This window comes from Paenibacillus xinjiangensis (assembly GCF_059686975.1).
In genome coordinates this window covers 1-57,671 of sequence record NZ_JCAALS010000037.1, presented here as the reverse complement: position 1 = coordinate 57,671, position 57,671 = coordinate 1, and the positions used below count along the sequence as shown (strand labels likewise).

General features: G+C 45.8%; 44 protein-coding genes and 3 pseudogenes (1 of these 47 running past the window's edge). 34 read left to right on the top strand and 13 right to left on the bottom strand.

Going from position 1 to position 57,671, the window contains the following annotated elements:
- Positions 1-644, bottom strand: partial view of an Imm51 family immunity protein gene (locus AC6ESP_RS26790; RefSeq protein WP_497099804.1) — the start only. Its footprint begins 1,093 nt before the window's first position; the window shows 644 of its 1,737 coding nt (coding positions 1-644); the start codon lies at positions 642-644; the stop codon falls past the left edge of the window.
- Positions 645-843: 199 nt separating this feature from the next.
- Between AC6ESP_RS26790 and AC6ESP_RS26785 the strand changes: the two genes are divergently transcribed.
- The 3 genes from AC6ESP_RS26785 to AC6ESP_RS26775 are packed head-to-tail and all read left to right on the top strand — an operon-like array spanning position 844 to position 3,031.
- A complete protein-coding gene (locus tag AC6ESP_RS26785; RefSeq protein WP_497099803.1) occupies positions 844-2,025 on the top strand; it encodes a serine hydrolase domain-containing protein in 1,182 nt (393 codons plus the stop codon).
- 21 nt (positions 2,026-2,046) lie between these two features.
- Entirely contained in the window at positions 2,047-2,589 is a 543-nt protein-coding gene (locus AC6ESP_RS26780) for a LytTR family DNA-binding domain-containing protein (protein WP_497099801.1), read from the top strand.
- 10 nt (positions 2,590-2,599) lie between these two features.
- Positions 2,600-3,031 (top strand): hypothetical protein, encoded by a 432-nt coding sequence (locus AC6ESP_RS26775; protein WP_497099800.1) that lies wholly within the window; start codon positions 2,600-2,602, stop codon positions 3,029-3,031.
- Between the two features lie 733 nt (positions 3,032-3,764).
- Here AC6ESP_RS26775 and brnQ read toward each other — a convergent pair.
- Entirely contained in the window at positions 3,765-5,105 is a 1,341-nt protein-coding gene (gene brnQ, locus AC6ESP_RS26770; protein WP_497099799.1) for a branched-chain amino acid transport system II carrier protein, read from the bottom strand.
- Between the two features lie 240 nt (positions 5,106-5,345).
- Here brnQ and AC6ESP_RS26765 point away from each other — a divergent pair, with 240 nt between their 5' ends.
- The 6 genes from AC6ESP_RS26765 to AC6ESP_RS26740 all read left to right on the top strand — a co-directional run bounded on the left by AC6ESP_RS26765 (position 5,346) and on the right by AC6ESP_RS26740 (position 12,633).
- Positions 5,346-7,082: a sensor histidine kinase gene (locus tag AC6ESP_RS26765; RefSeq protein WP_497099798.1), complete on the top strand. Its 1,737-nt coding sequence runs from the start codon at positions 5,346-5,348 to the stop codon at positions 7,080-7,082.
- Positions 7,083-7,089: 7 nt separating this feature from the next.
- The gene (locus AC6ESP_RS26760; RefSeq protein WP_497099797.1) at positions 7,090-8,670 is read left to right on the top strand and encodes a response regulator; all 1,581 of its coding nucleotides are present in this window, start codon (positions 7,090-7,092) and stop codon (positions 8,668-8,670) included.
- A 163-nt stretch (positions 8,671-8,833) separates the two neighbouring features.
- A complete protein-coding gene (locus AC6ESP_RS26755; RefSeq protein WP_497099796.1) occupies positions 8,834-9,754 on the top strand; it encodes an ABC transporter permease in 921 nt (306 codons plus the stop codon).
- Between the two features lie 33 nt (positions 9,755-9,787).
- Positions 9,788-10,669 carry a carbohydrate ABC transporter permease gene (locus AC6ESP_RS26750; RefSeq protein ID WP_497099794.1) on the top strand — a complete coding sequence of 294 codons (882 nt, stop codon included), beginning with the start codon at positions 9,788-9,790 and terminating at the stop codon, positions 10,667-10,669.
- Between the two features lie 53 nt (positions 10,670-10,722).
- Complete coding sequence (locus tag AC6ESP_RS26745; RefSeq protein WP_497099793.1) at positions 10,723-12,297, top strand: ABC transporter substrate-binding protein; 1,575 nt, start codon at positions 10,723-10,725, stop codon at positions 12,295-12,297.
- A gap of 60 nt (positions 12,298-12,357) precedes the next feature.
- The gene (locus AC6ESP_RS26740; RefSeq protein WP_497099792.1) at positions 12,358-12,633 is read left to right on the top strand and encodes a YiaA/YiaB family inner membrane protein; all 276 of its coding nucleotides are present in this window, start codon (positions 12,358-12,360) and stop codon (positions 12,631-12,633) included.
- Between the two features lie 101 nt (positions 12,634-12,734).
- Here AC6ESP_RS26740 and AC6ESP_RS26735 read toward each other — a convergent pair whose 3' ends face one another.
- Entirely contained in the window at positions 12,735-13,793 is a 1,059-nt protein-coding gene (locus AC6ESP_RS26735; RefSeq protein ID WP_497099790.1) for an outer membrane protein assembly factor BamB family protein, read from the bottom strand.
- Positions 13,794-14,107: 314 nt separating this feature from the next.
- On the opposite strand from AC6ESP_RS26735, the gene AC6ESP_RS26730 reads away from it, so the two are divergent.
- The gene (locus AC6ESP_RS26730; RefSeq protein ID WP_497099789.1) at positions 14,108-15,745 is read left to right on the top strand and encodes a helix-turn-helix domain-containing protein; all 1,638 of its coding nucleotides are present in this window, start codon (positions 14,108-14,110) and stop codon (positions 15,743-15,745) included.
- Positions 15,746-15,888: 143 nt separating this feature from the next.
- Here the strand turns inward: AC6ESP_RS26730 and AC6ESP_RS26725 are convergent, their stop codons facing one another.
- Positions 15,889-20,085, bottom strand: a complete 4,197-nt coding sequence (locus tag AC6ESP_RS26725) for an S-layer homology domain-containing protein (RefSeq protein ID WP_497099788.1) — start codon at positions 20,083-20,085, stop codon at positions 15,889-15,891.
- Between the two features lie 293 nt (positions 20,086-20,378).
- Between AC6ESP_RS26725 and AC6ESP_RS26720 the strand changes: the two genes are divergently transcribed.
- Both AC6ESP_RS26720 and AC6ESP_RS26715 read left to right on the top strand, forming a co-directional pair.
- Positions 20,379-22,679 (top strand): helix-turn-helix domain-containing protein, encoded by a 2,301-nt coding sequence (locus tag AC6ESP_RS26720; protein ID WP_497099787.1) that lies wholly within the window; start codon positions 20,379-20,381, stop codon positions 22,677-22,679.
- A 54-nt stretch (positions 22,680-22,733) separates the two neighbouring features.
- Entirely contained in the window at positions 22,734-24,332 is a 1,599-nt protein-coding gene (locus AC6ESP_RS26715) for a type 2 periplasmic-binding domain-containing protein (RefSeq protein WP_497099786.1), read from the top strand.
- A gap of 135 nt (positions 24,333-24,467) precedes the next feature.
- Here the strand turns inward: AC6ESP_RS26715 and AC6ESP_RS26710 are convergent, their stop codons facing one another.
- Positions 24,468-25,238: an alpha/beta fold hydrolase gene (locus AC6ESP_RS26710; RefSeq protein WP_497099785.1), complete on the bottom strand. Its 771-nt coding sequence runs from the start codon at positions 25,236-25,238 to the stop codon at positions 24,468-24,470.
- A 15-nt stretch (positions 25,239-25,253) separates the two neighbouring features.
- Positions 25,254-26,282: a M23 family metallopeptidase gene (locus AC6ESP_RS26705; RefSeq protein ID WP_497099784.1), complete on the bottom strand. Its 1,029-nt coding sequence runs from the start codon at positions 26,280-26,282 to the stop codon at positions 25,254-25,256.
- Between the two features lie 196 nt (positions 26,283-26,478).
- On the opposite strand from AC6ESP_RS26705, the gene AC6ESP_RS26700 reads away from it, so the two are divergent.
- From AC6ESP_RS26700 to AC6ESP_RS26690, 3 genes are read left to right on the top strand one after another with little or no spacing between them, the layout of a single operon-like run.
- Positions 26,479-27,204 carry a response regulator transcription factor gene (locus tag AC6ESP_RS26700; protein ID WP_497099782.1) on the top strand — a complete coding sequence of 242 codons (726 nt, stop codon included), beginning with the start codon at positions 26,479-26,481 and terminating at the stop codon, positions 27,202-27,204.
- On the top strand, positions 27,194-28,927 hold the full coding sequence (locus tag AC6ESP_RS26695) for a sensor histidine kinase (protein ID WP_497099781.1): 1,734 nt from the start codon (positions 27,194-27,196) through the stop codon (positions 28,925-28,927). The genes AC6ESP_RS26700 and AC6ESP_RS26695 overlap by 11 nt, the downstream gene beginning before the upstream one ends.
- Positions 28,928-28,976: 49 nt before the next feature.
- A complete protein-coding gene (locus tag AC6ESP_RS26690) occupies positions 28,977-29,762 on the top strand; it encodes a GNAT family N-acetyltransferase (RefSeq protein ID WP_497099779.1) in 786 nt (261 codons plus the stop codon).
- A 274-nt stretch (positions 29,763-30,036) separates the two neighbouring features.
- Here the strand turns inward: AC6ESP_RS26690 and AC6ESP_RS26685 are convergent, their stop codons facing one another.
- On the bottom strand, positions 30,037-30,747 hold the full coding sequence (locus tag AC6ESP_RS26685; protein ID WP_497099778.1) for an HAD family hydrolase: 711 nt from the start codon (positions 30,745-30,747) through the stop codon (positions 30,037-30,039).
- Between the two features lie 274 nt (positions 30,748-31,021).
- Here AC6ESP_RS26685 and AC6ESP_RS26680 point away from each other — a divergent pair, with 274 nt between their 5' ends.
- On the top strand, positions 31,022-31,756 hold the full coding sequence (locus tag AC6ESP_RS26680; RefSeq protein ID WP_497099777.1) for an SDR family NAD(P)-dependent oxidoreductase: 735 nt from the start codon (positions 31,022-31,024) through the stop codon (positions 31,754-31,756).
- Between the two features lie 69 nt (positions 31,757-31,825).
- The gene (locus tag AC6ESP_RS26675; RefSeq protein WP_497099776.1) at positions 31,826-32,239 is read left to right on the top strand and encodes a MarR family winged helix-turn-helix transcriptional regulator; all 414 of its coding nucleotides are present in this window, start codon (positions 31,826-31,828) and stop codon (positions 32,237-32,239) included.
- A 229-nt stretch (positions 32,240-32,468) separates the two neighbouring features.
- Here AC6ESP_RS26675 and AC6ESP_RS26670 read toward each other — a convergent pair whose 3' ends face one another.
- Positions 32,469-33,350: a LysR family transcriptional regulator gene (locus AC6ESP_RS26670; protein WP_497099775.1), complete on the bottom strand. Its 882-nt coding sequence runs from the start codon at positions 33,348-33,350 to the stop codon at positions 32,469-32,471.
- A gap of 114 nt (positions 33,351-33,464) precedes the next feature.
- Here AC6ESP_RS26670 and AC6ESP_RS26665 point away from each other — a divergent pair, with 114 nt between their 5' ends.
- Positions 33,465-33,890: a tautomerase family protein gene (locus AC6ESP_RS26665; RefSeq protein ID WP_497099774.1), complete on the top strand. Its 426-nt coding sequence runs from the start codon at positions 33,465-33,467 to the stop codon at positions 33,888-33,890.
- Complete coding sequence (locus tag AC6ESP_RS26660) at positions 33,871-34,218, top strand: carboxymuconolactone decarboxylase family protein (protein WP_497099772.1); 348 nt, start codon at positions 33,871-33,873, stop codon at positions 34,216-34,218. Before AC6ESP_RS26665 ends, AC6ESP_RS26660 begins: the two co-directional genes overlap by 20 nt.
- A gap of 136 nt (positions 34,219-34,354) precedes the next feature.
- Here the strand turns inward: AC6ESP_RS26660 and AC6ESP_RS26655 are convergent.
- Both AC6ESP_RS26655 and AC6ESP_RS26650 read right to left on the bottom strand, forming a co-directional pair.
- Positions 34,355-36,079 (bottom strand): annotated as a pseudogene (locus AC6ESP_RS26655) (SulP family inorganic anion transporter).
- Positions 36,080-36,249: 170 nt separating this feature from the next.
- Positions 36,250-36,585, bottom strand: coding sequence for an ArsR/SmtB family transcription factor (locus AC6ESP_RS26650; RefSeq protein ID WP_497099771.1), 336 nt, complete (start codon positions 36,583-36,585; stop codon positions 36,250-36,252).
- A gap of 254 nt (positions 36,586-36,839) precedes the next feature.
- Between AC6ESP_RS26650 and AC6ESP_RS26645 the strand changes: the two genes are divergently transcribed.
- On the top strand, positions 36,840-37,400 hold the full coding sequence (locus AC6ESP_RS26645) for a hypothetical protein (RefSeq protein ID WP_497099770.1): 561 nt from the start codon (positions 36,840-36,842) through the stop codon (positions 37,398-37,400).
- Positions 37,401-37,983: 583 nt separating this feature from the next.
- Here the strand turns inward: AC6ESP_RS26645 and AC6ESP_RS26640 are convergent.
- Both AC6ESP_RS26640 and AC6ESP_RS26635 read right to left on the bottom strand, forming a co-directional pair.
- Positions 37,984-39,171: an MFS transporter gene (locus tag AC6ESP_RS26640; protein WP_497099769.1), complete on the bottom strand. Its 1,188-nt coding sequence runs from the start codon at positions 39,169-39,171 to the stop codon at positions 37,984-37,986.
- Between the two features lie 98 nt (positions 39,172-39,269).
- The gene (locus AC6ESP_RS26635; RefSeq protein WP_497099768.1) at positions 39,270-39,581 is read right to left on the bottom strand and encodes an ArsR/SmtB family transcription factor; all 312 of its coding nucleotides are present in this window, start codon (positions 39,579-39,581) and stop codon (positions 39,270-39,272) included.
- Positions 39,582-39,785: 204 nt separating this feature from the next.
- Between AC6ESP_RS26635 and AC6ESP_RS26630 the strand changes: the two genes are divergently transcribed.
- From AC6ESP_RS26630 to AC6ESP_RS26585, 10 genes and pseudogenes are all read left to right on the top strand, one after another.
- The gene (locus AC6ESP_RS26630; protein WP_497099766.1) at positions 39,786-40,343 is read left to right on the top strand and encodes a helix-turn-helix domain-containing protein; all 558 of its coding nucleotides are present in this window, start codon (positions 39,786-39,788) and stop codon (positions 40,341-40,343) included.
- Between the two features lie 30 nt (positions 40,344-40,373).
- Positions 40,374-40,853 (top strand): YbaK/EbsC family protein, encoded by a 480-nt coding sequence (locus tag AC6ESP_RS26625; protein WP_497099764.1) that lies wholly within the window; start codon positions 40,374-40,376, stop codon positions 40,851-40,853.
- A gap of 860 nt (positions 40,854-41,713) precedes the next feature.
- Positions 41,714-41,992 (top strand): annotated as a pseudogene (locus AC6ESP_RS26620) (MerR family DNA-binding protein); the annotation flags it as partial.
- Between the two features lie 100 nt (positions 41,993-42,092).
- Positions 42,093-42,611: pseudogene (locus AC6ESP_RS26615) on the top strand (MFS transporter); the annotation flags it as partial.
- Between the two features lie 148 nt (positions 42,612-42,759).
- Positions 42,760-43,314 (top strand): hypothetical protein, encoded by a 555-nt coding sequence (locus tag AC6ESP_RS26610; RefSeq protein WP_497099762.1) that lies wholly within the window; start codon positions 42,760-42,762, stop codon positions 43,312-43,314.
- Positions 43,315-43,522: 208 nt separating this feature from the next.
- The gene (locus AC6ESP_RS26605) at positions 43,523-44,020 is read left to right on the top strand and encodes an RNA polymerase sigma factor (protein ID WP_497099761.1); all 498 of its coding nucleotides are present in this window, start codon (positions 43,523-43,525) and stop codon (positions 44,018-44,020) included.
- Entirely contained in the window at positions 44,001-44,843 is an 843-nt protein-coding gene (locus AC6ESP_RS26600; RefSeq protein ID WP_497099760.1) for a hypothetical protein, read from the top strand. The genes AC6ESP_RS26605 and AC6ESP_RS26600 overlap by 20 nt, the downstream gene beginning before the upstream one ends.
- Before the next feature lie 232 nt (positions 44,844-45,075).
- Positions 45,076-49,194 carry an RCC1 domain-containing protein gene (locus AC6ESP_RS26595; protein ID WP_497099759.1) on the top strand — a complete coding sequence of 1,373 codons (4,119 nt, stop codon included), beginning with the start codon at positions 45,076-45,078 and terminating at the stop codon, positions 49,192-49,194.
- 234 nt (positions 49,195-49,428) lie between these two features.
- Positions 49,429-51,159, top strand: coding sequence for a sensor histidine kinase (locus AC6ESP_RS26590; protein ID WP_497099758.1), 1,731 nt, complete (start codon positions 49,429-49,431; stop codon positions 51,157-51,159).
- On the top strand, positions 51,159-52,286 hold the full coding sequence (locus AC6ESP_RS26585) for a response regulator (RefSeq protein ID WP_497099807.1): 1,128 nt from the start codon (positions 51,159-51,161) through the stop codon (positions 52,284-52,286). Before AC6ESP_RS26590 ends, AC6ESP_RS26585 begins: the two co-directional genes overlap by 1 nt.
- Before the next feature lie 102 nt (positions 52,287-52,388).
- On the opposite strand, the gene AC6ESP_RS26580 is transcribed toward AC6ESP_RS26585, so the two are convergent.
- A complete protein-coding gene (locus AC6ESP_RS26580; protein WP_497099806.1) occupies positions 52,389-53,444 on the bottom strand; it encodes an LLM class flavin-dependent oxidoreductase in 1,056 nt (351 codons plus the stop codon).
- Positions 53,445-53,678: 234 nt separating this feature from the next.
- On the opposite strand from AC6ESP_RS26580, the gene AC6ESP_RS26575 reads away from it, so the two are divergent.
- The 4 genes from AC6ESP_RS26575 (at position 53,679) to AC6ESP_RS26560 (ending at position 57,502) form a co-directional block, all read left to right on the top strand.
- The gene (locus AC6ESP_RS26575) at positions 53,679-54,542 is read left to right on the top strand and encodes a phosphotransferase family protein (RefSeq protein WP_497099805.1); all 864 of its coding nucleotides are present in this window, start codon (positions 53,679-53,681) and stop codon (positions 54,540-54,542) included.
- Positions 54,543-54,546: 4 nt separating this feature from the next.
- Complete coding sequence (locus AC6ESP_RS26570; protein ID WP_497099757.1) at positions 54,547-54,840, top strand: hypothetical protein; 294 nt, start codon at positions 54,547-54,549, stop codon at positions 54,838-54,840.
- Positions 54,840-55,721: a phosphotransferase enzyme family protein gene (locus tag AC6ESP_RS26565; protein ID WP_497099755.1), complete on the top strand. Its 882-nt coding sequence runs from the start codon at positions 54,840-54,842 to the stop codon at positions 55,719-55,721. The genes AC6ESP_RS26570 and AC6ESP_RS26565 overlap by 1 nt, the downstream gene beginning before the upstream one ends.
- Before the next feature lie 305 nt (positions 55,722-56,026).
- A complete protein-coding gene (locus tag AC6ESP_RS26560) occupies positions 56,027-57,502 on the top strand; it encodes a protein adenylyltransferase SelO (RefSeq protein ID WP_497099754.1) in 1,476 nt (491 codons plus the stop codon).
- Positions 57,503-57,671 lie beyond the last annotated feature (169 nt).

Here is a 57,671-nt window from a genome sequence, read left to right as displayed (position 1 = left end):
GCAATATGATCCTCAGCCCACGAGGTAGCCTCATCCGTCGGAAAGGATGTATGACGGGGAACGCCCCCGTTCTGATGCTTCATTAGTGCGATATAGGAAGCCGGCAGCTTATAGCCGAGTTCTTCCTCCACAGAAGTAATCAGCTCATCGGTAGGCGGATCAGAGACATATTGTTCTCTGGCATAGGTACTGTCTTCCCAGAAGCTACCCAGATCCATACCTTCAAAAGGGACCGTTCCCGGGTCTTTCTGTTGTCTGCTGAGTGTGCGCCGGGATTCGGCCTTTTGTTGCTTGTGCCATTTGCTGCGGCTCCAGTCCAGCAAGCTGGCTGAATGCTGATCGTCAGGGTCCAGCTCCAGCGCGGTGCTCAGCACACCTGCCGCTTCCTCATACCGCTTCATATAATAATAGGAATAGCCTACGCGAAAATACCACAATGGATCATTGTTCCCCTGCTCAGCAATGAAAGCGAACTGTTCCAGCGCTTCTTCATACAAGCTCAGATTGTTATACGCCCGGCCCATACTGCTGATCATATCGTAATCCCTGTCCGCTGGAGGAATCTTCATCAGAGTGTCTACGATCTGCTGGTGTTCGTTATCCTCGTGCCATTGCATGATCTGTGCACTTAGCTCTTGCTCCATCGTTATCGTCTGCCTCCTAAGTGAGAATATGATTTTCTCTATTTTACCAGAGGGGAGACAGAGAATGGAAATCGGTCTTAGACCACTCAAAAGTCGTCTTACCTGTGAATTCCGACCGCTTAGGGTAAAAGCGTATCTAAATCATTAACCATCGCTTAGATTAAGGTATGAAAAGTACGGGAAGCGAGAGGTGGTCCATATGAAATTAGGAATTGGAATATTGGTTGGTATAATCCTCTTAGTTGCAATCGGGTATGGTGTATTAGCCTTCATGAATAGGCCGATATCGAAAGAGGCAGTTCATGAGAAAATCGAAAAACATATAACAAAAATCGCAGAAAAAAATGATTCATTATCCAGCGTATTATTGACAATATACTCCGATCAGACAGGGTACTTTGAACAATTTGCAGCAGGCACCTATAATAAATCCTCAGATCAGCCTGTTCAGATCGATAGTCCATATCATGCAGCCAGCATCGGCAAAACCATGTGTGCTGCTGTCTACGGCCTATTAGTAGACGAAGGTAAAATCAGCTATGATGATAAAATTAATGCTTGGCTAGATACTGAGATTCTTCAGGGATTATTTGTGATAGACGGCATAGATTATAGCGATCAGGTAACGGTAAAGCAACTACTGAGTCATACATCAGGAGTGGGCGATTATTTCGAAGGTCCGGTAAAAAGCGGGGAACCTATGCTGGATAGGATATCAGCTAATCCTGATCTTTCATTTACTCCAGAAGAGCTGATTGCGTTTACTAGAGATAACCAGGACCCTGTCGGACAACCGGGACAGCAATTTTATTATTCGGATACCGGATATATATTGCTAGGACTTATTCTGGAAGCTATCGAGGCCCAGCCTTATTCAGAGATCCTAGAAGAAAGAATATTCGAGCCCTTGGGCATGAAGGATAGCTATCTCATGTTCTCTAAGGATACACCCGTTGATATTGTTGGGATTTATTTGAATGGCATGGACTATAGCGACAAAAATGCATTATCGGTTGACTGGGCAGGCGGCGGTGTGGTTACCACTATGAAGGATCTGTTAACGTTCATGAGGGCTTTGGAAAAGGGGGATTTACTGTCTGATGAAGTCTATAAGCAGATGACGGACTTTAATCAGCGCTATGAAAAAGGTATCTATTATGGGATGGGCATGATGTATTTTGACTTTAGCGAGCTGTCATTCCTGTTAGGCTCAATGTCAGATGTATATGGTGCTGTCGGAGCTACAGGGACTTATATATTGTATGATAAAAAAAAGGACACCTATTTTATAGCCAATTTTGGATCGCTGGATTTTACAGAAAAAGCTATAGAGGAATTGGTAAAAATAAGAATGATTTATGATAGGATGATAGTGGAATAAATACTTCTGTCATGAGGAGACATGATGGTTCAATTATGCTGTTCAACTAAAGTATATGAGAAACTAAAGCAAGAGTTATCCAAATACCAAATCGAAATTAAGCAAGACAGTGAGTTGGTGCTCGTTGAACAAGGATATGACATACCAAGTGGAAAGCTTAGTGTAGTATTCGATGCTATTGATTACATGGATGTGATTAAGCTATTGGTCTCCGGCGTTCGAGAAGACAGCCATTACACGAATACTCTTACAGGCTTAAGCGAGAATAAATTTGCAGTGATTGAACCAAGGGATGTTATCTATCTAGAAGCAGGTCCTGATGGCCTTATGGCATGTACACAGTCTAATCGTTACAGTATCAAAGAAACCCTACAGTATTATGAGAACATATGGGCAGCAAAAGGATTCATACGAATCAATAAATCACAGCTTGTTAATTTACTGCATGTCAAAGAAATTATTCCATGGTTTAACTCCAGGTATGTACTTCGAATGGATAATAACGCAGAACTGGAAGTATCAAAAATGTTCTCAAAAAAGCTTAGGAACACACTCAAAATATAGGAGAACAATCATGGAGAAAATTAATTTAGAAAATATTATAAAGTCATTTTTTCTGGGTCTCTTCTTGGGTGTTGTCCTACAGTTTTATGATCAATCAGACGCGCTGCTCTCGTATAAAGTGTTAACGGTATTAGCCAGTGGAAGCATAGGGTTCATTATCGGTTTTATTACAGAATGGCTGACATCCATACTTCCAATTAGTATAGCAAATTCTCGGACGTACTTCTTTATTAACAACCTAATTGCAGTTCTAGTTGCTACCGTAATTATGGCAGCCTTATTAATGGTCACGAGCGGTGAAATGGAGAATAGGCAGCCATTTATGCCAACTTTATGGATCGTGCTTGGCATCATATGTATAGCCAATCTATTTGATTATATGATGTATCGACGCGCTCAGAAGAAGCTGCAGACCTTCAAAACGTTAATGAAGGATGAATGAGCCAGTCGTAGGTCAAAAAAAGACAAAAGAAGGCACCCAATCGTGTGCCCTTTCAGAGTGCCCGAGAAAGTCCTAGGGATTTTTCGGCAATTTTTTATTTGGTGGTTCAAAATACAATGTAGCTCCAGCTCGCACAATTTAATAGTTTATCTAGTGTGATGCAGACTGTATTTCATACAACCTTATGGCGGTATATCGTCAATAGCCTTCTATACACTGCACTCACTACAATTTGGTTTCCTGAAATTTACTCTTATGAGCCAAAACAACGGATTTGGTTGTATGTAATGCAACCTCAGCGGACTTCTAGTGCCGTTTCCACTGATTATATTGCACGAAATACAATGTAGCTTCAGCTCGCACAATTAATAGCCTATCTCGCGTGATGCAGACTGTATTTCATACAACCTTATAGCGGTATATCGTCAATAGCTTTCTATACACTGTACTCACTACCATTCAGTTTCCTGAAATTTACTCATGCGACAAAACAATGGATTTGGTTATAAATAATGCAACCTCAGAGTGCTCGAGAAAGTCCAAGGGGCTTTTCGGCACTTTCTTTTATTTGGTGGTTCTCGTCTAATCGAAGAAAAATCAATTTAATACGATCTGGGAGCTACATTTTAACGAAAAATATTTAAGCCCTCATAAAAAAACAGGAGGTTTCTCTACAGTCTAAAGAAGGCACCCAATCGGGTGCCTTCCTGCATCTATACGGAGCCGCCGCCACTCACTCCTCCACGAGCCTTGAGGATTGTCGTCCATTCTGTCGCCCCGGCAGCAGAAGCCCAATCAATATTCCTACGCAGGTTGGAACCAGCCAGCCCAATCCGATATGATATAGCGGCAAGTACTGGTTGAAGAAGTCGTGGAGCTGCCCTATAGCAAGTGGTGTATCTACAAGGCCGTCGACCAGACTGACGAGAAAAGTCAGCAGCAAGCTAATCTGGTATACAGCACGCTTACCTTTAACCAGCTTATGCAAGAATGTCAGTATGATGAGCACGATAGCCAGCGGGTATAATATCGTCAGAACAGGCACGGAAATATGGATGAGTTGCTCTAGACCGACATTGGCCAGCAAGGCGCTGATAACACTCAAGACAATGCAGATGCTCTTATACGACATGCCTGGAATGATTTTGTGAAAATAGCTGCTGCAAGCGGTGGTCAGACCTATGCTTGTAGTCAGACAGGCAAGCAGCACAGTGCTGCCTAGAATAAACCCTCCGAACGTGCCGAAATAGTGGTGGGTCACGAGGTTCAGTACCTCGCCGCCATTGCCCAGAATACCGAAGGCGGATACGCTGATTGCTCCGATATAGGTCAGGGATGTATATATAACGGCAAGCATTGCCGCTGCAATTAGGGACGCCTGTAAGCAGATGAACAGAATGCTTGTGCGTTCGGTAACCCCTTTCGCTCGAATAGCGTTGATGACGATAATGCCGAATACGAATGCCGCGAGCGCATCCATGGTCAAATACCCCTCTTGAAATCCATTAAAGAAGGCTTGGGAGTTATAGCTGGATCTCGGTGCTTGAGGCTCGCCAAGTGGCTTAATAACGGCTGCTACGGCTAACAATGCGATGCAGGTGATCAATACGGGCGTTAGTATTTTCCCTACGATATCAACCATTCTTGCTGGGTTAATGGAGAGGAGCAAGGTCACCCCGAAATATAATACAGTGAAGATCACCAATTCTATTGAACCATGCTCCGTTCCGATATAGGGCTTAATGGCGATTTCGTATGAAACGCTGCCGGTTCTCGGCATGGCGAACAACGGCCCGATCGATAAATAGAGCAATGTGGTGTAGCCGTAGGCAAACCAAGGGTGCACGCGACTGGTCAGTGCGAGCAGGCTTTTCGAGCCGGAATAGCCGAGCGCCAATGTTCCAAGCAAGGGCAGACCGACGCCTGTAATCAGAAAGCCCAGACTGGCTTGCCAATAATGATCCCCCGCATTCTGGCCCATCATCGCCGGGAATACCAGATTCCCTGCTCCGAAGAACAAGGCGAATAGCATGAAGCCGATTGTCAATGTATGACTAAAAGGAATGCGTTGCATGAGATGTCTCTCCTGTATAGAAAATTTATGGATCAATTATATTTTTGTCCCCTATTTATCTACATGGTTCGACAAAAGAAGACAACATCAGTATGATGCCCCAACCTAAATGGAGGAATACCATCCACTCAATCCTATACAGAAAATTTATTCGCAAGAAATAGTAACCGTTTTCTTTATGGTGTAGAATGGATGAAAATAGCGGTATACCATTTACACGGTTACAAGGGAGCATATGGCATGGAGAGGTTCTCGTACAGTAAAAAATATATTCCGTTCACCTACAAGATGATGATTCCGTATCTCATTCTTGTATTGTTGACAGATATACTGGTCGGCTATATTGCCTATACGATGCTCGTGGAGTCTAGGACTGAGATGGCGGAAACGAATGTCCGGACGGCTCTGAAGCAGACAAGGAACAACATCGAATATCAGACAGATGAGATCACACGAATGACCAATTCGCTGTTTCTCAATATGACCTTTCAGAATGCTCTACAGTATAGGGGGGACCCTTTGGGAAACATGCTCAAAATGAGGGACGATATCGTTCCCTATATGAAGGCTCCTCTGCAGCTGTATGGGAACAAGCTGAGATTAGTGCTCTATACCGTTAATGAGACGATGTTTGAAATTACCGGCGATGATATGTCGTTGCCAATAAGCAGAAGCGATTATTATGTTCTATCCTATCGAGCTATCGAGAATTCGGAGTGGTTCAAGTCGATTGTCACAAATAAAAAAGACAGCTTGTGGCTTCAAGCGGACACGGATAGTGAGCTTGGCAACATTTCGTATATCCGAAAGCTCGTTTCTTCCAACGCAGGTCCGGCCATTATCGGTTATATTCGTGTGACGGCGAGAATTGACGAGCTGTTCGGCAATTTCGATACATTTCCGATTGAACAGGGCATGAACCTTCGTTTGATTGATAGGGCTACAGGCTTGAATATATATGAACAGGGTGCCCTGGATGAACATGCGAAGCAAGATTCTTATTTGATCATTAGTGAGGATATACCGTTATCTAACTATGTCATCGAGGCACGGGTGCCGCACACTTATTTGAACAAAGACGCGAGCAGAATGCAGAGAGTCATTACTACCGTTTGTTCCATCAGCTTTCTGGTTATGGCATTTATCGGCTTCCTGGTTGCCCGTATATCAGGCAAAAAAATTAAGCGAATCGTATATTTGGTCCAATCGTTTCAGGAAGGGAATTTCTATAAAAGAATTGGCTTTTCAGGTAATGATGAATTTGTCTACATTGCCAATAGCTTTAATCAAATGGCGACGAGTATCCAGGAGCTGATCCGGAACGTCTACGAGCAGGGCATTCAGAAAAAGCAAGCGGAGCTGGATGTGCTTCAAGCGCAGATCAATCCCCATTTCTTGTACAACACGCTGTCGACAATTGGCAGCTTGGCCAATCTCGGGGAGGTCGATAAGGTTACGCAGATGGTCCAAGGCCTTTCCAAATTTTATCGGCTCACCTTGAACGAAGGGCATGTGTATATCTCTCTTGAAAAAGAGCTGGAGCAGGTGAGGATGTATCTTGAGATCGAGAGAGTGAAGTATGCAGAGGCCTTTCAGGTTTATTATGATATTGATCCAGAAATTTTACATGTCCCCATCATTAAGCTGATATTGCAGCCGTTCGTGGAAAATATATTCAAGCACGCCTGGTTCGGAGAGACGATTGCGATCCGAATTACTGGCAAGCGTCTTGGCGACCGCATTGAACTCAAGGTCATTGACACGGGGATCGGTATGCGACCCGATACTTTGAGTAGAATGAGGTCAAGCTCCAGCCATTCTGATGGATATGGCTTAAGAAATGTGGAAGAACGAATTAAACTGAGATACGGCAATGATTTTGGCATTCATATCGGCAGTTATTTTGGAGCGGGAACAGCTGTACAGATTATTTTACCGGTTGATAATGCAGAAATCCGGGAAGTGATGGGGGAGTAGAGTACTTATGGCGATGGAGATTAACATTCTGCTGGTAGATGATGAAGTAGTCGATTTGGAATGGTTAAGACGACGTGTGGCGGGCAGCGAGCATTTATCTTGGCATAGCGTTAGAACAGCAACGAGCGGGTTCAGCGCTTTGAGAATGATGGAGCAGCACCCTGTTGACATCATTCTCTCCGATATCCGCATGCCGATTATGTCGGGCGTCGAATTTGCGCGGAAAGCGAAAGACATTAACCCTGAGGTCCAAATTCTTTTTATTAGCGGACATCAGGATTTCCATTATGCCAAAGAGGCGATTCAATTGAACGCATCCGGTTATTTGCTTAAGCCCGTCGATGACGACGAGCTGAACAAGATGCTGAGCGGACTCTGTGACAAGATTGAGAAGGAGAGGAAGCAGCATATTTCCTTATCGGAGACGTTGACACTTGTCAATCAAGAGCTGCTGCTGCGCTGGTTTAACGAGACCGCTCCGGGGCAGGTGGAGACGCACATTCACAGCTTTCTCATCCCCTATCTACAAAGCGCGTCGGCGGTCGCCATCATAGAGATCGACGACATGGCATGGAAAATCCAGACATGGACGGAAGAAGAGCGGTGTTCATGGAGTAGTAATGCCAATCAATTTATCCGAGGGTTCGCTCAGGATCATAATTTAGGCATGGTTATCACGACCTATGACTATCACTTTGTTATACTGGCCTCGGTTCAGGAGCAGCATTTTACGGTCTTGCTGGAAGAGCTGATTCGGGCGTTCTACCAGACCTTTGCCTTGTCCATTACAATTGGAAGAGGGATGTACACAACCGAGCTGGGCAAGCTGCATGACTCCTATCGGCAGGCTCAGGCAGCACTCAGCATCAAATGGATTGTCGGGAAAAACAGGCTGATCCAAAATGCCTCGGAGTGGCATCCGAAGGAGAAAATTGCTTCTGATTTAGAGGATATTGTTGATCGGATGCTCAAAGCTATGCTCGACTATGACCTTACAGCCATTGATGATTGCTTGCTGCAGCTGTTTACTGGAGACAGCCCATTCTCCCGGAAAAACGACATTTACGATATTATTATTCGGATTACCTCTAAGCTGCATGCAGATTTGCGGCAAATGAACGAGCATTTGTATGAGATATTGAATTGGGATTCCCATCATTCCGGACTGCTTTTTCAGTTCGAAACGGTGCACGATATTCTGTCGTGGCTGAGAAGAAGGTTCTTCGAGCTGTCGGAGCTGCTTTATTTGAAACGGCAAAGACAAAAGCGGAAGCTAATCGATGAAATTACTGAATATGTGAAGGGAAGATTGGAGCAAAAAATAACGCTGAACGAAGTTGCGGCTCACTTCGATTTCACGCCTAATTATCTCGGTCAGCTGTTCAAGGCCGAAACCAACAGTCTATTCAGTGATTTTCTCAATGAATTGCGCATGAAGCGGGTATGCACATTGCTTGGAGATCCAACTAAGAAGATATATGAAATTGCAGAACAAACGGGATATAAGAACATGATTTATTTCAACAGGCAGTTCAAACAGTCTATGGGAATGTCGCCCGGCGAGTATCGGAAGAGAAACAAAATCTGAATATCGGAATCGATTTGTTCATGAGGCTCATATTCTGGACGGAATATGGGCTTATTTTATTTTCAAATCGTTGAATTAGTATTGCTTTTAGTTGTTTCGCTTAATTATTTCATCACTCTTACTCTTTTATAATGAGAAATATAGAGAAGAGAGGGGAGCAAATATGAAAAGGCATACATTTTGGAACGATCTGAAAAATTATAGAGTTCTCCTATTGATGCTGGCACCGTCGGTTGTATTTTTTCTCTTGTTTGCTTATACGCCAATGGTGGGTATCATTATTGCCTTCAAGCATTACGATTACGCCGGCGGAATTTTTGGAAGTGCCTGGAACGGGCTGGACAACTTCCGTTTCTTCTTCGAGTCAGGGGATGCCTGGCGGGTAACGCGTAATACAGCCTTGTACAATATTGCGTTCATCGTCGTGAATAACGCTTTGCAAATTTTTGCAGCGATAATGCTGTTCGAGGTTGGCGGCAAATGGTTCCGGAAGCTCATGCAATCGGCGCTGTTCCTGCCGTACTTTATCTCATGGGTCGTTGTCGGCGCGATAGCCTATAATTTGCTTAACTATGATATCGGCACGCTGAATGCTCTGCTTACAGGCATCGGACTGGAGCCTGTCGATATTTACAATACGCCTGCTTACTGGCCTTATATCTTGGTTCTGGTATCTGCATGGAAAGGCCTCGGATATGGCACGGTCATGTACCTGGCCGCGATTACAGGCATAGATACCGAGATGTACGAAGCAGCTGAAATCGATGGCGCCAACATTTTTCAGCGGATCATGAAGGTGACGATTCCAAACCTGTATCCGACGATTATTATTCTGGTGCTTCTGGCGGTCGGGAACATATTCCGCGGTGATTTCGGAATGTTCTATAACATGATCGGCAACAATGGCTTGTTATTCTCAACGACAGACGTCATTGATACCTTCGTGTTCAGGTCGCTCATTACTTCGAATGATATTGGCATGTCAGCCGCGGCAGGTGTCTTCCAATCCGTTCTTGGATTCGCGACAATCATGGCTGTGAACTACGCTGTCCGTAAATACGACAAAGACCGCGCCCTATTCTAGCCGCATTTAGTTTCTCATAATGGAGGTAGCGATATGAAGCAGCTCGATCGTAAAATATTTTCGGGGATTGGTTATGTATCTCTGGCTTTCCTAGCCATTTTATGTATCTTCCCCTTTGTGCTAGTCGTATCGTCATCCCTTACGGAAGAAAGCAAAATTGTAACGGATGGCTATCAATTTATACCGACTGTATTTTCTACGGAAGCCTACAGCATTTTGTTCAAGTATCCCGAAGAGATGATCAACGCCTACCTAGTCACCATAGGGGTTACAATATCGGGCACGCTTCTTGGTCTGTTCTTGACCTCAATGACGGCTTATGCGTTATCCAGAAAAGATTTCAAGTGGCGCAATCAATTCTCGTTCTTCTTCTTCTTCACGACTTTGTTCAGTGGCGGACTGGTTCCGTGGTATCTGCTAATTGTTAATTACCTCAATTTGAAAGATACTCCGCTCGCCTTAGTCATTCCGATGGTGCTGAACGTCTTCTACATCATTGTTATGAAGTCGTTTATGAGCAGCATTCCGGAAGCAATAGTAGAGTCAGCCAAAATTGACGGCGCGGGCGATTTTTTAATCTATGCTCGTCTAATTCTGCCGCTCTCGAAGCCAGCGCTCGCTACAATCGGATTGTTTCTTGCGCTTGCCTATTGGAACGACTGGTACAACGCACTGTTATTTATATCCAACGAGAACCTGATGCCGCTCCAATATTATTTGTACAAAATGCTTGGCAATATGGATGGCATGCGAAAAGCTATGATGGGTGCAGGAGCAGTCGTAACCACATCGATTCCGACCGAGAGCTTGAAGATGGCGATGACAGTCGTGGCTACTGGTCCAATTCTGCTAGCGTATCCATTCGTTCAGAAGTACTTCGTCCAAGGCTTGACGATTGGCGCCGTGAAAGGATGAACCCGGGGGAACCTGGTTAATCAATATATTTATACACAAGGGGGAAGGCTTGAATGATGAAGAAACATAGACTGGTGATGATGGCACTCGTTTTAACCTTCGTAATGATTTTGAGCGCATGCGGCGGCGGCAACAACAATGCTAATAAGCCTGCTCAAGCTACCAATTCAGGAAGCGGCACCTCAGACACTTCGGGCAATGGCAGCACGTCAGGCACCGTCGACACTTCCAAAGAAGTGAAGCTGAAGATGATTTTTGTAGGACCTAAGCCTGTTGATTATGATATCGTGTTTGCTGAGATTAACAAGAAGCTGAAAGAAAAAATAAATGCCACGGTCGAAGGCGAGTTTCTGGACTGGTCTGACTGGGCTCAGAAATATCCACTGAAGCTGGCGGCGGATGAAGATTTTGACTTGATCTATTCGGCCAATTGGGCTGGATATAATGATCAGTCGCTGAAAGGCGGATTTTTGGAATTGACCGAAGAGCTGCTTACGACATACATGCCGCAAACTTGGGCAGCCATGTCGGATGTAAGCTGGGATCAAGCAAGAGTCAATGGCAAATTGTACATGGTTCCGCAAAACAGAGGAGAATCCGTCGAGAAGCTGATTCTGTATCGTGAAGATTTGCGTAAGAAATATAATCTTCCTGAAATCAACAGCCCAGAAACGTATGCTACTTATTTGACAACGATAGCACAAAACGAGAAAGGAATTACGCCTTTCACTCCGGAAACGGGAGATTGGAAATATCACAATCTGGACCGTGTATTGCTGAAGCAGCAGAACGAATGGAATATGTTCGATCTCGACCTTCCGTTTGCCTTCGATTTGACGGATGACAAAGGGCAAGTATTTAACGTATACGAAACACAAGAGTTTAAAGATCTGCTCGTCTATTACAAAGATCTCGCCGATAACAATGCATGGTCTAAAAACGTTCTAAACAGCAAAAACGATCATCAGGCGGACTTTAAAGCAGGCAAAACAGCATCGATTACGCATAACAACGGAACGCTTGGAGCGCTCATGGCATTGATGCGCCAAGAAAATTCTCCTTATGAAGTAGCGCTGGCTGACATCAACCAAGGCAAGAAAAAATCGATCGCTATTTCCACACAAAATGGTACATCGGTTCATGCGACTTCCAAAAATGCGGAACGGTCCTTGATGTTTATCGATCTGATGCAAAACGATAAAGAACTGCACGACCTGATGATGTACGGCATTAGCGGCGTACACTACGAAGCGGTGGGTGACGACAAATATAAAGCAACCGACAAAAATCCTAACTATACTGGCTTCTCGAACTGGAACTTCAATTCGCCGCTCAATCGCGACAATGAAGCATTCCCGCAAGAAGCTAACGATCTGGTTAAAGGCTGGGAGGCTAACGTCTACCACTACGATCTTGAGACATTTGTATTCGACAACAGTAAAGTGAAAACAGAAATTGCTAACGTTGGCAACGTGATGCTCCGTTATGCGATTCCGCTCGAATACGGCGTAATTAAGGATATAGACAAAGGCCTTGAAGAACTGAACAAGCAGTTGGATTCGGCTGGCATCGATAAAATCCAAGCCGAACTGCAAGGTCAAATTGATGCTTTCTTGGCGAACAAGTAATATACAGGTCTAATCAGGAAAGCCTCTGCCCAATAGGGACGGAGGCTTTCGTTTTTTCTGATGGCAGGACAAGCTTGTTTTTTTAGTTATATTCAGCAGGTGAGAAATACAGGGGCTTTCACAGCTATGGCACTAGCAGGTTTGATAATCGGATATGTGATGTTCTTTATTGGCTTGTACAATGCTCCATTTGAATTAAATGTGAAGGGGTATTACATAGCTGTTATTCTGTTGATATCATATAGCGCTATTGGCGTTCAAAAAGTAACCAGAGATAATGCGGAAGACAACGAGATTCTTGCCGAGCAAGAGGCCAGACGGGACATTCAGGGGTAAAGATGGGTACCAACCAGGACAAAGGGATATTCACTCAGTCACTAAGACTGGGGAATAGCCCTTTGTCCGTTCTTGGCAGCCTGTAGCTAGTGGTCTATCTATTATTGAATCGCATATAGAAAGCCGTCATCACTTCCAATGTACAATACGCCTTGATCAACTATCGGGGAAGAATAGATATTGCCGTCTGTCTGATACTTCCATTTCTCCGCGCCAGTATTAGCGTCGACTGCGTAAATAATCCCTTGATTAGCTTCTGTGTAATGGTTACCGGATGCAAAATAGACTGATGTGCCATCTATAGTTGGTGAGGCATGAATCGGCCCGATAGCTTTAAATCTCCATGTGACTTCTTGGGTTGCGAGGTCAAACGCGATTAGCTCCTTCGAATCCGAACTGCCGGAATATAAAATGCCTTGATAGAGTGCGGGGGAAGCCAAAACGTAAGGAACGGCATACGAGTGCCAAATAGGCTTGCCGGTCTTCCGATCCAATGCTTCCAGTCCGCTGTTTCTCATGCCAAAATAAATAGCATGTTCATCGACGACAGGAGATGAGTCTACTGCTCCGGCCAGATAATCGGATACCCAGAGCTGCTTTCCGGTTGCAGCATCAAAAGCGAAGATGTTGCCCGGTTCTTGTTGCTTAGCCATATCAGAGCCCTCAATTCCTACATATACTACGTCATCATATACAGCCGGTGAAGAGTGTAGGAAAGGGGCGCAGTCATCGCATTTATAGCCGTTCAATTGAACTTTGTTCTTCCAAGCTAATGTTCCGTCGGAGATGTTGACCGCATAGAATGTGCTCTCGCCGCCTCCAAAATAAACCATATCCTTGTAAATCGCAGGGGAGGACTTCCAGTAATCTACTTTGTCCCGAATCTCATCCATGCCATCTGTTTGAAATCTCCATTTGAGGCTGCCATCGTCCTCATTCAAAGCATATAAATATTGGTCACCACCATAAACATAAACAACGTTGTCCATGATTGCAGCTGTTGAGGTTATGGCGCTTTGCGTAGCGTATTTCCACTTGAGCTCACCAGTTGAGGCCTCTACGGCATAGAAGTTTTTGTCCTCACTCCCGAAATATATAGTCTGGTTAGATAAGACAGGTGAACTGCGGATGTAGCCATCTGTTTGAAACTTCCATTTCACCCCATTGAATTCCTCAGGTCCTTTAGAAGTTGAAACCCCGGTATGCTGTAAGTTGCCGCGAAACATTGACACATTGTCTGATTGCGAATGGGCACATCCGCACAACAGAAGGATAATCGTTAGTAATAGGCTACTTAAGTAAAGATACGGTCGTTGCAGCATTGATTCTCGCCCCTTTTTTAAATTTACAATTATGGTATTTATGGGCAAGTATAACACAGAGATACAGTGTCGAATCAGGACAGGAAAGCTTTGTCCCGGGACAGTTCATTGTCCTGTTGTAATGGTATAATAAGGTAAAATGGAGGTGTGTTATGAATAGTAACCGTATCAAGTTTGGGGAGTGTTTAACAGGACTTCTTACGACGCGGGGCTGGTCTGCCGCCAAGCTTGCAGGATTGCTTCGTATTGATGCCTCGTATGTCCGGAGGTGGATTCGAGGAGAACGAACCCCTGCACTTCATTCTAGTTATGTTGAGCAAATTACTGATACGCTATGTGAGGGCTTAGATAAAGAGTACAAGAAATTAGCCAGAGCTGCTGTCGAGGAGTATGTCCAGAAAGGGCATGCTGATACTCGGATGAACACATCCCTACGTGTAGCCGTTCGAGAGCTCCTTCAAAACGCGCAAATTTATTCCTTGTCTCTGGATGGCGAGTCCAGAAAAGTACATAAGGCTTGGGTAGGTCAACGGCATTCCGCAGAGCTTTTGAAAAATTTTGGCCGCGGTGCTGGTGCCGCTTCGTACACTTCTATCATGAACGATGACCAGCTTATGGATTTTAGGATACAAAAGATCCCTAAAGCGATCCAAGGAAGAGAAGCTTTTCTTAAGTCTGCAATTTCTATGTTGAAGCAGGCACTTGCGGAAGAAGATGTCCTGGCCGAGGGTGGAGAGCTCTTCTTGACTTTTCAGAGCGAGCGAGACTATTTTGACGGGTATTCGGACCTTCAGCTCCACTGGAATCAAGCAATTGTGCAGGCTTTAGCGAAGGGATGGACCGTTAAGCATGTGTGTCGGTTGACGAAAAATGTAGAGCGTTCCTTCCGGCTGGTCAATCAGATTATGGATTGGACTAATTATCCGGGAAGCTACTCACTGTACTATTTCAACAAATACGGGGTCTATAATCCGCCAATTGAGATGATTCTGATTAAAGGAAAGGGTGCGCTGCTAGGTGTCGCCGCAGGCCATCATAGAGAGATTGGCGCTGGATTATATGTTAGCGGACCAGAAGCCTATGTCCTAGAGCAGTATGCGGAACTGTTATTTGAACAGGCTGAGCCGCTAATGAAGTTTTTAAATCTCGAGGAGTACTTTGAACTCAATCCTGTGAAGGATCGTAAAGGTGGAAACCAGCTCCTCTATATGCAAGATCTCTCTTTTTTGACGCTTCCTTATGATGTGATGGAGAAATATTTGCTTGTCTCCATACCAGATGAGCAGGAACGCAGTATTCACTTGAACCGTATCACAGACTGTTTACAGTCATTTTATAGGGACATACAACAGTACAAGATGCAGCACATCTACCCGATGAGAGTGATTGAGCAGCTTGTTCAACAGGGGTCATATGTCATTAATGCTTATTTTCATCCTGCAAGAGAAGATATTATCCGACATATTGAGCATCTTATTGAGCTTCTGGAAACCTATGACAATTTCGAAATTGCTTTGCTCAATGAAAGTCAGTCTGATCTGCTGAATCATGCGGAGTGGGATATTAAGGGGGATCATACTTTATCAATTGGCATTATGCCCAGACAGGAATCAGATTCTAGAGTAGCACTGCTCACTATTACCGAAGGTACACTTATACGTACATTCCAGCTGCACTTTGAGGAAGTATGGGAGCGAATCAATCCAATTCATCGGGATAAAGAGTTCATACTGGCTTGGCTGAGGGAACAGCTGGCACAAGTGGATATGAGGAGGAGCAAGCAACCATAGACCAATAGAGAAAAATATCCGTACAGGAATAGCACCTGTACGGATATTTTTTCATGTTTCCTAACATTTTGCTTCGAAGGGTGCTATCTCTTCGATGAGCTTTCTGCTTATAGGACAGCCCCTTCTTTGTTATTTAAACTAGCTTACAACCCTTCAATTAACGCTTTGATCGAGCTGTCGCTCTCGAGAGCACGGATAATGAGCGTCACCGCTTCAGCGCGAGTAGTGGTGCTATTAGGTGCGAATTGAGAGTTGGAGACTCCTTGAACGAGAGCAGCTGAAGACGCCAGCTCAATCTCATCCGCTGCCCAGTAGGTGCTGCTCACGTCTGTGAAGCTTGCCGGCTCGCTAGTAGCGAGCACGTCTAGGTTCAGCACGCGTGCAATGATCGCTACCATCTCGGCACGGGAGATCGATGCGTTCGGTTTAAAGCTGCCGTCTGCATAACCGGTTATGACACCCTTCTCCGCCAAAGCGCCAATATAACCAATAGCCCAACTGGAGTCTGTATCGTTGAAGCTTGCTGATGCTGGATTAGGTGTCAGTGCGAATGCACGGGCAATGATGCCTGCGAACTCGGCCCTTGTGATAGGAGCGTTCGGACGGAACGAAGCATCCTCGTAGCCTGTTATGATTCCCAGCCTCACTGCTTTTGCAATGGCGCTGCTGCCCCAATGATTGCTAACATCGGTGAATGATTGGTTTGCGTTATTCGTTGCGGCGATAGCATCGCTCACCGCTTTCAGCACAACCTCCCGGCTAACAACGCTGGATTGGAACGGATTGGCATTCGTTTCCGGCTCCTCTGTACCTCCGGTCTGGTTGTCGTCGGTGCCATTAGAAGAACCTGAGCCTGGAGTACCCGTTGAGGTAGTAAGGTTCAGCACAATACGGTCAGATTGGTAAACAACCTTAGCATTGTAAGAGCTCGGCAAGCCGTTAACCTCAACAGCGGAGAATTCCCCAGTCCGTTGATCTGCATCATGGCTGATCAACGTGATGGTTCCCTTGCTCGGCACATAGCTGCTTGTGAAGTTCACTTTCAACTTTCCGTTTACATTAATCGCATTCGTCTCAAGCACATCACCTGCGCTCGCTACATTCAGCTCGAGAGTGCCTCCGGCAGCTTGCGTGAAGCTTCCGCCAATAGTCAGCTTGCCCGTTACATTCTCCGTAAGCGTACCGCCGTTATTCTGCACATCACCAGTGCCGAATGCCGCCTCGGATCCACCCTCAAGCGTACCAGCGTTAAGCTGGGTGCCACCGGAATACGTGTTGCTGCCCGTCAGCGTCAGCGTGCCGTTTCCTTCTTTTGTCAGCTGGCCTGCACCAGCGATATTATTCTTCCAGCTATCGGCTGCGAAGAAGCCGCCCTTGTCGGCATCCATTGTTACTGTAACGTCGCTGTTGAAGGCGCCATAGCCATCTGCAGCAGCGAATAGGTTCAGACGACCCCATCCTTCTGGATCATCGAGCACCGGATAACCAGACGGCAGGCCAGTTGTCGCAAGAACTTCACGACGCTGCTCGTTGCTGAGGTAAGGCTGGCGAGTTTCCAGCAGCACCTCAGCACCCTTCGGCACGACTGCGGCTTCCGTCGTGGAAGCGATCGGCGTGAATCCGTAGGTCAGACGCTGGGTGAATTGCTCTTTATTCTTCTCATAATCGCTGAAGCGATCTTCTGCCGTACCGGTTTCTTGCTGCATAATCTCATGAGCCTGCTCGTAAGCGGCTTGCTTCAGCTCAGCATTATCTGGATCAGCGAGAGTTGCAGCTGCCAGCGCTGTAGCCATAACGCGTCCGCCCATGACATCCAGCGGTGAGTGCATGCCGGCAACGACACGGTTGTTGCCCATCTCCGAAGCGCGGGTCAGCATCTCTTGGAACCGTTCAGGCACGGTATAAGCTAGTGCCAGCGAGGCAAGATAGGAAGCATTCGTATGACCGCTCGGGAAGCCGCCATCCGTTTCCGGCGTAGTCGTATTGCGCGCAGGAAGCAGTGTAGGCACGATGATAGAAGTATCCTCCCAACGCCATGGACGCATATAGTTGTAGAAGTTTTTAGCCGGCGTAGTCGAAGCATAGTTGCCGCGCAGCTTACCAATCAGATCAACCATCTTGCCAAGCTCGGAGTCTGAATTGCCGCCTTTATTGGTGCCGTTCCCGTCATTGTACTTAACCGTCGTAGCATCATCTGGAATGCTCGTAATGGTGGTGAACGTTCCTGTTTTCTCACGGTATACATCTGCAAGTGTTCCTAGGCCGTCATAGGCACCGTAGGTTTGGTTGCGTCGGTCGTCGTAATAAGCAGCATTCTCTTCTTCATCCGTACGGGTCTCAGCTAGATCAGCTACATACTGGATATTGTAGTCCAGCACTTCACTGTTCAGCTTGGTGCCGTTATCCCACGAGGACCCTTGTGCCCAGAGATCGAGGAACCCGGAGAGCACTCCAATCGTCGGATTGGACTCGACCGTCATATTAGCGGAGGAGTTGTTCTTGTAGCTATCTACAAAGTGTCCCCATGCCGGAGCATCTGGAGTTGATGCCTTTTTGACCGTCAGCACAATACGGTCGGATTGGTAGACAGCTTGTGCGCTGTAAGAGCTTGGCAAGCCGTTAACCTCAACAGCGGAGAATTCCCCAGTCCGTTGATCCGCATCATGGCTGATCAAAGTGATCGTTCCTGTGCTCGGCACATAGCTATTTGTGAAGTTTACTTGCAATTTTCCGTTCACATGGACTGCGCCATTCGTCTCAAGCACATCACCTGCGCTCGCTACATTCAGCTCGAGAGTACCTTCGGCAGCTTGCGTGAAGCTTCCGCCAATAGTCAGCTTGCCCGTTACATTCTCCGTAAGCGTACCGCCGTTATTCTGCACATCGCCAGTGCCGAATGCCGCCTCGGATCCGCCCTCAAGCGTACCAGCGTTAAGCTGGGTGCCACCGGAATACGTGTTGCTGCCCGTCAGCGTCAGCGTGCCGGTTCCTTCTTTTGTCAGCTGGCCTGCACCAGCGATATTATTCTTCCAGCTATCAGCTGCGAAGAAGCCGCCCTTGTCGGCATCCATTGTTACTGTAACGTCGCTGTTGAAGGCGCCATAGCCATCTGCAGCAGCGAATAGGTTCAGACGACCCCATCCTTCTGGATCATCGAGCACCGGATAACCAGACGGCAGGCCAGTTGTCGCAAGAACCTCACGACGCTGCTCGTCGCTGAGGTAAGGCTGGCGAGTTTCCAGCAGCACTTCTGCGCCCTTCGGCACGACTGCGGCTTCCGTCGTGGAAGCGATCGGCGTGAATCCGTAGGTCAGACGCTGGGTGAATTGCTCTTTATTCTTCTCATAATCGCTGAAGCGATCTTCTGCCGTACCGGTTTCTTGCTGCATAATCTCATGAGCCTGCTCGTAAGCGGCTTGCTTCAGCTCAGCATTATCTGGATCAGCGAGAGTTGCAGCTGCCAGCGCTGTAGCCATAACGCGTCCGCCCATGACATCCAGCGGTGAGTGCATACCGGCAACGACACGGTTGTTGCCCATCTCGGAAGCGCGGGTCAGCATCTCTTGGAACCGTTCAGGCACGGTATAAGCTAGTGCCAGCGAGGCAAGATAGGAAGCATTCGTATGACCGCTCGGGAAGCCGCCATCCGTTTCCGGCGTAGTCGTATTGCGCGCAGGAAGCAGCGTAGGCACGATGATAGAAGTATCCTCCCAACGCCATGGACGCATATAGCTGTAGAAGTTTTTAGCCGGCGTAGTCGAAGCATAATTGCCGCGCAGCTTACCAATCAGATCAACCATCTTGCCAAGCTCGGAGTCTGAATTGCCGCCTTTATTGGTGCCGTTCCCGTCATTGTACTTAACCGTCGTAGCATCATCTGGAATGCTCGTAATGGTGGTGAACGTTCCTGTTTTCTCACGGTATACATCTGCAAGTGTTCCAAGACCGTCATAGGCACCGTAGGTTTGGTTGCGTCGGTCGTCGTAATAGGCAGCATTCTCTTCTTCGTCCGTACGGGTCTCAGCTAGATCAGCTACATACTGGATATTGTAGTCCAGCACTTCACTGTTCAGCTTGGTGCCGTTATCCCACGAGGACCCTTGTGCCCAGAGATCGAGGAACCCGGAGAGCACTCCAATTGTCGGATTGGACTCGACCGTCATATTAGCGGAGGAGTTGTTCTTGTAGCTATCTACAAAGTGTCCCCATGCCGGAGCCTCAGGCAGTCCGACTGAGGATTCGGCCGGAGCGGCCATAGCGATACTTCCTGCAAGGGGATTGAGCAGCAGTAACGCGCCCATCGTAGCAGATATTAGCTTGTTCTTTGATTTGGCTTTCAAATCGAATCTACTCCTATCTATTGTTATCTTTAACCGATTCATAGGAAGGAGTGAACGACCGGTGCCGCTCTGCATCGCTTTGCCGTATGGGATCGGAATCGGTCTCAATGTAGCATCAGGGTGCGCCATGCATCAATATAACAATTTCTCTTTTATATCAGTTTGGGAGGAATGAGAATAATATTTTACACTCACCGAATAAAAGGCCGACACTATTTTACATTGGTTTAATAAAGATGCAGGATAATTGAATGACTGACTGAGGAGACGCTCAGAGGGATAAGGGGAACACTATGAAAAAATGGAATTCCGTATTCGCTAGCCTAGCTATTTCCTATATATCTGTTGTTCTCGTCATCGTGCTCTTGATCTGTTCTATCTTCTATATATACTTCTCTAGAAACTATAAGGAAGAGCTGCGCGACAGAAACCAGCTGATTCTAGAGAACACGGCCCAAACAATTGAAACATCAGTACTCCAGCGAGCCCAGCAGATCTATTTGGATATTTCCCTCAACTACAACATTAATGTAAGACTGTTTGCCGGCTCTTCCTTACAGAACAATCATAGCAAGGTGATTGACCTGCAAGAGTTTCTTAAATCGGAGGTTGTCAGCAACTCGGATGTCATCCAAGCGGTGCATCTGTATTATCCTGAGCACAATGTGATGCTATCGTCGCTCTATGGGCTGAATTACAATGTAGACCAAGATAGCCGCATGGCACACCTGGCGGACTGGATTGACGGGATGAGAGGCAATAAGCAGAGCAGCCTTTGGACGAAGACACGCTTGGTTCCGCAGGATGTTTATTCCGATCTGTCGGAAGGTGGAAGCAATGCCTTGATGACTTATGCTCACAGCTATCCCTTCCAAGCGTCAGGAGAGAACAGCGACGTTATTATAGCAATTGATGTGAAGGAAAGTGCAATAAGCGCGATTATCCACAATATGATGCCTTCACAGTATGAAGGTACATTTATTCTGAATGACTCTGGCAGCACGATATCGGATGCAGACAAAGGAAGGTTAGCTCATAGTGATTATGACATTAGCCTCATCAGGGGGGAGGCCGAGAGCGATAGCGGTACGATTGACCAGAATTCCCACGTCGTATCCTATCAAACGCTTCCATCGACCGGATGGAAAATGTTCAGCGTCGTGCCTTCAAGCTCTTTCTATGAGAAATCAATTCTTATACAAAAGCTGATTCTGGGCATCTGTTTGTTGGCTATTCTGATAGGTATCGTAATGTCCGGGATTCTGGCAAGGGCGAACTATGGCCCAATCAAGCGGCTGACGGTCAAAATAAGAGGGCTGCTCGACCATTCGTCCGAGCACGTCACTAATGAGTACAGGCTGATTGACACGGCCTTCGTCAAGCTCAATGACAAAGTCAATAGCCTGGAAGAAACACTGGAGGCCAATAGCTCGGTAATTAAGCACAATGTCGTCCTAGGCTTGCTCAATAATTGCTATACGCACGAGGAATGGGTGGAGGAGCGCTCATTCTTAGGCCTCTCGAGCGAATATAATCGCTACTGCTGCTTGATTCTGGACTCGAGCGAAGCCTTCTCACGATTAAGTGCCAGGAATATGCAATATGTGGTATACCGGATTATCAACCAATTGGAAGCGGCACCTCTGCCGGGTAGCCGTATCATTGCCGAAGCGCTCCCAGACAAGAAGGTTGTCATCATGGTATGCGCTAATCAAGAGAGCGAGGAGCTTCTGGAACACATATCTCAATTTGTCATAGCGGAGAGCCAAGAGCAGTCCCAGCTGGATGTCCAAATCTCGTGGGGCTGCTGGGTGCAGGAGATGACCGATGTTCATAAGAGCTACCATGAAGCTCAAACCTTGATGAAATATGTGTACTTCCTGCCGGACACCTCCATTCTGAAGGATCGTAAGCTGATCGATCGGGAGAATAGTGTGGATCAGATACCGCAGGCTATTCTGGCGAAGTTCAGAGATAAATTGCACGCTAGGCAGCCACAGGAGCTGGCAGCTGCAATAGAGCAGCTGGTTGCGATTATGCGGGAAGGAATGTATGCCGCAGATCATTGCCGCTTTGTTCTATCCAATATGGTGTTCGTCTATTCTGATTATTTGAAGAGTGTTCGCTATAAGCACCCTGAGCAGGAGAAGGGGGATATCTACAGCCAGTATATCGGGCAGCACAATATTCACTCCTTTCAAGCTTGGCTGGTGGATTCGGCAACGTCCTTTATTGCTCATACGGAGAATCGCAATAGCGAGCGTGCGGTCTCCAGTATTGAAGAGGCCAAGCAATACATCCATGACCATCTCTCGGGGGACCTGTCCCTTGAGGCGGTCTCCACGAAGGTATTGCTCAGCCCCAAATATTTAAGCAAGCTGTTCAAGGAAGAGATCGGCGTCACCTATACCGAATATGTAACCAGTCATCGAATGGAGAGGGCCAAAGCCTTACTTGGGCAAAACAACATGACGATTGAGCAAATTGCGAATACGGTTGGTTACGCAACGGCGGCTTATTTTATCAAGAAATTCAAAGAAATGCATGGGTGTACGCCGGGGAATTACTTGCGCAGCATTGCTAAGCAGACGTAGTCGCTTCGGCCCGAAGGAAGCAGGGGTCTAATGGTAAGGGAAAGAGGTTGTCAGATGGAAAACAAGGGATTGCAGCGCAAAATGTTCATTTATCTTATAGGTGCAGTATTGGTGAGTATGGTTAGCGGCTGCTCAGGAGCGACGTTATCCCCTTCTGCAGCAGAACCCTTGCAGGCCTCCGCCGCTTCCGGCGCCGCGCAGTATGATATCTCCTGGACCATGCATCAGAATCTGCCTGTCTCCGAAGATGCGGAGATGGTTCGGTATGTGGAACAGAAATTCAACGTCAATCTGGATTTCTGGAATTTGGAGAACAACAAATATGAAGCGCTTCTGGATATTAGGCTGGCTCAGGGCTCAATTCCCGATCTGTTCAGAATCAGACAGCCTCAGGATCTGCTGAAGTATCAACAGCAAGGCGTGCTGGCCGAAATTCCGGAGGAGATGCTGGAAAAGAACGCTCCGAATATAATGAAGGCTATTCGGGAATATGCGCCTGATTATCAGGAATATGGGAAAGTTAACGGGAAATATTATGGGATTCCGGTTATCAATCCTACGAACATTTATCGGATCCCCGTCGTCTATCGCAAAGACTGGTTAGATAAGCTCGGGCTGTCTGTGCCACAGACGCTGTCGGATTTCGAGAAGGTGATCTATGCATTCGCGAATGAGGATCCGGATGGCAATGGTAAAAAGGATACTTACGGTCTGTCCAGCGAAGGGATGAACGTTGTTTTCGGAGCCTTTGGGCAGATCGTCTTTGCTGATCAGCTTTATTTTGGAGTGAAGGATAAGGAGCTTGTCATAGGGGCCTTGCAGCCGGAGATGAAGGAGGCACTGCAATACCTTAGCAAATGGTATCGGGATGGCGTCATCGATCCGGAGTTTATTACTGGGGAGAACAAGGGAGGCTACAAGCATCTCTCGCACTCCTTCATTAATGGAACGATTGGGATGACATCCATGGGCAATTATTATCACTGGACTCAAGAAGGTGATTATCTAATAAGGAATTCGAACGGTGAGGAGATTCCTGTAGAAGCGACATTCAACGTAAAGGAATTAACCGCTATCAATCCGCTAGCCCACATCGTGTTCGGTCAGCCCTTTAGCGGACCGGATGGCAAGCGGGGCTCCAAAGCCTATGGCATGCTCATGAGCTTCGCGGCGATCGGAGCAGACGCTGCCCAAGAGCCAGGTAAGCTGGAGATGATCCTTCAGATCCTTGATTATGTCAGTGCTAATGCTGACGAGGATGAAGCCGCTTCAATGAAGTATGGGGTTCAGGGGACGCATTGGCAGTGGGCTAGCGCCTCTAAGGAAGATGTTGTTCTGCTTCCTCCTTATGACAAGGCGTTAAGCCATCAGAACACGATTGGGACTGGGCTAGGTATAACGGTTCCTATTGTGCCAGCGGCTTCAAGAGAAAAATGGGCTGCAACCTTAGGTCTAGAGCAGGACGGAATCTACAATGCGTTGGAGGTTGCGACGCCGTCGCTAATCCAATCGGGGCCAGAGTTGATCAAGCTGAAAAACAAAGCCTATACCTCCATTATTACAGGGGACAAACCGGTAGCATATTTCGACGAATTCGTTAAGGAGTTTATGGCGGCTGGTGGAGCTCGAGTGCTGGAGGAAGTCAATGACTGACAAGCTTAACGCTCATAGGGGTATTCCGTCTGACGGCTATCGCATGGAAACGGCGAGCAGAGATGAGAATGATTCTAGCCGAAGGGTATAAAAGCATTGACATTTACCGAAGAGATAAGCCGTAAAGACCATTCATTATACCCTTGGCAGATGGGTTCTTACCGTATGAATACTGTCCAGAACCGCTTGTATGACAACCTCTGGCTCTGTTAATTGCGGAAAGTGTCCGCTCTGGGAAGCCGTAATATGCTTGCCTTGTGTGCTTAACTGAACGAGCTCCAATTGGTTGGCTTTCCGTATATCCATGGCATGCTCTGGCATCATCGGAGGTTTCTTGCCCCCGGATAGGACTGTAAGCGGAATATCGGGGAAGGGACCGGCTCGTTCAATCTGCTCTGCCGTCTCTTTCACGAAGTTAACCTCGCTCCACTTGCGCCTTGAAGAGAAGGAATCGAACAACCCGAGGATTCGGTTAATGCCTCTAATCAATGGACTTTGTGTTTCATTAATACTTAGGTCTAGTGGATGACTGGAATCGAGCAGCACGACGCCCGCTATTTCATGGGGGTATTGCCTTGCGAACAGGTTGGCATATAAGCCGCCTAAGGAGTGGCCAACTAGAATGTAGGGCGGATGGAGGTTCACTTCCTGAAGGAATTGCCGGAGTGTGGTTACAATGGCCTCCCCATGTTGGGCTGACGACGGCTTATCGCTGCCGCCAACACCTAATCGATTATAAGCGATGACCGCGGTTTCCTCTGCTATAGCATGGAAGGTCTTGTACCACCCTTCTATAGGACCACTGCCTCCGTTAATGAGAACAACAGCGGGGCCCTCAATACCTGCGCGTGCATATTCGATCGTCCCGCTCGGTGTATCAACTTTTGTCTTAGGAATGTTGTTCATAATACCACCTTCTTGTTATTGAAGTAGAGTTCCTGTTATTTTATCACCGCGAATTGGCTGTAAACGATCCTCGAAAGAGACCGGAATAGTAACCCCGTTGGCATCGTCGGCTTGTGGTGATACTTGAAAATGGATATGTGGCTCTGTAGAGTTTCCTGAGTTGCCGCATTTCCCAATGAGCTGACCGGCAGTAACGGTATCCCCAACCTTAACCTTGACTGAACCCTGCTTCAGATGAGCAATAGTACTATACTCGCCATTGCTATGTTGTATGGTAACTACATTTCCCGCCGGTTGATCTTCATTCACTGTACCTACAGGGGTGTTATCCAATATTCCATCAACGGCCGCTACTACTACACCTTCTGCTGGAGCCAGAATATCTTGATTGAAGGCGTAATAGCTCTCGTTGATCGTTGGATCGCCTTCAAAGGAATAACCGTTTTTTTCTATTAAATAATCGTATGCATAGCGAACATGTTCATACTCATAGTGATAGTTGATCAATGTGTTCTTTCCTCCCCAGAAGACAAGCCATTCCCCTAGAAAAGGAAAACGAAATATCGTCTTGGAGTAAGCGTCATCGGTCTCGGAATAAGAGGGATGATGGATGATCTGTATTCCCATTATTGTTCCTGTTTCATCTGTGGTTGCCGTTAATCCTTTACTCCCCGTTTGATCGGCCCAAACCATAGATTCATACCCATTCATCTGCAATGTGGATGTGAGCTGGAATGAATCAATGTCGGATATGAAGGTTTGCCCCATGGATCGAAAATCCTCGAGCGTGACGATGTCTTTCAGCGAGTCACTGAACTTCATATACAATCGTTCATATTGACCATCAAGCAGTGTGGCTGCAATGTCCTCACCACCTACACGCTTCAGGTTACTATTCATTTCTTCTTTATGCTGGTTCATGACGTTCGCCTCCTTATCGATTCCGCTATTATTGCTGCAGCTTGTCAGAATCAGAATAGAAATGAATGCAGCTATGACAAACATATTCCGCTGGGTTACGTGTCCTACTCTATATTTCCTCATTCATAGCTCCTCCCCTGCTTAATAGCAATAATGTCAGTATATCGCACTAAACTTACGCGCCCTCTAACTGAAAATAAATTCTAGTTAAACAAACTTTGCAATTGAGAGTAAGAATTAAGATAGCGTTAAGAATCACTTGCTCGTAACGTAATGCGAGCATGGTAGAATATACCTATCTCTTAGTGGGGTGATGTTGATGAAGAACGCAAATATATTAATTGTCGATGATGAACGCGCAATAGTAGATATAATGGAGACCATTCTGCGCAAAGAGGGTTTTTCTCAAATTGATACTTTCTATGACGGAGAATCGGCGCTTGCCTCATGTGAACGTAAACGATATGATATTGTGCTCCTTGACGTTACAATGCCCGGTCAAAGCGGTCTGGACATTTGTCCATTCATACGTCGTACTACGGATGCGCCAATCTTGTTCCTAACGGCCAGAACCTCTGATTTCGATAAACTGACGGGATTTGCTGTTGGTGGGGACGATTACATAACCAAACCATTTAATCCGCTCGAGGTCGTGGCAAGAATGCAGGCTCAACTGCGCAGGTACCTTCAGATTCGTCAGCAAGATCACCAGCCAACCAGCATTTACAAGATCGGCCGGTTTCAATTGGATGCATCGACAGCAACACTGACCGTTGAAGGCCGTATTTCGCCTTGTCCGGCACTAGTCTTCCAGCTGCTCTTGTTTTTCTGCAAGCATCCTAATCGAATATTCACAAAGCGTGAGCTCTATGAACGGGTATGGGGCGAGGACATGTACAGTGATGATAATACCGTTATGGTCCATATTCATCGCATTCGGGAGAGAATTGAACGAGACCCATCCAAGCCTCAGTACCTTGTTAATGTTAGAGGAATGGGTTATAAGCTGATTCTGCCACAAGGAGAATATTCAGGTGATTCGTAAAAGGCTGGCGGTAAGATTTGCGCTGCAAATGGCAGTGGCTGGAGCGGTGCTGGTGCTGTTAGGTACAGTCATTGTAATATGGATGCTGGTAAAATTCGAGGACATCGAGCTTAGCCGAAATTTCGCACCAATCGGACTATCGCGTTTTATTTCAGAGGCAGGCATTGACTCGCAAGGGCTGATCGAGGATCCAGAGCTGCTACAGCAGTTGCGTGAAGACGGCGGTTGGTTACAGAGTCTCGACGAGAAGGGGAATGTCCTCCAGTCCTTCAATGCTCCGAACGATCTGCCTACCCGTTATGTACCTGGACAACTTATTGATTATTGGATTGGCAATGAACCGTTTCCCTATAAGTTAGGCCTGTGGATTCAAGAAAAAGATGGGCATTTCTATACTTTGCTATACGGATCACGGTCCCCAACTGAGGACTTACTTCCTCAAGTAATTGATGATGGTTATATTGTAAATCATAAGATTATGTTTGCGGACAGTTCAATGGATCTATTGAATAGAATAGGAGGCTCTGTTCAAGTTCTTGACCGAGAGGGTGTGGAGATTGCTTCTTGGAAGAGGCCTGAAGATGCGCTGACATCGTATACGTTACAAGAACTAACAATGAGAGCCCACAATCCAGTTCAATACGGGATAGCAATGGATACGCAGTATGATGCAAGTACGGGACTAACTTGGATTATTCAATATCCTATGAATATGAGTCAAGTTAGTCGTGTCCCATTCATTCAATCAGAAGTCCATGTCATGATTATCGGAATTGCTGCTTTTATATTCTCGTCTTTCATCGTGTTTATCCTGCTCTCCCTCTGGTACGCGAATCGGTTCGGAACGCCAATCCTTCATATTCTTGGATGGATACATAGGATGGGGGAAGGGGACTACGAGGAGGATAGTGAAAGAAAAGCCAGAAACCGTAAGGGAGCTTGGAAGCGCAAATATCACATTTTCGGGGAAGTCATGGAATCGATCCATTCGCTTGCTGTAAGGCTCCATGCAAGTAAGGACGCGGCAGAACAAACCCAGAGAAATAGAGAAGAGTGGATCGTAGGAGTTACACATGATATGAAGACGCCGCTCGCTTCTATACAGGGCTATGCGCATATGTTGGAGGCAGAGAGATATAGTTGGTCCGAGGAGGAGGTACGGCGGTTTGCTTCAACGATTTTGGAGAAGACGGCCTATATGGACAAGCTGATTAACGACCTTGCGTTAACGTACCGACTTAGAAGTGGGGACATGCCAGTCCATTTAGAGAATAAGGACATTGGCATCCTATTAGCTGAATCTGTCTTGCGTGCTGCCGCGCATCCGGCATATGAGAGTAGAGAGGTTCAATGTTCAACACCGTCCACACCTATTATTGCTGCCGTTTATCCTCCATGGTTCGATCGCATTGTTGAGAATATTGTTGCCAATGGGCTCATTCATAATCCACCAGGCACCAGGATAGACATTGAATTGATCAAGCTCTCGGAACAAGGTTGGCGAGTTGACTTCAGGGATAACGGTGATGGAATGGATCAACAGACAATGGGGCGATTATTCGACCGTTATTATCGTGGAACGAACACGGACAGTGCAATAGAAGGTAGTGGGCTTGGAATGGCTGTAACCAAAGAGTTGGTTCACGCCATGGGAGGGCGGATTAGAGTCAACTCGAAGAATGGCCAAGGCACGGTTATTAGTATAATTTGGGATATGGAGTAGAGCTTGGAGCGGGACGGCAAGTTACTCCATTAAGGAGGGTGAACCAAGAGTGATAGTAAAAGAATGCACGGTCGCAGAGATTCAACATCTCGTTAAGGAATATCTAGAGGGGTTGTCTTCGCCATTCGATTCCTTTCTGGAGGAGCATATTCTTTCATCGGCTTTTTACTTGATTCAAGATGATTCCACAGATGTCGGTTATTGGGCTATACATCATGATGAACGGCTTACTCAGTTTTATATCCGCCGCTCTTATCAGATGCACGCGCAGAGGCTGTTTCTTGAGGCACTTGAACGTCATTCAATTAAGTTTCTTTTTGTACCCACCTGCGATGAATTATTCATTAGCTTAGTCATAGACCAAGACTTTGTGATTAATAAGCAAGCGTACTTTTTCCAAGACAGCCAAGTGAACATCGCGCAGCTCGGTATCGCAGATAGTGAAATATTCCGTCCTGCTGCACCAGGTGATCTTCAAACGATACAACAAGTATGCGGTGATTTTCTTGAAGAATATGAACGGCGGATTGCAGGAGGGGAGCTGTTCGTCTACTACAGGAACAATGACTTGCTTGGAATTGGCTTGATTGAGAGGTCCAAGATGTTCGATGGGCTGGCTAGTATTGGCATGTTTACTAATGACACGTATAGGAAGCAAGGGATAGGCAAAGCCATTATCATTCAACTGCGCCGATGGTGCAATCAACACGGCATTATGCCTATAAGCGGCTGCTGGTATTACAACGTAGCATCCAAGCGAACGCTGGAGAGCGGAGGAATGATTACGAGAACAAGACTTCTCCATGTCGAGGTAACCAAGCAAAAAACAGAATAGGTCGGCCGATTACAGTGAGGTTATTGACGTTTTTTTTAACTGTATACAGCATTTAAGGGCTCACCCAGAATAGACGTGCTTTAGACTTATATGACTCTATAGGGTTTGAGGTAACTGCTGAATCTCATTATTATGTGATGCGGCATCGAGATAGTTGAAATGAAAGAAACGCAGCCCAAGTGGCTGCGTTTTTTGTTGCGAAGCATTCCGTAGATTGGCTTGCCGATATCCACATCACAAGCACTTAATGCAGAACTCAGCATTCAAGCTAAGCTTAGCGCCAGCCAGGGATTTGCCGGAAATCCCCATCCCAAATCTGGAATGGACTCGTCACGGCAATGCCATCAGGAGAGGACTCCGTATGAATGTAGCAGGCGTCGATTCCGGCTCTTCTCGCACCCTCCAGATCTGTTCGAGGGTCATTGCCGATCATAATGGCGGACGACAAGTCAGCCTGATAAGTTCGTTCAAGATAATGGTAGAACAAGGGATCTGGCTTGCTTATCCCTGCTTCGGAGGATATAGCTATCCCATCGAATAAATGACGAATGCCGAGCGTGCTTAGCTCAGCTTCAATGAACGTCTTCTGGCCGTTGGATAACAGGTATAAGCTCTTTCCCTTCGTCTTCAACGCTTGCAGAACCTCTGCAACCCCGTCGTATAATGCGAGATGACGCATGGACAGCGTCCGATACCATCTAACCGTCTCGCTAAGCCAACTCTCCGACACTTGTCCGTTCAACTGCTGAACAATGGCCGCCAGGACCTCCTCCAGCACGAAATCGGGGAACTCGCAATGCTCTAGTCGCATAGCCAGCTGTCGCTTAGTCTCTTGAGAGACCAGCTGCTGTAGATCGCTTCCAGTCGTCTCCATGCCCTGATAGCGAAAATGCACAGCTAGAGTGCTCCATAGCTGCGGATGCTCCTCATCTGTCTGAATATCAATCAACGTTCCATACAGATCAAAAATATAAGTCTGGTACATATTATCCTCCCATTCATCCAAAAAAAAATCTCAGACTAGACCTAAATTTCCTTTATTTTATCATAGACGCATAAGGTTGTACTCCGTTCCATAGCTAAAAGTATCATTGCCCAAATCTTGGTGGATGCATTATTCTCGTTCTCCATTGCGATAGAATAGATACTTTGCTATTATTTAGATGTGTAATATTTAGATGTGTAATATTTAGATGTGTAATATTTAGATGTCTAAATAATAGAGGCAAATCAAATTAATTACGTTAGGAGCATATATCATGGGTAAACTAAACAATAAAATAGCAATCATTACAGGTGGGGCTTCAGGTATTGGTGAATGTATGGTGGATCTGTTCGCACAAGAAGGCGCGATTGTCATTGCCGCAGACATTAATGAACAAGCACTTGAGAGAGCAAGCCAGAAAGAGAATGTCTACGGCATGAAGCTGAACGTTGCCTCTGATGAGGATTGGCAGGCACTGGCTAAGGAAGTGAATGAACGCTTCGGCCGTATCGATATTCTAGTCAATAACGCGGGGATCTCTTCGGAGAAGCCGTACAATGAGATCGATGCTGAGGATTGGCAGAAAATGCTCTCGATTAATGGCTTTGGCCCGTTCGCAGGCATGAAGCATGTCACTCCGTATATGGCAGCGGGCAAGAAAGGCTCCATTGTCAATATTTCTTCGTATACGGCTCTAATCGGCCAAGGCTTTAACCATTATTCGGCATCCAAGGGTGCGGTACGCGCCATATCCAAAGCGGCTTCAACAGCATTTGGTCGTCAAGGCATTCGGGTCAATGCTATTTTCCCTGGCATCATAGAGACGCCAATGACTCAAGCTCTAAGCACGTCCAAGGAGCTGCTCGATCGACTAGTCCAAGCAACGCCGCTGCAGCGTTTGGGCCAAGCGACAGATATTGCCCATGCGGCATTGTTCCTAGCTTCTGACGATTCCTCGTACATTACGGGATCCGAGTTAGTTATTGATGGTGGATACTCTGCTCAATAGCGTGTAAGATAATGACAGCCCTTAAGTTTCATTAGGGGCTGTTATTTTCATTCTCACAAGGAGGTCTCTATGGAAGAGCAAACCATATTCGAGCTCATCCATAACATGGATAAGTTCACGAATCAATTGATTATCCAGTGGAACAAAACATTCAATGAGGATCTAGGCATCTCTCATATTCTTGTACTTGGTCATCTCAAGCAGAGCGGGAAAAGCCGACCCTCTGACATTGCGAAAATATTGGGGCTTACTCCGCCTACGCTCAGCTATTTATCTGAGAAGCTGGTCGGCAAGCAGCTAGCTGTTAGATTAGTGGACGAGTCTGATCGTCGCATTATTTATTTGGCCATTACGGATAAAGGGGCCGAAACGCTAAGAAGGGCCTCACTCGAGGGGCAGCTGCTGCGTAGAAATTTATTTGAAAAGCTGACCGATGAAGAGCGAGTGCAGCTAGCGAATCTCTACATCAAGCTGAATAGTTAGGATCGGCTATTCGATTGTTTGAACACATGGAATACTGTTTCTTCTCTGCCGATAAGGCTTACAATATAGATGTATAGCAATCAAACAGGATCATAGTGGCATCCGTTGCTTGATGCCTTCTTTATATGAGCTAAGATGCGGCAGCGAATGCAGGATGTGCGCCGTTGTCTCCCTATGGGGAACTCTAATACAGACCGCAGCACATTGCTGCGGTCTATTCGCTGTATGCTCACATGGCTATGAGGGACTCTCTTACGAGCTGCATAAGAAGCTTCTTGGAGGATACAGGTGTATAGTCACGGCCGCGAGGCTGTAAGAGGCCGACTGGAATAAAGGGCTCGTCCATCTCGATCGCTATTCGCTTAACCTCCGAGATTAGAGGGGTCGAATCCAGCACGACACCAACGGAAAGCGTCTGCTTGACGAAATGGGGGATAGCGGAGATCTGACTTACCGAATGGAGAAGAGAAGGCGATGCAACATACCTTGCAAGCTGCTTAGCCAGCTGCAAATAGTACAGGCAGGTGCTCCCTCCGGCTATAACGGGATAATGAAGAATATCCTGGAAGGAAGTGTTATCGCTGCTGCCCAGCGGATGATTCCGATCTACAATAAACCGGATTTGCTCTCGATAAAGAGGCTCGAAATAAAAGGCAGAGTGATTGGAGGGCTCGCCACAGATCGCGAAATCGAGCTCGTCTTGGAGAATGAGGCTCGATAAGTGCTCGGTGTTGCCCGTAACCACCTGACAGGCCATTCTGGGCTTCTGCACATGAAGAGCACGCACGGCGTTCGGCAGGACATGCTCCATCATCGATTCAATCCCACCGATGCGCAGGCTGCCGATTTCATCCTGCTCTATTGCCTTAGTCAGCTCAGCTACGTCGTTCCAATGCTGAATGAGCTTATCAATCTCTGCGGCGAACACTCGCCCGGCACTCGTCAATTCGGCGTCCCATCCTCGCTTGAATAGCTGGATACCCAGCTCTTTTTCCAACCGTTGAATCTGATTCGTTATAGTGGACTGTGCATAATTGAGTTTTTGAGCCGCCCGAGAGAATGTCCCTTCTTGAACGATCATCTGAAAAGCGTTCAGTTCTCTTAAATCCATCTAGTGCTGCCACCTCAATCTACATTATTGATTAAGATCATTATTTTATTCAATTATATAGATCGTGTGATGAGGAGTAAACTATAGCTAACCCCAAGCAAGGAGTGATGAGCTATGCCGTTTATTAGAGTCAGTTATATGGAGCAGCAATATAAAGCCAGCCAGCTGGAACGAATCAGCCAGACAATCATGAGCGCGTTGATCCAGCACTTCGATGTACCGGAAGATGATTTATTCCAAGTGTTCCATGCCCACCAGGCAGGAGAGTTCTACTACAGCAGAAATTACTTGGGTGTTGAACGAAGCGATGCCCTGCTGTACATCCAGATCACGCTTAAATCAGGGAGAACGATCACGCAGAAAACGAGCTTCTACGCAGCATTAGCCAGACAATTGTCGAAGGAGCTTCCTATGAGACAAGAAGATGTATTCATCGTGCTCGTCGATACTGAGTTCGAGGATTGGTCGTTCGGCAACGGAGCAGCCCAAATGCTGCAACGACCGATCAAGGAGGTAGGACATGGCACATCGACCGATTAAGTCCAGCGCAAGGGAATCATTCGGGGAATTCGCCCCGGCATTCGTCAGCTACTCTGAAGATATATTATTCGGCGATCTCTGGAGAAGAGAGCAATTATCGCTTCGTGATCGCAGCATGATTACGGTTGCCGCGCTTGTCTCAGGAGGAATGAATGAGCAGCTTCCCTATCATTTGCGATTAGCGGTAGAGAATGGAGTGAAGCCAGAAGAGCTGGTTGAAGCGATCACGCAGCTGGCATTCTACACCGGCTGGCCTCGTGCAGCTTCCGCTCTTCAAGCTGCCCAAGACCTATTCGCTGAGTCGGTGGAGCGACCTGAGGGGTGTTGATGGTTTGTATGGTTCATTCCTCCCGGAAAAGTCAAAGCCCCTCGTGAAAGAGGGCTTCGATTGGTCCAGAACATTTAATATATGGACTCTAGATACTGTTTTATGCCGGCTGATAGAATAGGTGTCTATTGGTGCTTTATCGTTCTGGTTGAATTCTATTCGACATTGTCTCGCATTCACGGAATGCGAAATGTTTACAACCCATACATTTGTTGAGATCCAGTCGAGTTAATGCGTAATTGATTGCCTCGCCCGTATGCTCAAAAAAGTGATCCTCTCCGATAAGCGAATACAACCCTGATTTCTTAAATACTTCCATAGACTGTAGCTGAATTCCTGAAATAAGGACGATCCCGCCCAATTTCTCAAAATCTTTGAACAATTAGGTTAGCTTGGACTCGCCTGTCGTATCCACGTAAGGTACTTTCGACATAAGTAATAGTAAAATTTTGGGATTAAGATAGATCGTGTCCAAAATTGACTTTTCTAATAAATTTGCGGTACCAAAGAACAGCGGTCCTTCAAGAGTGAAAATACTGATTTGAGGACAATCATGCCCTTCGCTAACCATGTATGCTTTCACTTTTTCGTGTTTGTCAGTCGAGTCGGGCAAAACTTTAGCTACCTTCAATAATTTACTCATTCGCTTTACGAACAGAAGTACAGACAAGATTAAGCCGACTTCAACAGCCGTTGTTAAATTCGTAAGTACGGTTAGTAAAAAGGTGATCAGCAGAACAAAAGAATCGCTTGTTTTCGTTTTTAGGACATGAGCAAATTCTTTGCGCTCACTCATATTCCACGCAACCAACATCAGAATGGGAGCTATACTTGCAAGTGGGATATTAGATGCGTATGGAGCAAACATAATGAGTACAAGAAAAACGACAATACCATGTATGATACCGGAGAGAGGCGATGTAGCCCCGTTTTTAATGTTAGTTGCTGTTCGTGCAATGGCTCCAGTCGCCGGGATTCCTCCGAATAGAGGCGTCATGATGTTCGCGATCCCTTGCCCGATTAGTTCACGATTGCTGTTATGGCGAGTACCGGTCATTTCATCGGCGACCACAGCCGATAGCAAAGATTCTATACTTCCTAACATGGCAATAATAAGTGCAGGTTGAATCAACGTAGTTATTCGATCCCAAGTTATTTCTGGAAAATGAAAATGGGGCAATGTGCTCGGGATTGCACCGAATGAAGAACCAATCGTTGCTACATGCCCTTTGAAGAACAAGGCTGCGATAACACTTGATGCGACAAGCCCCACTAATGAACCGGGAATCTTAGGTAGAAATCTCGGTGAAAGCAGGGCTGCCGTTAAACAAATTGCTGCCGTACAAACACTGTAGATATTAATGGTATCCAGATGCGTTACGATTTCTTTCATGTTAGGCAGAAAATTCTCGTGCTTCTCGATACCGGTAAGTCCGAGGAAATTAGTGATTTGACCGCTGAAGATAATGACGGCGATCCCGGCTGTAAACCCGATCGTTACGGGACGAGGAATAAATTTAATCAATGCGCCAAGCTTAAATACGCCCATGAAAACAAGAATGATACCTGCTAAAAATCCGGCAATTAATAAATTTTCGTACCCATATTGTAAGACGATTGCGAAAATAATGGGGATAAAGGCACCGGTTGGACCGCCAATTTGAAATCGGGAGCCTCCGAGCAAAGAGATTAGAATACCAGCAATGATGGTTGTATAGATGCCGTATTCAGGCTTAACACCGGAGGCAATAGCAAATGCCATTCCTAATGGAATGGCGATAATTCCAACTACTAGTCCTGAAATGATATCCTTACGAAAGGCGGTTGCATGATATTCTTTATATCTTCCCGTCCATTTCATCTAAGTACCTTCTATTCTCATATATTTGATTATTTGAATATATAAAATGTACTCCTGATAACGGACACTGTCAAACGCAAAAATCCGAGTTGCTTCTCCGAAAATGCATGGAAAAAGATATAAAACAAGGTGCTCCTTGAAATTGCTCATGGATGCCCTTGTTTTATTGATTATTGCTCATTTCGAATGACCTCAAGCAGTGAAATAGCGTCGACGAGATGATTGTCAAAAATCTGCTTTGTGACAGCCAACAATTCCTTAATCAGCGGGTCTCGTAATGAATAAATCACAGATGTTCCATCTTTTATGCCGCTCACTACATTCTTATTACGCAGTACTGACAGCTGCTGAGAAACGGCAGAACCTTCCGAACCTAAGATACTTTGTAATTCATTAACGTTTCTATCGCCTTCGCTTAGAACTTCAAGTATTCGAATTCTCATGGGATGAGCTAATGCTTTAAAAAAGTCAGCTTTAAACTGATGAATATTTTGATGCTGATTCATAGCACATGCTCCTTAACACCTGAACTTTTGAATATATGAATATAATAGCATATTTCAAATTATACTTCGTGGATAAAGGCATAAGCCGGCGCATCAATTGTTATTTGAATGTATCTGCATTATAATGCTTATTATATTCAAACATTTGAATATTTGATTTTTTATGTGGAGGGCGAATGCCAAGCTTTATTTCTAATGACCAATCACAGCCCAATTCGCAGTCCTTTTACGAATCAACCTCTAAGATAACGAATATGAGCAGACAGACGGTTATCAAGGTTGGCGTTGATGCTTTGAATGAGGTTGGTTCCGATTTGATTTGCAAGGTCTGCATCATGAATGGGGGTTCCTGTTGTAATGGTTGTCGCCATCTTGCTAATGGAATTGGATGTAAAAACCGCAATACAAGTTGTACGGCATGGTTATGCGGATTTCTAAAATACCTATTGTATGCAACAGGACTCCTGAAGGAATGGGATGATTTTTGGAGACAAGTGCCAGGACAAGACTTTCGCGAAGATTTCACGCCGGAGTTTTTTTTCGTGGAGAAGCCGTTACACATACAGAGTATTCGAAATCTGAGTGAAGCCCTATCGACCGATCTACAGGAGTTAGCAACAAAACACCTAGCGATAGGATTCATCATAACGCTCCGGGAGAAGATAGATAAAAATATTGATCGATTGAATGATTGCAAGAATGATCCTAAAAAGCGAATCAGAATCGAAAGAAATATTAAAGTTTTATCCAGTCCGTTTCATCGTTTCCAAAAAGAACTTCGTGAATATTATCACCAGAATAACTCGCTCACTTAACGATTATTGGCAGTATATAGGTTTGTCAGAGTGCAAGGGCGATGATAGTAAGTATGCCTATTGGAACTTGAAGTTTTTGCACAGCTCGAAATTCTCAAAGATTCTAATGGGAATGTATTAAGCGATGGCGATTAAACCCTAGTGTGTTACCATGCTCGCATCTTATCACAAAACTACTAAGGGCACCCAATCGGGTGCCCTCAAACTTGCCGTTACTTATGATACGGTGAACCGTATCACAACTAGTGGTAAAGCGGAGGATGGAGGTTTTGGTTAATCTAAAAGAATGGAACATTACTGCATAAACTGTATGTAATAATTTGACTCACCAAAGGAGCGAACAGATAATTGTCTGTTCGCTCCTTTGGTTGGGAGGCTCACTCCCAAATGAACTGGTTTGATCCATATAAGAATTCAAAGACTTTATTGCTGCCAGCGAGACTCTCTGCCAGTTGAACTAAAGTGCACGGTATTGGCGTTAATATAATTGATTTTTGCTGTATTAGGTGAATTTCCACATAAGTTGTACACTTCCCGCACCCATTGACATCCTCTTTAGGTGTGACTAAAGAAACGAGTTCCGTCAATCCTCTTCCGTAACCATAGATTTCACAGTTGGTTTAGCATTTAAGCCAAAACACATTATTTTTACGATGATACACAAAAGGGATAATACTACAAAAAGTAAACCGCTCCAAACGACTTCTCCTACTCCTAATCGTGATATAAACCAACCTCCTATAGCCGCACCCATCGTGACGCCTAAGTTTGAAAAAGACACATATAAACTGTTGGCAAATTCGGGTGCTTCTGAAGCTTCCGATGTCAGCCAAATTTGACTTACAATAAGTCCACTTGTATGAACAGCTCCCCACACAACGATAATCCCACTTATGAGAATAAGGGGTGTTTCCACATAATAAAGAAGTAAATAACATATTGCTAAAGCGACAGGATAAAACAGCACTGTTTTCAACATACGATGGCTTAATAGCTTTCCAGCGTACCAATTTCCTGCCACACCACTAATTCCGAAAATCACAAGCATCACGCTAATAAGTTTCCCACTCATATCAGACCTCTGTCCTAAATATTCTGCAAAATAACTATATACAGAAAACATAGCAGCAAATATAAAGCAAGCAGCGCCGCTATTTAACCATAAAGTGGGTTTTCGTAATATCGCAAGCTGTCTTCCAAAAGAGGTCTTCTCCTTTCCCGACATGACTGGAACCATTACGCCTATTCCAACACACGCAATGACATTCACAAGGGCAGAAAATAAAAATGAGGTGCCAAGTGAAAATTGATTGGCAATGTAGGAAGTAAGCGGAATTCCGAGCACCATGCCCATGCTTACTCCAAGAAATACCTTTGCACTCGCCTTCGCGGCTGCCTCCTTTGCTGATAATTCAGTGGCTAGTACAAAGGCAATGGAGAAATAAACAGGATGAAAGAAAGCTGGAATCATTCGGAGAGCCATAAGTATATAAATATTAGGAGCAAAAACTGATATCAAATTGGAGGCGGCAAAAATAATCAGAATACCAGTCAACGCAGTTTTACGATTCAATCTTGATAGTAATAGCGTCATCCATGGACCAAAAAGGGCAATAATAAGTGCAAACGAACTAACAAGCATTCCAGCTAGTCCTGCGGTAACGTTATACTTCTCCATGACCATTGGCAAAATTCCGACTACACCAAGTTCGGTATTAATAATGCCAAATATACCTAGTGCTATAAAAAATAGTGGACTGATTCTTTTCACGTTATTTTTCTCCTTGTAAACACAATGGTTTTCCTTATTTCTAAATATCTATTATTTTAGATATATAATTGAGAAGGTAACCCTATAATTGTGGCTACCTACATGTTATTCTTGATATATTCGGCAAATTTACGAATGTTTTCTTCATTTCTCCGATAATAGGTCCACTGACCAAATCGCCTTGATTCTAAAAGTTTAGCTTTCTTCATGATCATTAGATAGCTGGAAATCACGGATTGTGCCAATCCCGTTTTTTCCTGTATGCTTCCTACACAAATCCCTCCTTTAAAGTCAGCATCCGTTGGTAAATACAATTGCGGTCCAAAATTTTCATCTGGATTTCTTAACCATTCCAAAATTTTCACTCGGGTATCATTAGACAAAGCTTTAAAGATCATTATAGTTTCCATAGCTTGATTATATCTAATTATACAGATATGTCAATTTTCATATACAATAATTCCGGATGCATAAAAAAATTGCTTCCAGAATTAGCGACAAGTAACGGAAAATCGACCATAAAACGGGCAGTTTAGCCCAATAGCAACGTTTGTAAAGCGTATTGTATAATATTATATTTGTATAGTATAATGAACGAAAGGAGGTGTTGCTTCTTGAATGCTATACACATCAGGATAGGAAACAACCTGCAACGTATTAGAAAACATAGGCAGTTAAGCTTAGATAAGCTCGCTGATTTAACAAAGGTTAGTAAAGGTATGCTTCATCAAATTGAGCGAGGAGAAACGCAGCCCACAGTGACAACCGTGTGGAAAATTGCTACGGGACTCAATATTTCGTTTTCATCTCTACTTAAAGAGGATGAGGCAGTAGTATCCATTGCAACTCGAAAAGAAATTCCAGATTTAACAGAAGACAATGGAAATTGTAGAGTATACTTACTGTTTCCGTTTGACCCACAAACACGTATTGAAACATTTACGATTATTCTTAGTCCTACTTGTAACTATGTTTCACTTCCACACAATGATGGGGTTCAAGAGTACATCACAGTTATCTCTGGAGTGTTTAGTCTACAGATTAAGGATGAAATATACGCCTTACAAGAAGGACAGGCTATAAGATTTGCAGGCAATGTTGAACACCGTTATATAAATAAATCGGACGAAGATGTGACGATACAGGTTGTTATGTATTATGCGGAATCTTAATTGCATGTAATCATTAAGGAGGGATACACGTTGACAAGTCAACTTAAAGATAGTGCACAACAGGTTCAAAACAAACTAATAGAGTTGGGATATGCAAATAAAGTTATAGAACTACCTGACAGTACACGAACTGCACAGGAAGCTGCCGATACGATAGGTTGCGAGGTTGCACATATAGCTAAGTCAATTATCTTTCGACTCAAAAATGACGATAAACCCTTATTGGTTGTAGCAAGTGGAGTAAATCGAATTAATGAAAAACAAATTAACACCCATCTGAATGACAAATTAGGAAAAGCTGACGCTGATTTTGTACGTGAACACACAGGATTTGTTATTGGAGGCGTACCACCTTTAGGACATATAGAGTCAATCATCACTCTTATTGATGAAGACTTGTTACAATTTAGAGAGATATGGGCTGCTGCCGGACATCCAAGAGCAGTGTTTCAATTAACACCCGAAGAATTAGTGCAAATGACAAAAGGACGAGTAATCTGTGTAAAATAAATTTGTGTTAACTTTCTGTTATTTCGCTAACGGGTACGATATTTTAATTCTTCAAGAAAGAGCCATCCCGCATAGGATGGCTCTAAAACTTGCCGTTGCAGACAGCGCGGTGAAGAGAATTTTATCTCGAAGGGGGGAAGATGACTGGGATAGTATTATGGGGGATTACGACGGGGATGACTGATTGGATCTGGGAAGAAGCGATATTAGATACAGATTTCGCTCTTAAATTATAGAAAGTCCAAAAGTTTAATGCCATAGAGAAATACATCCCCCTATTAGTGAAAAAGCTATATATTCATCGTTACGTATACGAGAATGAAATCTTAATGCCCAAAAGAACGAAAGATCAAATCGATAAACTAATAGAAAACGATAAGGCTGTTATTGTTGATGCAGAATCCTTATGTTACGATGCTTATTAATCGCTAATTTACCAACAAACAATACAGCACTTGGAGAAGGTGGATCCTGAGACAAAAATAAATGGTGCAAACTGGGGCGAAACTGTCTCGATAGCCTTCGCTTTCGCAAGTTGAATTCCATTTATACTTTCGGACGAACGGGAGCTTCAAGAGTTGTTAAATAAATAACTGAATAGTGGGACTGATAAAGATATTCTAGTGATTCGACTTAGAGATTATATTGAGAGTATGAAGGAAAAAGGCTTATCGCGAAAGAAGCATACGCGATGTGGTGTTTTGCACATCAGGATGAAAGAGATAAAGCAAAGATGGAAAGAGCGAAAAGTGCTTTTCAAAATGACATTTGGTGCTTGTAGATTTAAGCGACTGAGTTTTATAAAAAGTCGCTTTTTTATTTACCATTAAATATAGCCGAACCGTATCATAAATAACGGCAGGCTCGAGAACGATTACCGGGATTTCAGCGAATCCGCAGTAGAGCGAGTCAAGGCGATTCAATTATACTTGAAGCTTGGATTAACCGTAGATGAGATCGGAGCATTGTTCAAGAGTGAAGCGGCAGATCCCGACGAATATGAATATTGCGAGCAGATGCTGGCAACGTATGAAGAGAAGCTGACTAATGTGAATCATCAAATCAAAGCGCTTCATGGATTGAGGAGATTACTGGAGAGGCAAATCGCCCTTACGATGAGAAAAAAGAAAATCGTCTAATGCAGACGTGGCCCCGAACAATGAAAAATGCTCCAGGGCCGTTATTTCGTGTTGACATTGACACTAGTGTAATCCTTTATGATTTATTTGATTTCAATATGAACTGTTCGACCGCTTCGGTGCGAAGTGGCTGTCCATCATTGGTATGGCTATTACCATCTTGACGACCATTGGCTTCGTTAATCTGACCGATTCTACCAGCTATACGTATCTGGTTCTCATGTCCACTGGACGCCGCTTCGGTATGGCTATGTTCCTCATGCCAATTACGACGGCGGGTCTTAACCAGCTGCCTGCCAGATTGAATGCGCATGGTACAGCGATCTCCAACACAATCAAGCAGGTGGCGGGTGCAATAGGTACGTCCCTGTTGGTAACCGTTATGGCGAACCGTACCACAACGCATCTTAAGGATATGATGGCTGGAGGCGGCTCGTCTACACAGGAGCATATGATAATGGAGGCCACTATCCAAGGTATCAATGATGCTTACCTTGTCATTATTGGAATTGGTGTTGTTGGTCTGGTGCTTTCATTCTTCATTAAACGTGAAGGGCAAGCGGAGGAAGCTCCAGAGCCTGCAGTAGCTCTTAATCGGAAGACGGTTAGTGAAACGTAGGAAGAGAATAGATGACTTTTACTATTTTAATAGAATAGTTTCATAGATTAGGTAACTGCTGTTCCAGACTCTACTCATAATTAATAGGATGTATGAAGCATATCTATCTATTTATTTATGACTATGGAGTTTGGAAAGGGGTTATGGTATGGCAGCATCTCGTAAAAGAATCGGAGTAGGATTATCTCCACCTGAGGTAACGTATTTCAATGAAATTAAGTATTCTATTGGTAAAGACCCGTTAGTCCAAGTAGACCCTCTGGTGCAATTGCCTAATGGAGAATTCTTGATCACTCTTCGTGTTAAAGGAACACGCAAAGCGCAAGCTCTTGCTACGCTTCTGGTGCTCGACAAAACCATTGGCAGCCTTAGGCTGCATGTAAGAGTGAGGAACAGTGCAGGAACGTTAATAAAACCGATCAAATGTGTATTAACTCCACCTAAGATTGTGATGCTGTATAAAATCGCTTTTCGTACCAATGTTTTATTCAAATTTGTGACGGCTAGGTCGATGTTCGGGATAACGTTCGTGTACCCTGTATTTAAAGTGCGGATCGTTCAATTCTTCAATGATGATCTATCTGATTTCTACAGCAATTATAACAACGTAGCAGCATTTGTATTCCGTAATGTTCTTAAGAATATGATCAGCGGCACAGCTATTCAATTCTCGACCGCACAAAAGAAACAGTCCACTAAATAGTGCAAGGAAATAGGGTATCCCATAAGTCATCTTAGATGACGTTGGGGTACCCTTTTTCCAATTTCATTAATCGCATATGCGGTGATCCACATCTTGATTTACAGATGGGGGCCGTCTATGTTAGAGGATAAGCTTTCAAAAAAAGTTTTGGCCGCAATGAAAAATAACAGGGCTCTCAGTTGTATTACAAGTGAAAGGGGGTGCTGAGGTGTACAATTCATATGAGCTCAATGAATCTGTGCGACGGGCCTTGGATCTATATTCACCAAGCATGATCAAAATCGCCTTTGCGTACTTGAAAAATATAGCTGATGCAGAAGAGGTGGCGCAGGAAGTATTCCTCACCTATCTACAGAAGCGCCCTGTATTCGAGAATAGTGAACATGAGAAAGCGTGGTTGATTCGAACCACGATCAATAAAAGTAAAAATATGCTGAAGACCGGATGGTTCAAAAGCAGGAACCCTGTTCCCGAAGACCTGAGCTATCTCCCTAAGGAAGAGAATGAGGTCTTGCAGGCTGTGCTTGCCTTGGATAAGAAATATCGAATACCGATTCATCTGCATTATTATGAAGGATATTCTATCCAAGAGATTGCAGTTATTATGCAAGCTAAGTCGGCAACGGTAGGCACATGGCTGGCAAGAGGACGCCTTATTTTAAAAGAGAAGATTGGAGGTCTGGAGGATGAAGAAATCTGTTTATAAATCTGCGATGTCTCGTGTAAGAACCAGCGAGGGTTTTCAAGAGGCAACGTATCAGAAGCTGATGTCGGCAATGGACAACACACCTACAACAAATAAAAGCAATCAAAAGGAGCCGTTAAAAATGGAAAAAGCTAAAAAAAGAACACTAACAGGCTGGACAGTTGGTCTTGCAGCATGTGCGGTACTATCGATTGGCATCATCTCAATGAACCAGCCGGCACCGAGTACAACACCTGAGCCCACTGCTGATGTGGCGAAGCCTCCTATTTCGGGTAAAGCGGTCGTAAATATTGACGGTGTAATTACGGAAGTAAGCGAGGATGGCAAAAGCTTCAAGGTTGGAGACCTATGGGTGACCCTAACACCAGAAACCGCAATGGGCATCGATGGGCCAACCGCTGCCGAGCCATCTGAAGAGCTGCTGCAAAAAGAATTCAAAGTCGGCAATATCGTGTCTGGCTATACATCAGAGGATGTAAGCACAGGCAAGGTGAATGCAACTCGTATCTACAACAATATGGCTCCGCAGAAGGAAGAGGCAACGATCCAACCCGTTATGGGCAAAGCTGCAGTTAATATTGATGGTGTTATTACGGAAGTAAGCGAGGATGGAGCAAGCTTCAAGGTTGGAGACCTATGGGTAACGATTACCCCAGAGACCGCAATGGGTATCGATGGGCCAACGGCTGCCGAGCCATCTGAAGAGCTGCTGCAAAAAGAATTCAAAGTCGGCAATATCGTGTCCGGATTTACGTCAGAGGATTTAAGTACGGGTAAAGTGAATGCAACTCGCATCTACAACAATATGGCTCCGCAGCAATAAGATATAATACAGGAGCGTATTGCCGCAAGGAACTGGAAAAGTAAAAGAAGGGCATGCCCTTGAATAAATAGCAGATCACCCTTTCTAAGGGTGGTCTTTTTTTAATTAGGCTGTAAAAGTTTCTTTCAGAAGTCTTTCATTATGTTTTGATAAACTCTAAAATAAGGAAATTGTAATAGGTTTATTCGTAGAAGGAGAGGCGTACATATTGAAACCATTTAAATTACCAAAAATGATTCAGCTTGTTTTGATTCTCGTATTGCTGCTTGGCCCAGTTATCCCATACGGATCGCATGTCGTTCATGCATCACAAGAGGGGATTCGAAGTGTAAAGGGAAAACAAATTGCCGCAGGAGCCAATCATTCGCTCCTATTGAAACCCAATGGTACCGTCGTCGGATGGGGCTCTAATGAAGTGGGTCAAACGGATGTACCAGAGGATCTGACTGATGTGATCTCGGTTGCTGCAGGAAGTGAGCATTCGCTCGCGCTGAAATCCGATGGCACCGTCGTCGGATGGGGCAACGACACTAAAGGTCAAACGACCACTCCAAATGAATTGGCAGACGGCGGAGTGATTTCGATCGCTGCAGGGGGTGAGCATTCACTCGCACTGAAATCCGATGGTACTGTCGTCGCATGGGGAGATGACAGCTTAGGTCAGGCGACTGTACCTGTGGAGGCCATGACCGATGTGGTCTCAATCACTTCCGGCAAAGAGTTCTCGCTAGCCTTGAAATCGGATGGCACTGTCGTAGCGTGGGGCTATAATACTTATGACGTCCTGAATATCCCTAGTGGACTGATCGATGTGGTGTCGATTGCCGCAGGCTTCTATTCCTCGCTAGCGCTGAAATCCGATGGCACTGTTGTTGCATGGGGAGATAGTACAAGTGGTCAAACGACAATACCGGCTGAATTAGCAGCTGGTGGGGTGGTATCCATTGCTGCAGGGGGAAGTACTTTTCTAGCGCTGAAAACAGATGGTACTGTCGTTGCATGGGGAGGTAACAATAGCGGTCAGAGGAATGTGCCTGCTGGACTAACGGATGTGGTAGCACTCGCTGAGGGGTGGACTCATTCACTTGCCTTGAGATCGGATGGCACGGTTATTGCATGGGGAGGTAATGATAATGGTCAGACGACCGTACCGCCGGGGCTGTCCTCCCCAATTAAAGGGAGCAGGATCGCCGCAGGATCATATCATTCACTCGCTCTGAAATCGGATGGTACTGTCAGCGGATGGGGATTTAATAATATTGGTCAGGCAAATGCGCCGGTTGGATTGACTGATGCGGTGTCGATCGAAGGGGGAACATACCATTCACTCGCGCTGAAATCGGACGGTACCGTTGTCGCATGGGGAAACAACCGTGTTGGTGAAAGCTCTGTGCCTAATGGACTGACAGGCGTCGTATCGATTGCTGCGGGGTTACACTATTCACTCGCGCTGAAATCAGATGGTACTGTCGTCGGGTGGGGGAACAACAATTCTGGTCAAAGCTCCGCACCAGGTGGACTGAGCGGAGTGGTGTCAATTACGGCGGGAGAGTACCATTCACTAGCGCTGAAATCGGACGGCACCGTCGTCGGATGGGGGGATAATACTTTAGGTAGATTAACGATACCAAGTGGACTGAATGGAGTGGTGTCGATTGCTGCGGGAGAATACCATTCACTTGCGCTGAAGTCGGACGGCACTGTCGTTGCATGGGGACATAATGGCAATGGACAAATTTCTGTGCCGAGTGGATTGAACGGAGTAGTGGCAATAGCTGCAGGGCAATTCCATTCCATTGCATTGAAATCGGACGGTACCGTCGTTGCATGGGGGAACGATTCTTCTAATCAAAGCACTGTGCCTGCTGGATTGAGTGGAGTTGTATCGATCACCGCAGGGTATTACCACTCACTCGCCCTGAAATCAGATGGCACGGTTGTCGGATGGGGGCGCGGCGCTGAAAATCAACAGATCGTGCCAGGGAACCCCAATCTGAGTGGCTTAACTCTGCAGGAAGGTGGGTTCACGGAACCCTTCCAGCCTACAGTCACATCCTACACCTATTATTATGATGGACAATCACTGTCCAGTGTAGATGTAACGCCGACGCTTGCGAGCACGGCCCAAGCAGAGCTGTATGTGAATAATGAGCTGCTGACGAGCGGCAGTACTAAGACAATAAATATAGCCGGAGCAACGACGGATACCATCATTCCTGTTCGTGTTGAGCCTTATTTGAAGCCTAGTCAAACCTATACAATAACACTCGCAATCGATTCAACTGAGCCGGAAGTGCAATTCGGCACAGACGGAAGCTTAACAGTAGCGAGAACTGCGGCAAGCAAGGTAATGATTAGTGATACGCAAAGTGGTGTAGATGCTGCTTCCTTGCAATATGTATGGAGTCAGAGCACAGTCGTTACAACTGGAGGATGGACGAATTTAACTAATGAGGATACGTTAAGTCAGACAAGCGGGGATGGCAGCTGGTACTTGCATATCCGAGGAACGGACACAGTGGGCAATGCTGTCGCTGCTGTCTCGAATCCCTTTGTACTGGATAATACTGCGCCAATAGCAACGCTATCCAGCTCGGCAGGCAGTACGGTGAATGCCGCATTCCCGGCAACAATAACCTTCAGTGAAGATGTAATTGGATTTACTGAGGCCGATCTTGTGGTCGTAAATGGAACAGTGTCTAATTTGGTATCCTTAAGCGCATCGACCTATACAGCGACCATTAGTCCGTCGACGAGCGGTCAGAATGTGACCGTATCTGTTGGTGCGGGAGGAGTGTCGGATGCAGTGGGCAATGGCAATACCACTTCCAATACGCTCAGCCTGCTGTATGATACGACGAAGCCAGTAGTTACATTCGACAGCTTTGCGGACAATCAGCTATTCACTGTACCGCCTAGCGTTGTATCGGTTACGGTCAGTGAAGCCGTATATTGGGTAGCTGGAGGGGCGGAGCTCTCTTCTGCTAATGCATTGCCTCTGATTAGCATGACTAAGGATAGCGCAGCATTCTCCGACTATACGCCAACCTATGACGAGTCTTCGCGAGCCTTTAAGCTGACGTTTAATGACACGCTTGACGATGGTGTATACGAGGTTCATGTTGCTGGGGATGTGGTCGCTAATGCAAATGGCAATACGCTTGACGCGGCAAAGACTAACTTTATCGTAGCTGTGCCTGTAGTTACCGGTATATCGGTTAACCCAACCAGCCTGCCAAGCGCTGGGGGCAATCTAACAGCTACCCTAACAGGGATTAACCTAACTGGGCAGTCAGTGAAGGTATATGTGGATGGAGTTGAAGCCGCAACAGCAGCCGTCAGCAGCAGCACAAGTGCGACAGCGACGGTCACTCTTCCGCACAACGGGACTCAAAATGCCCAAAACTTTACACTAACCGTTTATCTGAACGGCGTGGAGGTAGTAGATCAATCATCTACGGTTACAGTGAGCGCGGCAGCAAAGCCGCCAACTACAGCTCTCTCTAGTAATGCAAACCTAGATAGCTTGAACGTATCTACATCTGGGAAGGTAATCGCACTAACGCCTGCATTCACGTCTCAGACAACAGAGTATGCAGCGGAGACAGATGCGCAGCAGATTGATCTACAATTGGTACCTGCTCACTCCAAGGCAGTCGTTAAGCTGCTGGGAGAACGCATAGGGGAGACGACTACTGTTCCTGTGGCAATGGGAATCAATGTGTTTGCGATCACGGTTCAAGCTGAGAATGGAGCCGTCAAGACGTATACGTTAACCGTTAATCGTACGGCTAATCATGCGAACCTATGTACATTTACAGATATTGCGAATCATTGGGCGAACTCAGATATTTGCGAAGCGGCAGTGCTGGGGATTGTGGAGGGAATAAATGCCGATGCCTTTGTGCCGAATGACAATGTGACACGTACGGAGTTCGCTGTTATGCTTCTGCGTACCCTTCAAATTCCTATAGGTGATGAAGCGAATTCCATGTCTTTCAGCGACAAGGACAGTATTCCTCAGTGGGCACGACAAGCGATCCAAACAGCAGTAGCCGAGGGAATTCTTGAAGGATATTCCGATGGAACATTACGCCCGCAGCAGACGGTAAATCGAGCAGAAATGGCTGCGATGGTGTCCAGGGCAATGAAGTGGCAGTCTGACAACAACGGAGAAACTTCTTTTGCTGATGATGCCAGCATACCAGCCTGGGCGAAAGCCTATGTTATAAATGCTCATAGTAACGGGTTAATAGAAGGCCGGGAAGGTAACCAATTCGTGGCTAACGGAGTGACAACCAGAGCCGAAGCTGCTGTCGTGCTTCTACGGCTGTGGAAAACTCTTTATTAGAGGTAGAGAAATAAATAGCCTGCAGATGAGCTGAAAAAAGCAGTACAAATTATATGGATGGCCCCCTTGTATATCAAGGGGGCCTTTTTGTGTAGATGTATTTGTCGAATAATTAGCATTTTTGATGAATAATGACTTACAATATATTGAAGTCTATGACTCTGTATACTATATTGAGAGAAATATAATAAAAAATATTCCTTCATCGATGTCATAAATAAAAGGATTTTCCTTATGGATTCCACCGTAGAGCTTGTGGCTATGCTTACCTCGTTGATCATGATGGGCATCATATTATTTTCTGAATACGGTTTTAGAAAAGAACGTGGTGTAAGCTACCTCATCGGATTGACCGTGTGCAGAATGATTTATTCAAGTGCTATTATCATGGAGAAGAGCAGCTCTTTATTAATGGTAAAGCTTATATTCCGGAATGTTCAGCATACGATGCTTAATTTAATGATGCCTTTCTTGATTCTATTTGTTTATTATTTGATCGGTTATGACAAGGTTCTAAAGCTCCGATGGAAGATTGTGCTGTTCACTGTATTCGCACTCTGGTCACTCCTGGTATGGCTGGATCCTCAGCTTCATTTGATTTTCCGCACGGCCCAGCTCTATAACGGTCAATTAGTGACGACGAGGACTATTTATTCGATCATGTTCACTCTCTTTTGTTATTGTATAGTGGCTGTATGTATTTATTTGTTATTCCGATATGTGAAGAATATCCGTAACGATTTTCGTAAGCCAGGGATGTGGGTTCTAGTGCTCGGCTCATTCCCGCTGGTGCTTGAAATCGTAAAATTTATAATTCCTGAAATGTCGTCATGGCTGCTGAGATTGTCGGTTTACTGTGGGTTTACAGGTATGATTATGCTAATCATTGCCATGCGTTATAAGTTTTTCTCGATTGTTCCGTTCGCTAGGGATGCTGTACTGGATACGCTTGAGGAGAGTATTGTCATTACGAATGCTTCAGGCAAGATTATCGACAGCAATAAACAGGCTTCACAGTGGTTTGCAGAGATGGGTCATGCGGCTATCTATGATCGGGATTTAACAGAGCTATTGGCTCCTTGGCCGCAGTGGTATAGCTTAAGCAAGTCTATGAAGCATGGCAGCGTAGAGATCGACGCTGTGCTTAGCGGTGAAAGAAGAATGTACAGTGTAAACGTATATCCACTGCATAAAGGGCGCAAGCAGGCGCAGGGCAGCATCTCTCTTATCTTCGATATTACAGAGAAGCAGCGGCATTTGGAGCAGATTGCTGAACTCAATCAGCTGAAGGATCAATTATTTACGATTGTATCGCATGATATTCGTAGTCCACTAGCCTTACAGTTTCAACTAGTAGAGCTTTTAGAAACAGACAGAGACGGCTTCGCTAAGGAGCATCGAGAGATCATTGAGGCGCTAGGTGACCAGATCCGCAATACGCTTGGAATGTCTAATAACTTGTTAGAGTGGTTCCGCAGTCAGCGGGAGGACGTGGTGCTTCGTCCACAGCTATTGGAGTTGTCTGAGATTGTGGAGGAATGCTTTCATTTGCTGCACATTAAAAGTGAGGCTAAACATATAAGTGTAACTTATTCCATTGAAGCGGACATGTGTGTGTGGGCTGACCGGGAGGTGCTTGGATTAATTATGCGTAATTTGTTATCTAACGCTATTAAGTTTACCGGACTGGGCGGCTCAATCCACGTGAATGCCCAGCTATCGGGGGAAATGGTTATCCTATCGGTCCGTGATAACGGAGTAGGGATGAACGAGGAGCAGGTTCGTCAGCTGTTTGGTGAGAAGCAGCTTGGCTCATTGGCTGGAACCCTTGGAGAGAAGGGAGCGGGACTTGGACTACTTGTAACCAGACAGTTCGTACAATTAAGCGGAGGAAGCTTATGGGCGGAGAGCATAGAGGGGGAGGGGAGCATATTTTACTTCACCATGAAGGACAGAATAGAGTGATGAAAGTTCTTATTGTTGACGATGAGTCTGCCATGCTGCTCGCTATGAAGCGGCTGCTATCGGGAATGGAAGGCGTAGAGCTTGTAGGAAGCTTCCTGAATGCTGCAGATGCACAGGAGTTCGTTCGAAACAGTGCCGTGGATATTGCCTTCCTCGATATCAAGATTGCTGATGATGATGGGTTAGAGCTGGCCCGCAGCTTACGCATGCTTCAAGGCGGAATGGATATCGTATTTACAACCTCCCACTCCGAATTCGCTTTTCAAGCTTATGATGTTTATCCACTCGACTATATGGTTAAGCCGATTTCTAGAAAGCGCCTGGCTCAGACGATTACACAAGCAGCTAGCAGAAACAGCGCTTCATTGGGTGTTGGAGGCTACCATACAGCTAATCGACTGACGGTTCGGGGGTTAGGCTGTTATGAGGTGAGCAGCGAGCAAGCGGGTGTAGTGAGATGGATTTCTAAAAAAAGTATGGAGTTATTCGCATATTTGCTTGTTAATCATGGGCGAGGTGTCTCTAAAGTCCGAATACTGGAACATATTTTCCCAGAGATGCCTCATAAGAATGCGGAGATTTATCTCAACACGGCAGTGTATCAGCTTAGGAAAGCGTTGACACCGCATGGTCTGAAGGAGATGGTCATCTCGGCACAAGAACAATACCGTGTGGATATCGATCAGGCTGATGTTGATTTTATTGCATTCGAGCAGGGCATGAAGGCATTAGTCGAGATCAACGCAGCCAACGAAGCGGCAGCCATAAAGCAAGAGAAACAATATGCGGGTGAGCTGTTCGAGGATAAATCGTACGAGTGGGCAGCTGCGGAACGTGAGAGACTGGCGATTCAGTACGATTCGTTAGCCAAGCGTCTAGCCAGATGGCTGCTAGCTCAGCAGCGGTATAGAGAAGCGGTACAGATTGCCAGAAGAATCGTATCCCTCAACGAATTTGAAGAAGAGTCGAATCTTCTATTGCTGCATATACTCGGAGCTATGGGAGATCGACAGGCGCTGCATCATTACTATGAGCACTACGCACGATTGCTGCTTCATGAGCTAGGCTTGCAGCCTTCGCAGGAAATCCGGCAGCTCTATGAACAGTATCGCAGCTATGCCGAATAAACCAATAACATTCTTGTTATTTCACCGTATACGGAGAACAAGCCCCTCGCAATATCGCGAGGGGCTTGTCGTGTGGAATATGGCTATAGATTAGCTAAGCGTCTATTCCGTCTTCGCTGACTCCAGTCGAGCAAGCTCCTTGCGTACGATTGGAGCTACTCTGGTGCCGAGCAGCTCGATGGCGCGCAGGACCTCGTTATGTGGCATAGCGCTCACATCTACATGCAGGAAGAAGCGAGTGAGGCCTAGATTTTTGTGCAGTAATATCATTTTCTCTGCCACGTATTCAGGATCACCGACATACAATGCTCCTCTTAGGCTGCAAGAAGAATCGAATGATTCACGGGTATATGGCGGCCAGTTACGCTCGCGTCCGATGACATTCATCTGCTCTTCCATCGCAGGGAAGAAGGATTCCTGCGCCTTCTGTGTCGTATCGCTCACGAAGCCATGCGAATGAGAAGCGATCGATAGCTTGCTCGGATCATGCCCCGCCTTAGCGGCAGCCTGCTTGTAGAGGTTGACGAGCGGTGCGAAGCGCTCGGGCATTCCTCCGATGATAGCGAATACGATAGGAAGTCCGAGCATACCTGCGCGAACAGCCGATTCCGGGCTGCCGCCGCTTGCGATCCATACAGGCAGCGGATCTTGGACGGAGCGTGGATACACGCCGAGGTTATTAATCGCCGGGCGATGCTCGCCGCGCCAAGTTACCTTCTCGGATTCTCTGATCTTCAGCAGTAAGTCGAGCTTTTCTTCGAATAATTGCTCATAGTGATCCAGGCTATATCCGAATAGCGGGAAGGATTCTATAAAAGAGCCGCGTCCAGCCATAATCTCAGCTCTGCCGTTAGAGACAGCATCCAAGGTGGAGAAGGACTGGTAGACGCGTACAGGATCTTCCGAGGACAATACGGTAACAGCGCTTGTAAGACGAATATTTTTGGTTAAGCCTGCAGCTGCAGCTAAGGCTACAGCTGGAGCAGTGCCTGCATAATCCGCGCGATGATGCTCTCCGATGCCATATACATCCAGGCCGACTTGATCAGCCAGCACAATCTCCTCAACAGCTTGTCTTAAACGTTCGGCATGGCTGACGGCCTTGCCTGTCCTAGGATTAGGTGATGCTTCCAAAAACGTACTTATTCCTATTTCCATGGTCACGATAGGACCTCCTCTTGTCATGGTATTCAGCTTACTATTAGTTTACTTAATTTTTTAATGTTTCTCAAGTATAGTAAGTTTAAAATAAAGATTTGTCGATCCTATTGTTTGCTATTGGACCGTTTTTATAATGGCATGCTAATGAACGATACTATTCAAGTCACAAAAATGATAATATATGGATATTAATAAGGATGCTAGATTCGGAAAGGGGCCATTCCGTTGACGATGCTTGGTAAGCAAGTAGCAGCTGGTTCGAGCTGCGAGGTCTATGAATGGGGTGGAGATGACCAAGTCATCAAGCTATTCCATAAGAATACAACGCTGGAAAAGGCTCAGCTCGAATACCGCAATAGTACAGCTGCCTGGGAAAGGCAGCTGCCAGCCGCACAGCCATATAAGCAGGTTGTATGGGATGGGCGTCCCGGTATTGTATTCGAGAAGATTATAGGGAGTACAGTCATAGAGCGGCTGTTCGAGCAGCTGTACACCTTCCAGAGGATTAATCCTGACGATGAGGATGATGATCTGCGGCAATTCGCAAGAGTGCTGTATGCGATCCATCAAGCGGATACCACCGGTATTGTTACTGAGCAGAGAGAGCATCTGAAAGGAATCATCGGGCGTCCACAGGTGTTCAACGATGATGAGATGAGCGCCATCCACGCTTATATGGATCAATTGCCGGATAAGCGTCAGCTTTGCCACGGGGATACGAATCCGAATAATCTGATTGTAAGAGATGGCGAGGGCATTATGATTGATTGGATGCATGCCTCGATTGGCAATCCAGCGGCAGATGTCGCAGAGGTATGCGTAATGCTCGAATATGCGGTTCTGTCATCAGATACGCCGAAGGATGTACTAACGTTTTTTCAAGAGTGGCGGAAGCCGGCTTACAGGGTGTTCGTTGATGAATATTGCAGGCTCTCTGGAGCGACGGAGGAGGATATAAGGGCTTGGTATGTTCCGGCTGCGGCACGCCAAATGGCGTCAGGCGCACTGCCAGATGAACAAATGGCCAATCTGGCTGCCATGATTCGAGAACGGATTGGTGGACTGGTCGATTCTAGCCAGATGGGAAGGGATTAGGGAGATGGATCATATCGTTGAATATTACACGGGGTTCGATGAATGGGGAAGGCTGGATCGGGAGCCGCTTGAGTTTAACATCGATGAGATCAAGCCTTTTATGGAGAAGAATGGGTTCGATACCGTTGATCTTATAGGTTCTTCTAGTATTAGCAGCATGCTCTCGAACGAGCAGCAGCAATATTGGATAGAGCAAGGCGAGCAGGATAGGCTGAACGATCATCTGATTTCCATGGCACGAGATCCATCTGTACTCGGAATATCCTCGCATTTGCTATATATCGGGAGAAAAAGATAATGGGGGATGCGATCATACAGGACCTACTTGATGAGTTAATTCATTGTTATTTCAATGCTCCTTCTTATACGATTGACTCCACACCATTTGGCCTGACCAACGCTACGAAGATCGTCAGCATCAGTGGGGATAAATATGTTGCTCGTCTCTATAATCGATATATGAAGCATATCCCGAGTATCGAGCTGGAAGCATCGATTACCGCACAGCTAAGTGCTCAAGCGCTTTCGTTCCAAGTACCTGTATTTCTTCGCACTCTCACTGGGGACGGATATGCGCAATTGTCGGATGGCACGCTGGGTGTAATCGTTTCATTTCTAGAGGGAAAGGTACCGAAGCTGTCAGAGGTGCAGCGAGTGACAGAGTATGGTCGGGTGGTGGGAGAGTTTTTCTTAGCGCTGGGGAGCTGCTCTACGGAACGGCTGACCTATCAAGGAACATCATTCCTGGACATTTATAATCTCCACTCTCTTGCCGATCATCACGCGATAACGACATTTTTTGAACAACCGCCGTTCTCCATGCCCGAAGATTATGTAGCGTTATATAGAGATATCGTATCATCTGCAGGAGAGATAGCTCTCCAACTGAAGGAATTGCCTAGACAGCTCGTGCATCATGATGTATTGGTGTTTAATTTATTGTCTCAGGGCGATACCATCAGTGGTGTGCTTGATTATGACTTCGTTTCCATGGATATTGGAATTATGGAGTTTGTTATTTGCCTTAATCATGTCCTGCAGCTATCGGATGGCTCTTGGGACTTGGCGGAGGCCTTCATCAAGGGCTATACAGAATATCATAAACCTTCATTAGAAGAAATAGCGGCGATTCAGCGCTTGACGCAGATGTATTCTCCATATTTATATAGGTCAGCATAACGCAGGGATGAGCATTGAACAGAACTTTAACTACATGCTTCACCAATTCTATACTCGAAATAATTGGCTGAGTGAACAGCAAGCATCTCTTAGAAAGCTGCTGGAAGCCTATTCACTCTAATGGCTGAATGAACAAAGAGGTACCCTCCCCGGCAGCTTGCCCGGGAGGGTGTTTTCCTGTACCTTGTCGAACAATTAGAGAGTGAGTATGAATGAGTAGCAATAATCAGGCGCTAACTTGATCGTGAGGGGGTATAATATTTAGTGAGAGGTTTACATTAGAGAATGGCAAGGAGGAGATCCGAATGACCAAGGATACAGAAGCCATAGATGCAGGCTGGCATTTCGACAACAGCTATGCCCGTCTGCCTGAGATATTCTTTACTCGTCTTAGCCCGACCCCGGTAAGTGAGCCGAAGCTAATCGTGCTGAATGAGCCACTCGCAGCATCGATGGGATTGAACGCGGAGGAGCTGGAGAGCCCTGATAGTATCGCGGTGTTCGCAGGCAATCAAATTCCTGATGGGGCTTTGCCGCTGGCTCAAGCTTATGCGGGGCATCAATTCGGGCATCTGAATATGCTCGGAGACGGCCGTGCTCTGCTGCTCGGGGAACAGATTACGCCCGAAGGAAAGCGGTACGATATTCAGCTGAAAGGCTCCGGTCCCACACCATATTCACGCCGTGGAGATGGACGTGCGGCACTTGGTCCGATGCTCCGCGAGTACATCATCAGCGAAGCTATGCACGCACTGGGCATTCCGACCACACGCAGTCTTGCAGTTGTGACAACGGGAGAGACGACCATTCGTGAAACACTGCTGCCTGGCGCTGTGTTAACTCGCGTCGCGGCCAGTCACCTTCGCGTAGGTACCTTCCAATATGCGGCGGGTCGGGGTACCGTAGAGGAACTTCGGGACCTAGCGGATTACACCTTGCAGCGGCATTATCCAGACATAGAGGAGGGTGATGACCGTTATCTTCGTCTGCTGCAGGAGGTTATTAAGCGTCAAGCCTCGCTGATTGCCAAGTGGCAGCTGGTGGGCTTTATTCATGGGGTGATGAACACCGATAATATGACCATTAGCGGGGAGACCATCGATTATGGGCCTTGCGCTTTCATGGATGTGTATGACCCTGCGACGGTATTCAGCTCCATCGACAGCCAAGGCCGCTATGCGTATGGCAATCAGCCTAATATTGCGGGTTGGAATCTTACGAGATTGGCGGAGACCCTATTGCCGTTATTGCATGATAATCAGGAGCAGGCGATTGCAATCGCTCAGGAGGCTTTGTCCGAATTCCCAGAGCTGTTCGATAAGGAATGGCTTGCAGGGATGAGAGCGAAGCTGGGGATATACAAGGAAGAGCAGGAAGATGAGGCTCTAATTAGAGAGCTTCTTGTATTGATGGAGCAGCATGGTGCAGACTATACGAATACGTTCCTTGCATTAACATTTGATAAGCTGGAGGATACGGCTCTCTGGGACATTCCTGAATTCGAGCAATGGCTGGAGAATTGGCAGGCGAGAAGAAGCAGGCAGTCAGAATCGTTAGCTGATTCGTACGAATTGATGCGCAGCAGCAACCCTGCGGTCGTCCCGCGCAACCACCGCGTGGAGGCGGCACTGGAAGCAGCTGTGAAGCATGGTGACTATAGCGTTATGGAGCAGCTGCTTCAGGTTCTGGCAGACCCATTTGCACATTCCCCTGAACAAGAAGAGTATGCCAAGCTGCCAGAGCAATCAGCAGCGCCTTACCAAACCTTTTGCGGCACCTAACGGGATATTCATTCGTTCTGCAATCGGGTATACATGAGATGATCAAAGGCCACCCTGACGGGTCAATGTCATTAAGTTAAGGTGCTGAACCAAATAACTATGTAAAAGAGCAGGTTATCGAAAGATAGCCTGCTCTTTTTTTGCGTGAAAAAGATTAAAAGAACTTGAC

Excerpts from the sequence above, each read along its gene's own strand:
- AC6ESP_RS26635 (WP_497099768.1), bottom strand. The coding sequence starts at position 39,581 with ATGGAAACTATAATGATCTTTAAAGCTTTGTCTAATGATACCCGAGTG.
- AC6ESP_RS26650 (WP_497099771.1), bottom strand. The coding sequence starts at position 36,585 with ATGAATCAGCATCAAAATATTCATCAGTTTAAAGCTGACTTTTTTAAA.
- AC6ESP_RS26670 (WP_497099775.1), bottom strand. The coding sequence starts at position 33,350 with ATGGATTTAAGAGAACTGAACGCTTTTCAGATGATCGTTCAAGAAGGG.
- AC6ESP_RS26610 (WP_497099762.1), top strand. The coding sequence starts at position 42,760 with ATGGCAGCATCTCGTAAAAGAATCGGAGTAGGATTATCTCCACCTGAG.
- AC6ESP_RS26760 (WP_497099797.1), top strand. The coding sequence starts at position 7,090 with ATGGCGATGGAGATTAACATTCTGCTGGTAGATGATGAAGTAGTCGAT.
- AC6ESP_RS26700 (WP_497099782.1), top strand. The coding sequence starts at position 26,479 with ATGAAGAACGCAAATATATTAATTGTCGATGATGAACGCGCAATAGTA.
- AC6ESP_RS26705 (WP_497099784.1), bottom strand. The coding sequence starts at position 26,282 with ATGAGGAAATATAGAGTAGGACACGTAACCCAGCGGAATATGTTTGTC.
- AC6ESP_RS26665 (WP_497099774.1), top strand. The coding sequence starts at position 33,465 with ATGCCGTTTATTAGAGTCAGTTATATGGAGCAGCAATATAAAGCCAGC.
- AC6ESP_RS26560 (WP_497099754.1), top strand. The coding sequence starts at position 56,027 with ATGACCAAGGATACAGAAGCCATAGATGCAGGCTGGCATTTCGACAAC.
- AC6ESP_RS26765 (WP_497099798.1), top strand. The coding sequence starts at position 5,346 with ATGGAGAGGTTCTCGTACAGTAAAAAATATATTCCGTTCACCTACAAG.
- brnQ (WP_497099799.1), bottom strand. The coding sequence starts at position 5,105 with ATGCAACGCATTCCTTTTAGTCATACATTGACAATCGGCTTCATGCTA.
- AC6ESP_RS26720 (WP_497099787.1), top strand. The coding sequence starts at position 20,379 with ATGAAAAAATGGAATTCCGTATTCGCTAGCCTAGCTATTTCCTATATA.
- AC6ESP_RS26730 (WP_497099789.1), top strand. The coding sequence starts at position 14,108 with ATGAATAGTAACCGTATCAAGTTTGGGGAGTGTTTAACAGGACTTCTT.
- AC6ESP_RS26785 (WP_497099803.1), top strand. The coding sequence starts at position 844 with ATGAAATTAGGAATTGGAATATTGGTTGGTATAATCCTCTTAGTTGCA.
- AC6ESP_RS26755 (WP_497099796.1), top strand. The coding sequence starts at position 8,834 with ATGAAAAGGCATACATTTTGGAACGATCTGAAAAATTATAGAGTTCTC.
- AC6ESP_RS26680 (WP_497099777.1), top strand. The coding sequence starts at position 31,022 with ATGGGTAAACTAAACAATAAAATAGCAATCATTACAGGTGGGGCTTCA.
- AC6ESP_RS26595 (WP_497099759.1), top strand. The coding sequence starts at position 45,076 with ATGATTCAGCTTGTTTTGATTCTCGTATTGCTGCTTGGCCCAGTTATC.
- AC6ESP_RS26745 (WP_497099793.1), top strand. The coding sequence starts at position 10,723 with ATGATGAAGAAACATAGACTGGTGATGATGGCACTCGTTTTAACCTTC.
- AC6ESP_RS26750 (WP_497099794.1), top strand. The coding sequence starts at position 9,788 with ATGAAGCAGCTCGATCGTAAAATATTTTCGGGGATTGGTTATGTATCT.
- AC6ESP_RS26575 (WP_497099805.1), top strand. The coding sequence starts at position 53,679 with ATGCTTGGTAAGCAAGTAGCAGCTGGTTCGAGCTGCGAGGTCTATGAA.
- AC6ESP_RS26645 (WP_497099770.1), top strand. The coding sequence starts at position 36,840 with ATGAGCAGACAGACGGTTATCAAGGTTGGCGTTGATGCTTTGAATGAG.
- AC6ESP_RS26685 (WP_497099778.1), bottom strand. The coding sequence starts at position 30,747 with ATGTACCAGACTTATATTTTTGATCTGTATGGAACGTTGATTGATATT.
- AC6ESP_RS26740 (WP_497099792.1), top strand. The coding sequence starts at position 12,358 with ATGGCAGGACAAGCTTGTTTTTTTAGTTATATTCAGCAGGTGAGAAAT.
- AC6ESP_RS26570 (WP_497099757.1), top strand. The coding sequence starts at position 54,547 with ATGGATCATATCGTTGAATATTACACGGGGTTCGATGAATGGGGAAGG.
- AC6ESP_RS26715 (WP_497099786.1), top strand. The coding sequence starts at position 22,734 with ATGGAAAACAAGGGATTGCAGCGCAAAATGTTCATTTATCTTATAGGT.
- AC6ESP_RS26775 (WP_497099800.1), top strand. The coding sequence starts at position 2,600 with ATGGAGAAAATTAATTTAGAAAATATTATAAAGTCATTTTTTCTGGGT.
- AC6ESP_RS26565 (WP_497099755.1), top strand. The coding sequence starts at position 54,840 with ATGGGGGATGCGATCATACAGGACCTACTTGATGAGTTAATTCATTGT.
- AC6ESP_RS26585 (WP_497099807.1), top strand. The coding sequence starts at position 51,159 with ATGAAAGTTCTTATTGTTGACGATGAGTCTGCCATGCTGCTCGCTATG.
- AC6ESP_RS26600 (WP_497099760.1), top strand. The coding sequence starts at position 44,001 with ATGAAGAAATCTGTTTATAAATCTGCGATGTCTCGTGTAAGAACCAGC.
- AC6ESP_RS26780 (WP_497099801.1), top strand. The coding sequence starts at position 2,047 with ATGATGGTTCAATTATGCTGTTCAACTAAAGTATATGAGAAACTAAAG.
- AC6ESP_RS26675 (WP_497099776.1), top strand. The coding sequence starts at position 31,826 with ATGGAAGAGCAAACCATATTCGAGCTCATCCATAACATGGATAAGTTC.
- AC6ESP_RS26710 (WP_497099785.1), bottom strand. The coding sequence starts at position 25,238 with ATGAACAACATTCCTAAGACAAAAGTTGATACACCGAGCGGGACGATC.
- AC6ESP_RS26580 (WP_497099806.1), bottom strand. The coding sequence starts at position 53,444 with ATGGAAATAGGAATAAGTACGTTTTTGGAAGCATCACCTAATCCTAGG.
- AC6ESP_RS26590 (WP_497099758.1), top strand. The coding sequence starts at position 49,429 with ATGGATTCCACCGTAGAGCTTGTGGCTATGCTTACCTCGTTGATCATG.
- AC6ESP_RS26660 (WP_497099772.1), top strand. The coding sequence starts at position 33,871 with ATGGCACATCGACCGATTAAGTCCAGCGCAAGGGAATCATTCGGGGAA.